We start from the raw sequence: 57,671 nt of genomic DNA on the forward strand, positions 1-57,671 counted from the left end.
TCAAGACTTCAGGAAAACTGGCTGGAAGAATTTAGAAAAGGCTTTGAAGATCCCAATGGTAATGTAGAAGATTTAATCACCGAGCAAAACTATTCAGAGGCTATCGCTGAATACGAACGTTCACAGGTGTTTATCAACAATCCCTGGAAGGCTTATGTAGAAGGCGACAAACAGGCTATTTCTGCATCAGCGAAGAAAGGTGCATGGTTGTTTTATACCGATCAGAAAGACGGCGGTGCTGGTTGTGCATCTTGTCACTCAGGTGATTTCTTTACCGATGAGAAAGCCTATAACACTGCAATACCTCAAATAGGCGTTGGAAAACAGAACGGCAAAACCGGTAATAATGATTACGGATGCAGTTTAATCACAAACAATCCAAAAGATAAATTCCGTTTCCGTACGCCATCACTGCTTAATGTAGAGATGACAGGCCCTTGGGGACACGACGGCGCATATACATCACTGGAAGCTATTACTCGTCACATGCTGTCACCTGTAGAGTCTGCCAAGCGTTATGAGACTAAACAACTTAAGCAGAAATCAATCGATACACGATTTGTGAAAGAAAATACTTTAGAAGCAATAGCAGAAGGCATTGATTTAAAGGCAAAACCAAATCTAGTTGAGGACGACGTTACCCATCTGGTAAGTTTCTTAAAAACTTTGACAGACCCTTGTGTCAAAGATCGTGCCTGCATGTCTAAATGGATACCCGATGTGGGTGATAATGATCCAGACGGACAAATGTTACATGCGATTAATGCGAGAACTGGTAAACCTCTGTAATGGGTGTAATAGCCTAGTCGTTATTGGCTATTGATAAGCCTAAAACACTGCTCTCCAATTTTTTAAAAGTCCCCTTAATGTTACTTATATTTAAATAGCGTTGAGTTCTTCTAAAGACCAACGTGGTTTGGGTTGAATTTCCGCAGGTTCAGTTTGCCCCGCCTGTAAACGTAAAGCGCCAGCGTAAGCAATCATAGCGCCGTTATCAGTACAATATTTCATCGGAGGAAAGAATACATCTGCCGGAAGTTCTTGCAGTTTTTCTCTGAGTCGCTTATTTGCCCCAACACCACCGGCGATAATTAAACGCTTCGCTTCGGCATCTTTTAAAGCACGCTTACATTTTATGAATAAGGTATCGACAACCGCTTCCTGAAAGGCGTGAGAAATATTTGCTTTAACCTGTTCAGTCTTGGTCGATGAATTCCAGGTCGTTAATGCGAATGTTTTCAAGCCACTATAACTAAAATCTAATCCGCCCTGGCGAATCATGGGACGTGGAAAGTCATACGCACCTGGCTCACCTTTTTCTGCTAATGCAGCAAGTACGGGACCACCAGGATAACCTAAACCTAGCATTTTAGCCGTTTTATCGAAGGCTTCGCCCACCGCATCATCCAAAGATTCACCCATTATTCTGTAATCACCGATGGCTTTAACTTCTACCAACATGGTGTGTCCACCTGAGACCAGCAAAGCAACAAAAGGGAAATCTATGGTTTGGTTTTCATCAAGCATCGGTGCCAGTAAATGACCTTCCATGTGATGTACGCCAACCGCTGGAATACCTAGACCCCACGCTAACGAACGCCCTATAGAAGCACCTACCATGAGTGCACCGATTAATCCGGGGCCGCGAGTATATGCAATGCCATCGATATCTTTAAAACTAAGACCGGATTCTTTCAGCGCAGCTTTAATTAAAGGCGTGGTTTTTTGGATATGATCACGTGAAGCAAGCTCAGGCACAACCCCACCGTATTCAGCATGTAAGGCTACCTGTGAATATAACTGATCAGCGATAAGACCTTTATCAGTATCGTAGATTGCGATGCCGGTTTCATCGCATGATGATTCAATGCCTAGAACTTTCATAAATGCGCTTACATATCCTATTGATAATAATCAGGTAAGAAACAAGAAAGCTATTCTACAAGGTAGTCTAGCTTTCAGAAAACATTTTTTGAAATGTAACAAATACCATTAACTCTGATTAGAGCTCGATGTGTTTCCGCTACTTTTCTTTTTGGCTTGTGCGTTTTGACCACCACGTCTACTCGAATTCTTATTACCGCTTTTATTCGCGTTATTACGATTTCTGTAATTGGTTTTCTTATTTGGGCGACCACTACCACCCCCCGGCTTACGGGCAGGTTTTTGCTGGTCGTTCAGTGATGTTACAGGAACATCGTGATCAGGCTCAAAACCATCGATTAACTTACGCTCTAATAAGCGTCCAATTAATTTTTCAATATCTCTAAGTTGTTTGATCTCATCAGCGCTGACTAATGAAACCGCCTGACCTACTTCTCCAGCGCGTCCTGTACGACCAATTCTATGTACATAATCCTCAGGAACATTTGGTAGATCGAAGTTAACAACCTGAGGTAACTGGTTGATATCTATACCTCTGGCAGCGATATCGGTTGCTACCAACACTCGCACATTATTCTTTTTAAATGCGGCTAATGCTTTTGTTCTCGCACCCTGGCTTTTATTACCGTGAATGGCTACTGCAGTAATCTGGTTCTTTTCTAATTGACGAGTAAGTCGATCAGCACCGTGTTTGGTACGTGAAAAAACTAATACCTGTTCCCAATTATTGTCATGTATCAGGTGAGCCAGCAATTCTGACTTCTGCTTTTTATCGACAGGACAAATCCACTGCTTAACCGTATCTGCCGTTGTATTTCTTGGTGTTACTGAAATCTCAACCGGATCATTCACCAATGTCTTTGCCAGTTTGCGAATTTCATTCGAGAACGTGGCTGAAAATAACAAGTTCTGTCTTTGACTAGGCAGATGGTAAATGATTTTACGGATATCGTGGATGAATCCCATATCCAACATGCGGTCGGCTTCATCCAGTACCAAAATTTCTAAATCATCAAACTTCACTGCTTTTTGATGATGTAAATCCAGCAATCTTCCCGGTGTAGCGACCAGAATATCTGTACCGCGTTGAAGACGTTTAATCTGCGGGTTAATTTTCACCCCGCCAAAAACAACCGTAGAGGTCAATTTTAAGTGTTTGCCATAGGCTTCAACACTTTCCTGAATCTGTGCTGCTAACTCACGGGTTGGTGTGATAATTAAGGTTCTAACCTGTTTAGCTTTGGGTGGCTGACCTTTTCTGAGTAATTCTAGTATCGGTAAGGTAAAACCTGCTGTTTTACCAGTACCTGTCTGTGCTGCAGCCATTAGATCTCTGCCTTTTAATACGGCAGGAATTGCTTGTGCTTGAATGGGTGAAGGTTCGGTATAACCTTTTCGTGATAGTGCTTTTAGGATGTCTTCTGACAATCCTAGGTCTTCAAATTTCATGATAATCTCTTTATCTCGTTATTGTGTTCTTTTATTATTTTCAAGGAGAAAGATGATCAAAGAACACTGCACAATAATTGCATTATTGTTAATCGCGGGAGGTTACAGCATAAGCAAGCATAGTGCTATGATAATCAGGTTTTAAGAGCTTGATTGAGCAACTATTATGAAAATATGGGTCGATGCGGACGCTTGTCCAACTCCAATTAAAGAAATCATCTTTCGCTTAGCTGCACGTAAGGAAATTATAACGACCCTGATTGCGAATCACGCGATGCGAATTCCGCCCTCACCCTATATTAAATTTACGCAAGTCGCCTCTGGATTTGATGTTGCTGATAATGAAATCGTAAAGCGCCTGGAACCAGGTGATTTAGTGATTACTCAGGATATTCCGCTAGCAGCTGAAGCTATTGAGAAAGGTGCTGTGGCATTGAATCCGCGTGGCGAGTTATATACCACCGAAAATATAAAACAGCGTTTGAATATGCGTGATTTTATGGAAACCTTACGTTCCAGCGGGATTAATTCGTCTGGCCCGGCACCACTAAACCATAAAGACCGTCAAAACTTTGCAAATAGTCTTGATAGGTTGCTTCATCAAAATTAGTCGCTAATTTATTATCCGTTGTGGTCTTTGCATACTGACGCACAATAGGTTTTGCCGCTACCGTCGCTTTACCCGCAAGGAATATAGAAGGATCAACTTCTGTTTCATTGAGCGCTACTTCAAGATGCAAATGTGGTCCGGTTGAAACCCCTGTACTTCCCACCAGTCCAATCACATCTTCAGGGGTAACCTTCTGGCCCACTTCGACTAAAATTTCTCTTAAATGTGAATAACGGGTGATTACCGTATTCCCATGCTTAATATCGACATTATTACCGTAGCCTGACTTTCTGCCGGCAAAAACTACCGTTCCCTCACCCATTGCCTGAACATTGCTACCCGCTATTGCTGCGATATCAATACCCGAATGCATTCTTATATTGCCGTGTATGGGATGTTTTCTCATACCAAAGCCTGATGATAAAAATCCATCTTTTACCGGAAAGTTACTGATCTTTATTACTTTGGAAGAAAACTGTTTAAGTTTTGCAGTGTCCTTAAGAGTTTTATCCAACGCCTTTTTCACTAGCTTGTTTGATTTTGTTGTTAAAGCAGGCTCAGCAGGCTCTTCATCGTTATTCAAAACAGTAACTGCATTATTTTGATCAAAATCACCGACACTCACTTCAGTGACTATCTTAACCGTATTGGTAGTTTTATTTTCAACGATGGATTGTTGTTTAGCATTAGCCACGGGAACGCTTCTCATTTCTACAGGTACAAACTTGTTAGAATGGATATCGTTGTAGTCTGCCCCATCTACGTCAACCGCGGCAAGCTTAAGTACTGGTTTAATAACCACGGGCTCATTTTGAGCAATGTTCATATTGACCACAAATACAATAGCAATTAAAACGATCAGACTAGCGATTAAAAACATAGAAGGTTTAATAACGCCACTTCTATTGGTGGCATTACAATTGAAAATATCCATACTGATTTCACAGGGGCATAGGGATTTTGAATATTAGCACAGTGGTTTATCTGATTTCAATCACCCATTTGGGTAATTAATAACCAAGCCACCCCCCTACTTATGAGGACTTTTTTGATTCTATATAATCGAAATACGTAATTAAGTCCTAATGTTAAGGCAAGCCGTTATGTTGAGGTAAGCTGTTGTGTTTAGGTAAGTACAACCTTGATTAAACCGATAATTGAAAGACAACATAAAGCAATCAGCACAATACGCTTCAGGGTTCTCTCAGTAAGAATAATGAATAATTTAGAACCGTAGGTTATCCCAATCAGCATTGGCAATATCAAAATAGCGGTGGTGAAGAATATTTCCTGATGCAGCAAGCCATTAAAATAAGCAGATACAAAAAAGGTAGGTTCTACAATAAAGAAGTAAACAACCGCTGTGGCTCGAATGGTTCTGATAGGAAAGTTCGAACTGGTTAGCATTGACGCCAGAAATATCCCACCAATGGCTGCCATTCCATCATAAAAACCGGCAATCAGTCCTGTGGTATTTAATCGTATTTGTGTGACAGGTTTTTTAAAAGTAAATCTCGATAAACTAAAGGCTACGATAAACAATAAATAAACACTGATGAGTATTTGATGATAATCAGGATTTATATTGGCTAACAGTAGTACACCCAGAATATTACCTATCACTGCTGTAATAATCAGAGCTTTTAGTACTTTAAAATCGATATCCACTTTGACATTTTTAAGCATAAACAAAGAGGCAATGATTTCCATAAGGATAACCATCACCACGATATATTTTACTTCCAACCAAAAGCTGGTACTTGCGACCACTAACGCAGAAAAGCCAAAACCAATACAACCACGTACGATTGCGGCCAAAAACACGACACCAGCGAGTAATACTAATTGGCCGTAGCTATCAATGAATAAAAAATCCAGGAAATTCATTAGTGTAGTGTTATTTTCACGGCATTTGGACCTTAAGGGGAGAAAGAGTTCGGCAGAGAAACGGGATTCTGTCTATTTGATGGTCATACTGAAATAGTGCTAATAATGCATCAAATCAGGAACATCAGGTGTGGCATATTGGGGAATCATCCGGGTTTTCGACACTGCTAACAATGGTCTCGACGAATGCATTGAATTCATCCATTGAAATAACCTCCAGCATGCGATTCATGACATCGGGATTAACCTGAGCGACCGTTTGCTTGCCACCCGCTAATTGAATGTAGATACCGGCAGCATTGGTTTCGGTATCAGTGTCTTGCATCGCTTCTTCGAGCAATTTCTGATCCTCTTCGCCTAATACCTCATGGTAATCATCGAGCTCGTCCCATAGATCATCTGCGATATCTTCAGAGGTTTTGATCACGATTGTGTCTAACATCGGGTCAATAAACTCTTCCCACGCCAAAGATTTCTTATCCAAAAAAGCAGTAAACTTTTCCGCGATTTCGCGATTAAAAAACAAATATTCCAACATTTATTTCATCTCTCACAGTATCTTATGATTGATTAATCACGCTGATTAATCGTTTAGCTCACCGCCCGCTACTTTAAGAATAAATTTATCCATCCACTTGGTAGGCAGTATACGTTTTAGCGTTCCCATAATATAGGTTGGCTTAGTAACGTAATAATGCGCTTGTGGATTGTCTTTTTCCAGTGCATGAATCACTTTTTCCAATACAGCCTCGGGAGGAAGCGTAAATGAATCGGTGTTGCCTTCTTTCTCCAGACGTTGAAGTGTTTTGCGATAGCGATCTCGATGCACGCTGGCTTCCATATCTACATTCGCTTTCAGCGCCAACAAAGCATTAGGTCGAAAACGACTTTCGATAGGCCCAGGTTCAATCAATGACACTTTGATATTGGTGTCTGAAAGCTCTAAACGAAGAGTGTCTGCAAACCCTTCAATCGCGTATTTACTGGCGTTGTACGCACCACGAAACGGCAGAGAAACCAAACCAAGTACCGAACTATTAAAAATCACCCGCCCTCGATTATTCTGACGCATCATCACTAATAGACGATTGTTCAGCTCCATCCAGCCAAATACATTAGCGGCGAATTGTTTCTCAATGGTTTCACGCGTCAGGTCTTCAACCGCTCCAGGTTGGCCGTATGCGCCATTATGGAAAACGGCGTAAAGATTGGTTCCGACTAATAGCATCAACTCATTCGCTAAATCCTGAACGCTTTCTGAGTCGGCATAATCAAGCTTCAAACATTTAAACCCTTCGCCGATTAAACGCTTTACATCCTCATCGGTTCTCGCCGTCACATAAACGTTATAATCACGTGCCATCAAACCTTTTGCGACATGATAACCAATACCGCTTGAGCAACCTGTTACTAATACTGTTTCCATAAAAAACCTCTGAGAATACGAGTGTGGTTATATAAATTGCCAGTATCGTAACAAGTAAAAAGTTAAAACACACCCCCCCACTTACAGGCGATTTTTGTTTTATAATCCTCCTATTCAATTAACTGCGACGTAACACATTCATTACAATGAAGATTAAAATATTAACGCTTCCTGGTTATCTGGGATCTGATGTAGGTCATTGGCAATCAATCTGGGAACAGCAGCTAGAAAATATCGAACGTGTTGAACAAGACAATTGGGAATTTCCACAGTTAACTGAATGGCTGGTTACTTTAGATACGCATATTCAGAAAACGGATGAGCCAATAGTGCTAGTCAGTCATAGTCTGGGTTGTTCATTGCTGAATCATTGGGCTTCCACCTTTCAATCTAAAAAGGTTATCGGTGCTTTACTGGTTGCACCTGCGGATATCGAATCCGATCGACATACACCCGATATATTAAGAAATTTTGCCCCCATGCCGAAACAGACGCTACCGTTTCCCAGCATTGTGGTGAGCAGCGATAATGACCCTTATGTATCGATTCAGCGTGCTGAATATTTTGCAGAATGCTGGGGCAGTCGTTTCATCAACTGCGGTTCGCATGGTCATTTAAATGCTGAGTCTGATCTGGGTGATTGGCCGTTTGGACAGGACTTAGTTAAGAACCTAGTTAAGAGCCTAGCCTAAAACTTGGCAGAGGAGTTAAACCATGAATGAAAAAATCAGTATTTAAGGCGTCGTAATAGTATTAAACATTTATTAAGTCACCCCCCTACTTTGGAGCACTTTTTTAGTGTTTTTTTTAGAGCGCTTTTTAAGAGAACTGGTTTAAACAATTTTTAGACCGTTTCCTTTTGCGTTTTTTTCAATAAAGAAAAGGCCTGTTTCATCGTCCCTTCATAATACCAAACCAAAGCGCACATTAAATATAAAGACAGTGACGCCAAAAAATTCACATCTCTCATTAACGCTAATGCTACAGGATCTTTAAAATACCAATAAATAGCGTAACTGCCGTCGATACAGAACCAGACTATAAATAACATTAAAGGTAGTTTTGACCATTGTCTTTCGGTCAAAACATGCAAACTCCATGAAGCAGTTAAATAGCTAAGAGTTGCCATGATAATACTGATAGGAATATCCCAATCAGGTGCTTTGTAATAGAACGAACCGACAATCAACAAAGACAATCCAATAGCGAAAGTAAACAACTTCCACGGTCTTTTATATTCAATGAGTAATGTTTCCGATAACTTTTCTATCAATTTAAAACCTCAATATTGTGTGCAGATATACATTTTGTTTTAGCTTGGGATATCGCCACACCGTTACCAAAAAGTACCCCGAATACGAAACCGTATATCGGGGCAAATGCTTGGGGTTAAGCGTTAAAATATAATTATAATATCGATGTATTACGTTGCAGAGACAGTCGGGTTATCGGTTAATCCATCGATACCTGTTTTATCTACTGGCTTATTAGACGGTTTGCGGGTTGTTATAGCATTGCCATTGTCTGGCTTATCATCCGAACCTGTATCAGTGTCTCTACCGATATTGCTTGTTAATACCATCAGTACTGCGAGAATCACGAGCAATAACACTGTGCCTGCTAACAGCGCGTAGTCCTCGAGTTTGAGTAAGGAATACAACAAGGTGTATAAACCAGCGAGTAACACCGTGATAATGATGCAGCGCTTTATATTCCTTATCGCCGCGTAAGCGTAGAGGCTGATCATGATGATGATAATTCCTGCCGCTGATATATAGGCATTGAAGAAACCTGCATGCTCAGCCATAGAGAGCAAGGTTAAATAGAACATGGATAGAGCAAGACCAATCACCCCGTACTGGACGATATGCAATCGACGACCAATACCCATTTCGAAAATCAGAAAGGTGATATAGGTTAAAGTAAAAAACAGCATGCCGTATTTAATCGCGCGGGTTATTTGAGAATACAGCGATACCGACTCGAATAAATTCACGCCCGCCTTAAATTCATTCACATTAAACTGCTGTTTTTCTAGCGTCCACAATTGTGGGTAGTTACGTGCAAGGTTCGGCACTGACCAGGTAGCTTCGAAGCCATCACTGTCAACCTCGTGTTTATTGGGCAAAACACTTCCCTGAAAGCTTGGGTGTGGCCAATCTGATACGATCTCGACATCAGTGGTTTTACCAAATGGCGTGAAATAGAAACCCTGACTACCATTGATATTCAGATTCAGCTGGAATGGATATTTAAGTGTCGTATCTGCCGCAGATGAGTTAATAGGAGACAAATCAATCGGCGCATGAAAACCACTAGCGATAGTATTGACGACTTTGGTACCGGGTTCAAAGTCGATCGATGTCTCATTATTCCAGTTAAGTCCTGAAACTTTATTAATCGCCTGAGTATCGGATATGCCCAGCGCTAACCATGAACGGTTCCAGTGAATTTTATCGATATGATTGGAAAGGCTATTAATATCTGGTCGTAGAAAATCGCCTGTCACGTTTAAATCAGCGGTATACACCAATGATTCATAAAGGCTGCGTTTACGCGTTTCGCCATTAAGCTTTACGCTGATATTTAAGTCATCTGGCAATACGATTGCTGTGCGCTGTTTATAGATGGTTTTATTGACTTTGCGCTCGTAGCCGTCTTTATCTGTTTTCACTTCTTCGGTTATGAATTTTTCTGTATATGGGATAAACAGTGCTGGTCCTTGCAGGTTTTGTTGTTGCCCCCAGGTACTGGCAATATCATTAAGTACGCCTCGATAGAGGTTACTGCGTTCGCGTACCACATCGCTGACCAGACTCAGCGGTATCATCATAAATCCGATTAAAACTGCGATGAGAATAAAACGAAAAACCAGTGAATCGCTTATAGTTTTGAGATCAGAAACATAACGCTTAACAATATGTTGATCACTATTTGCAGAATCACCTTCAGTTGTTTCTGGCGTTTTAAGAATACCTATTTTCCTTGCCATAAAGATAGCGGCAAATAAAAACAGTGCGATGATTATGACTAAAAAAATGAATCCGATCAGACCAGCGATAATACCCATTGAGACACCTCGTTTAATAATGAATTAACGAGTACATCTTATAAATAAGTTTTGTAGATTCAGTGGGGGTGTAATGGAAAAGCTAAGACTATCTTGTGCAGAAAATGTGGAGACAAGTAAATATTAAGTGTAAAAACTTCGAAAAAATATCAGAAAAGTTTCGGAACAACTGTGCAGTAAAGTGATCATTATTTACTGCACAGTGGCTCTAATAGCGGGATGATTGATCGTTAATTATTGGAAAGTTGACGATCTTTGGTTCTAAATACTAGGGTATTAATATATTAGGACTCTAAATATCTTAGGGCTCTAATTCACAAAAACTCTAATTAGCAATAATAAGTGTTGTTAAGGCTTGCGAATGCTCTGCTGCCTTGCGTCCAAGGTCTGTCAGATAACCACCATCCTTTTGCGTGATTAAACCTTTTTCGTGTAATCTTTCAGCCGCTGCAACAAATTCTGCTCTAGCGTCGTGATGTACTTTAATTCCGTCTTGTTCATTTTTCAGATTAAACTGAGTTAACAAATTCAATTCATCGGTCAATTCTGAGTTAAATGGCATTTTTATTATTTCTCCTATTGTGTGTTTCAGTAACAGTTTGTTTCAGTAACACTGTTTTGTGCGATAACACTGCTTTGTGCGATAACAATGTTGTGCGATAACTGTGTAATGTCTGTAACTTCATCATAACTGTAGATGATTTAAAGACTTTTTGAAATACAAATCGTTTACGAATGATCTGAAATCCAACAGATACACGCAGTTGTTCTCAAATTCAAACTAACAGACCTGTTTAAATAATACAGGTCTGTGTGATGTTTCTAGTTTCTGACTTGCACCCGTTCTAACTGATCGCGCAAACTACTAAAAGCTTAGCAGAAAATTAACAATTAATTATGCAGAAGTGCCAGTAATGATATGAACTCGTTTTCGTAGATACATAAAATACAATAACGGGATAACCACTAACGTCAGTACCGTAGAAACCAGAATACCAGAAATTAACGCCACTGCCAGACCACCAAAAATTGGATCATCAATAATAAAGAAAGCGCCAACCATAGCAGCCGCTGCAGTAAGCATAATCGGCATTGCTCTTACTGCACTGGAATTGATGATAGCTTCATTCAAATCAACACCCGCTCTCAACTGATCGTTAATAAAGTCTACCAGCAAGATCGAGTTCCTGACGATAATACCTGCTAACGCGATCATTCCAATCATAGAAGTTGCGGTAAATTGCTTATCCGCTATCCAGTGGGCAGGCATTACGCCAATAACCGTTAAGGGAATTGGAGACATGATTACCAGAGGAACAACATAAGAACGGAACTGAGCGACGATTAACAAGAAGATCATAATCATGCCAACACCATAAGCGATTCCCATATCACGGAATGTTTCGAACGTGATTTGCCATTCGCCATCCCACTTTAAACTGTAAAAATAAGGATCATCCGGTGGTGAGAAATAATGTTCGTTTATGTTCTTATCGTAAGCTGCCACCGGGGCTTCTTTAACCCCATTAGCAATACTAAACATGCCGTACAATGGACTGTCGGTATGTCCTGTCATATCACCTGTAACGTATACGACTGGAAGCAAGTCTTTGTGATTAATTGAGTGCTCACGTGTTCCCTCTTGCACATGCACCACTTCAGACATAGGTACTAATGCACCCTTAGTGCTTCGAATTTTTAAAGACAGGATTGATTCAATTTTATCTTTATTAGCAACAGGAAATTCAAGACGTATCGGTACCGCATATTTTAGGTTTTTATTATGGATAAATGTCACATCCTCACCACCTAACACAGTACTGATTGACGATGTAATCGCTGCTTGAGATACACCTAAATGCGCTGCTCTTTGACGATCTACTTTTATTACCAGACGTTCCTGATTCGCTTCGACACTGTCATCAATATCAGAAATATCTTTAGTCGATTCGAAGACCTTTCTAACCTTGGACGCTATTTCAATTTGACCTTCGTGATCCAAACCATAAATCTCCGCCACCAATGGTGCTAATACGGGCGGTCCGGGAGGCACTTCAACGACTTTGACATTGGCGTTATATTTTTTGGCGATATCCTGCAATGAAATGCGAACAGCTAAAGCAATTTCATGACTTTGGCGTTTACGTTCATGTTTATCCGTTAAATTGACCTGAATATCACCCAGATTTGATCCTTCACGCAAATAGTATTGACGTACTAAACCATTAAAGTTAATCGGTGCAGCGGTGCCGGTATAAATCTGGTAATCGCTAATTTCTTCAACTTTGTCTAATTCGGTTGATAGCTCATTAAGCACTCTGGAAGTTTGTTCAAGAGTGGTACCTTCTGGCATATCAACCACAATCTGGAATTCAGACTTATTATCAAATGGCAGCATTTTCAGGATGACTTTCTGAAAAGGAAAAGCCAAAGAAAGTGATATGGCTATCAATATTGGAATAAAAACAAACAATAAGGTAAAGCGTTTCCACCCCCCACCTTTGGCGCGTAAAAATGGACTTAAGATAAAGTGAAAGAATTTATGTGATTTTGTTTCACCATCATCTTCTTGATGATGACTGAAGTCGACCTTAGACAGCACCTTATTCGTCATCCATGGCGTAACAATATACGCAACACCCAAAGATAACAGCATACCAATGCTGGCATTAATGGGGATTGGGCTCATATACGGTCCCATCAAACCACTAACAAACGCCATTGGTAATAAAGCGGCAATTACCGCAAAAGTGGCAAGAATCGTTGGCCCCCCTACTTCATCAACCGCTATCGGGATAACATCGACCAGTTTTTTCCCACCCAACACCATGTGACGATGGATATTTTCAACCACCACGATGGCATCATCGACCAGAATACCGATGGAAAATATTAACGCAAATAAGGAAACACGATTAAGCGTAAAGCCCCACGCCCATGACGCAAATAAAGTCAGAGCGAGCGTAATCACAACCGCTGTACCTACAATAAAGGCTTCTCGGTAACCCAAAGCAAGCCAGATTAATGCTGCTACTGCGAGTGTTTCAATGATCAGCTTATTAATTAATTTGTCAGATTTAGCTTTAGCCGTATCACCATAATTACGCGTAACAGTCACATTGACGCCTTCCGGTATAAACGTACCTTTTAATTGTTCGATACGTTTAATGACATTATTCGATACCGAAACAGCATTAATACTCGGTTGCTTTGCAATGGCTATGGTCACAGCTGGTGATTTTATACCTTCCTGCAATCCTTTATGACTTGCGCCTTTGGCTGTTGAGAATGACACATAGGTTTCAGGTGAATCTGCACCGTGTTTAATTGTGGCGACATCTTTTAAGAAGACCGGACTACCGTTAAATACACCGACAACCAGATCACCTATTTCATCATCACTACTTAAGAAAGTACCGGCAACCACCTGAATTTCTGTATTATTATTAACGACAGACACCGCATCTTTAGCCGTATTACTGGCTGCCAATGCATTGCGCAAATCATCTAATGAAATATTAAAACCGGCGATTTTTGCACTGTCTAATAACACATGCACCACGCGTTTAGAGGCGCCTACGGTATAAATGTCTCTAGTTCCCGGAATCCGTTTTAATTCAGCCTCAATCGCATGGGCAACTTGTGATAATTCAAACCCACCTTTATTTTCATCTTCAGTCCAGAGCGTCAGCGACACAATGGGTACGTCATCAATGCCCTTGGGTTTGATTAAAGGTTGTCCCACTCCCAGATTTTGCGGCAACCAATCCTGATTAGAGGCGATTTTATTGTAAAGTCTGACTAATGCATCGGTTCGATCTATACCCACTTTGTACTGAATAGTCAGCATAGACATACCAGGCATCGAGGTAGAATAGATATGTTTTAAACCGGTTATTTCAGAAAGCACCTGCTCTGCGGGTGTACTCACCAAATTCTCGACTTCTTCAGCACTGGCACCCGGGAAGGCAATAAATATATTGGCAAACGTAACATTTATTTGTGGATCTTCTTCACGCGGCGTCACCATTACCGCAAATACACCTAATAACAGGCCAATCAAAGCGATCAGTGGGGTAATTTCGGTCAATAAAAACGTTTTTGCGATTCTTCCCGAAATCCCTAACTTTTGATTTTCGCCGTTTACATCATTTGAAGAATCATTCATCAGATGCTGCCTCATGAAGTTTTTGCTGGTGAGTTTTCAACAAAACAGCGGCATGCACAGGGTCAATTGCAACAATCTCACCAGAATCCAGACCTGCAAGGATGCGTACCTTGCCATCAGGTGTTCGCCTACCTACTCTTACCTGACGTAATGTTGGAATACCTTTTTCATCGACCACATAAACACCAGTCACTTCACTACGATAGGCAACCGAAGACTCTGGAACAACCAGACGTTTCTCACTACCCACATTAAATCCAATTTTTACATAAACGCCTGGGAACAAGCCTTGTGGCGCAGAATCAAGCGACGCACGAACTTTAAACGCATTAGTTGTCTCATCCGCATAAGGGAAAATAGTTAATTTTTTAACGACGATTCCAGTCTTATCATCATCGGTATATACACGTGCAGCTTTGTTTTTTCTCACCGCTAAAATTAATCGTTGTGGCACATGGGTAACAACTCGAATCTCTTGTAATGAAATACCCGTCATTATTGGTGTTCCGGCACTAACAACCTCACCTAATTCCACCAAACGTTCTGTAACGATGCCACTATAAGGAGCGACCACTTCGGTATAACTGAGTTGTTCGCCCGCTTTTGCCAAGCCTGCTTGCGCTGATGCCAGATTAGATCTGGCTGCATTAGTACGGGCTTTTGCTGCGTTCAGATTTGCTTTCGCCGACTCAACTCTTGCCAAAGTCGACTTCATGTTTGCTTCTGCCTGATCATACTGAGATCGGGCAATGATACGTTTTTCGTACAAACCCTTTACCCGATTAAATTCAGCGCGAGCAGCATTATAGTTTGCGGTGGCTTCCCTAATCGCAGCTTCGGCCTGAACAACGGCTGCTGATGCACTGCTAATGGCAGCTTTAGATTCACTGACGGCGGCTTGTGCCTGACGTAATCCTGATTTCTGATTTTCTGATGATATACGCGCAATTAGCGCATCCTTTTCGACAACATCTCCCACATCGTAGGATAATTTACTGATGACGCCTGCCGTTTGCGACGATACCGTACTTTTATTTACCGCCTCGATTTGGCCATCCAGCATTTGGTAATCCACGACGACTTCTTCTACTGCCACAGCGGTATTTAGCGGTGAAATCTCTGCTTTTCCGATTAATGGTAGTGCCAAAACGACGGAAACACCCATCAAAATAAGTTTGTGACGACGACTCATGCTAAAATGCCTATATATAAAAATTATAATTGTGAAGTTTAACAAGCTATATTAGATATGTCTAATATAGAGTTACTAGAAATGAATTTAGTCTTATTAATAGGCACCTCAAAATGATAAAAATAATTAAATTAGCCAGTATCACAACGATTACTTCAGCACTACTAATTCTTTCTGCGAATACACACGCCGAAATTTATAAATGGGTCGATGAAAATGGCGGCGTTCATTACACTGCTCAACCACCAGTTCATAAAACCAAGCGAGTTAAAGCGAAAAATATCGAAGACGAAATCAAAGCAGCCGCAGGTAAATATAGACCACCTGCAGAAACAGCTGCAGCACCCAACAATGATTCAACAGATACACAGAAAACTGAAGTAAATGGTGAAACGCTTGCTGGTCCCGATAAAAAATTAATAAATTATTGTAATAACCAGAAGAAGAACCTTGAACAACTTCGTAAAAACTTTCGTAATGTGTGGATTGATGTAAAAGGTGAGAAAACTAATCTTGATCAGGAACAACGAAAAGAAAAAGTAGCTTACTTGCAACAACGTATTGCAGAAGACTGTAAAGAAGTGAAATAAGTCTAAAAATAAAAGAGTAGATACCAAAGTGATTTAACTAATAGTCACCCCCCTACTTATAGGCCGTTTTTTTTAACCGCTTTATTATAACCATTCACTAAAAAGCCCGTTTTTAAACGGGCTTTTTAGTGGCTGTTAGTTAATGATTACATTAATTGCCGTTACCAGTACCTGTTCCCATCCAGATTATTTCATCTTTGCTATAACCTAAGACTTGGTAATTAGGCACAGCTTTGGTTATGGGTTCAAGAACAGGCATCCATGAACCGCCATTCTTGGTCAGATCTTCAGGTTTCATTTCCAAACCTTCCAGAACAGTTTCAGCAGCTTGATATCCACCAGGAGATTGAGGTGCAAACCAGTTCAAGGTCATACTGGTATCGCTCACCTTCATATAATTTGCATTATTTTCAATATCAACACTGGCGAGACCAGCGACGATATCATCATCCTCCACTGTTAAACCTAACTTCGCAAGCCCATGGATATTGTAAAAGTGCCATCTATACTTAGGGAATTCAAGCAAACCCATTAGCCCCATATCTACCGCCACTTTTTCCGTAACGGGAACAGGATTATTTAGCATGCCATCAGCTGCATGACAGGATTGACAGCCATCACTGCCAAAACCAATTGCTTGCTCTTTAGGTCTTACGCCATGACCCCCCAGAGTTACACCATTTGAAAAGGCAGGATAGTTTTCAACAACAGCAAGGAACGCTGGTACTTGCTCTTCAGGCAAACTTGACGCCTGCATCTGCAAGAACATCTTCATCAAACTGCCGTCTGGTAATTTCATCGTAACCAGATCATCCGCTGATGCAAATGGCGGATACCAATCATAATCAGCTGGCATTCCCATTGCGGCATTCATCCGCTTGAAGCTATTTAAGCCAGCATTGGATGCATCAAATCGACTGAAATTGAAGGGAACATCACTATCAAGTATGCCATCATTATTTTGATCCCACGCAGCAAACTTAGGGTCTGAACTGATCATGTAGTGTTCATAGCCGTAAGTCGCTTTATCGAAGTGAACCATATTCGGGAAGATTTGCATCATCGCCATGGCTTGTCTATTTGGATCTGTGGAGAAGAAGTCGTTAAGCGTTACCTGTCGAACTTCTGTAGGGGTTAAATCCAGCATATCCATTGCGGCAAATGCTTCTGCATTTCCTGGTCCTGTATCGGGCTTATTAGCGTAAAAGCGATACATTGAATATGCATTGTAGTCCGCATCAGCTTCATTTTTTATCATTTCACCTTTGAAGAAACGTGCATCAAACACCATGCCGTTCGCCATCGGTTTAAATGGCGTAATCTTGGCATTCTGGGACCCACGAACCGCTAACGTTTGGGCTAAAAACGAGGTGCCTCCATTGAACCAAACTAACACTGGGGGCGCTTGATAAGCACTAAAATCACCCGCAATATCGTCATGATCACCCGCATTCATGTGGTCTGCTGATATCAATAAAGAATCTTTACCTGCTGGATTACGACCAAATGATAAATGTGAACCCTCGCCATAAACAGAATAAGTAATCCCTCCACTTACCGGAATATGACAGGTTTCGCAGGCCATGGAATCAAGATGTTTGGAGCTATGGATTGATGCTTTCTTACCATTCACAGGTTCTTCTGGTGTTGCTGAATCTACTAAAGACTCGATTCTATGACAGGTTGTACACATGATATTGCTTGGATCATCTGGGTCATTCTCTGTCCCGGGAGGTGGCGCAGGATAGTCTGCTGCAGCAAGGTCGCCCCCCACACTATGTCCGCGAACAAACTTATGTTTTGATACGGTATGGCACACGGTACATTGGTTTTCTGCATCTTCGAAAGGACCGGTTTTAACGGTTGCGTGAACATCGTAACCTTCTTCAAATAAAGTCGCTCTTTTGTATCCAGTGCGCGCATGTTCGTGACAACGTAAACAGGTAGACTGCTTGGTAGCCCCTGCGGATTTTACCGCTGCAACACTTCTATCTTGAGCCACAGTTGGCCAAGGTGTATCGGGATTACCATCGTTATCGGTATCCATCATCAAAGGCATATCGGGAATGGTGTCGCCATCTGTATCGATTTGTAAATCAGGAGAACCGTCCTGATCAAAATCACTATTGTCGTGCGCGGCTTTGGCATAACCGAGTGGTGTCGGTGAAGCGCCATCAGCGGGAGCATGCACACTAACGACCATATTATCGCCTTCAGGAACTGATTTATAAATATCGGCATGACATACCAGACAATCAATACCAGATTCCATAATATCACTAGCCTGCTTTTGCGGCTCGGGCAAACCCATCGCTGTTAACATGCCCTCGAACATACCTTCCATCACAGGTAGATATCGACCTGCATGACATTTGGCACATTCACCTAAATTTTCATTGCTAGTAAAGTTGACTAAACCCGAAGTTCCCGGAAGTCCGCAAGCTCTGTCTAACATGCCATGAGCACCACCACCAGGAAACATAACAGTATCACTGCGCGCGGCTAGTTTGTAATGAACGGTGTCCTTAAAATCTGCAATAGCCTCTGTGTGGCATTGCTGACAGAGTACCTGACTCACATTACGTTTAACCTCAGACTCTGGAATGACGGTGTCATTAACTATGTATTGTTTAAGCTGTGCATCATAGACAAAATCGTGAGCATTTCTAGTAGCCTCGGCAGCATCTTCGTCTTTGCCGCTACTATTACAACCTGCCGTTATCATTATCAGCAAAACCATCGCAATTAAACTGATTCTATTGAAAGGCTTACTAGCATGACTGCTGATCTGATAACTGCTTTTTCTGTTGATACTTCTTCCTAATATTTGCAACATATCTAACACTCCCTGAAAAACGACTAAGCACGTTTAGGCTGAAGATTTAAAACTCGTTTCGCCTTGTGAGTTGGTGATATTTCCTTATGCAAGCAGATTTCGTGTTTTTATTATTGATGCATTACACCACTCGATTAATCTCTAGTAGATAACGGAGTAAAATTATCAACAACGACAATTGTTAATTTTTATAAGAAGAATTGTTAATGAGTGATATTAAAATACACATATCGAACATAGATATTAAAAGAAAGAAAAGAGAGAAAAATATAAGAAACCAATAAATACAGATGAAAATCAGATAAAAAACAACTCAGAAATAAACAATTGTTAATTTCAACAGATAAGCATAAGCATATACTTATTTAATAATATTGGGGACTTTGCAGGCTGTTCTTTGTAAGAACGTAAAGTCAGTTTACATTTATTAAGAAGTATTTTTATCATGAGAACAATAATAATAAGATCACTTTCATTCTTTTATTTGACTGTCTTTCTTTTCGCTTGTGGTGGCTCAAGTAGTTCCAGTGAATCAACTGTAACGACAAATGACAATCAAGATATCATTACTCCCGTTATACCAGCACCCCCCGAAGATACAGATAGCACAACGATTACATCCGTTGCGCAATCAGCACATGATTTTACCTCTGATCATTTCAGCGGTTCGGATAATTGTGCGCAATGCCATGATGGCTTAAGTGATGATACGGGTGAAGATTTATCCATAGTCAATGCCTGGCAAACAACCATGATGGCTAATAGCGCTCGTGATCCGTTCTGGAAAGCAAAAGTTGCCAGCGAAGTGGTACGTAATCCGGAACACGGTAAAACAATCGAGGGTAAATGCGCCCGATGCCACATGCCAATGGCACATGTAGAATCAACTTTTAAAGATGAAACCGTAGACTTGTTTGATAATGGTTTTTTGTCTCCAGATAACCCTCATTTCAATCAAGCTGCTGAAGGCGTCAGTTGTACGGTTTGTCACCAGATAGAAAATACCGCAGGATTTGGTACAGAAGCAGCAACATCAGGTAAGTTTGTGATTGCTGATAATACCGCCGACCCAAAGCTCTATGGACCATTCTCCAATCCAATTCAGGGACCTATGCTCAATAGCACAGGCTATACACCAGTTGAGAGCCAACATATTTCCGACTCTGCACTGTGTGGCAGTTGCCATGATGTTAAAACCCCGATAATTGATACATCCGGAAACCTTACTGCTAATGAGTTTCCAGAACAGATGATTTACAGCGAATGGAAAAATAGCGATTTTGCAAAACCAGGCAGCGAAGAAAGCTGCCAGAGTTGTCACATGCCATTAGCATCTGGCAAAGCAAAAATTGCGAGCAGACCCAGTTTTGTTGAAGCACGAGATCATTTTTCCAAGCATCAGTTTGTTGGTGCTAATACCGTCATGCTAGATATCTTACAGAACAATTCTACGACACTGGGTTTACCAGTGAATGACTTCAGTAATACGATAAATTTAACAAAAGAAATGCTTAGAAGTTCAGCCGACATTGCGATTGAAAATCTACAACAGGAAAACCAGCAATTATCATTTAACGTTCATTTGAAGAATAAAACCGGGCATAAATTCCCCAGTGGATTTCCCTCTCGAAGAGCATGGCTACATATTGAAGTGACTAATACAGACGGTGATCTGGTATTTGAATCTGGCGCAATCAATCACTTAGGACAAATATCTGGTGTAGATTCTGATAATGATAACGACACTACAAATAGCACTAATACAGAATATGAAAAACACCATGATCTGATTACCTCAGCTGATCAAGTTCAAGTCTATGAAAGCATCATGGTTAATACGGACAATTCGGTTAATTACACCTTATTAAATAGCGCAGGCTATATCAAAGATAATCGCTTATTAGCCAAAGGAATGGATAAGAGCCATATTCCGGTAAATATCGGCGCAAAGGGTAATGCAATTTCTGATGACAATTTTGATGCTGCAGAAGATGTCGTTACCTATCAACTGCAAAATATCCCTAATGGATCATACAGCGTGAAAGCCACATTGAATTATCAATCCATTTCCTACCGCTTCGCCACAGACTTATTTAAGGATAAATATGCACATAGCTTAGTTAATGACTTCAAACTTATGTACGATAATGCACGTTTTCGTCATGAAGAAGTGATATCCGTAGAGGCTAATTTATAAAGATTCATCTTGTTTGGGTGGCTAAACGTAGTCTTCGACACTGAATAAAACCATGTATCTTGGTCCTTTATACAAAAGCCACCCCCCTACTTTGAGCCGTTTTTTTATAGGCCAATATCAGATTGTATAGATAGAAACCACGCCATCCTATCGTCGATATCCTTTATTATGAAAATAGTACTTGTGCTCAGTCACGCAAGGACTAAAATTGAGCGCTTTGATAATAACCAAGCTATTTCATGAAAGTATCTCATTTCCCAATTTCCACCCTCCGCGAAACGCCTGCCGATGCAGAAATTAAAAGTCACCAGTTAATGCTAAAAGCCGGCATGATCAAACGTGTCTCATCAGGTCTATATACATGGGCGCCCTTTGGCCTCAAGGTAATGCGTAAAGTAGAAGAAATCGTTCGTGATGAACTCAATAAAGCGGGGTTAGTAGAATTACTCATGCCAACGGTACAACCGGCAGAGCTGTGGCAAGAGTCTGGTCGATGGGAACAATTTGGCCCTGAATTACTGCGCATGAACGACAGAAAAGGTGCTGAGTTCTGTTACGGTCCAACGCATGAAGAAATTATCACTGATTACGCTCGTAAAGAGTTGAAAAGTTATAAAGAACTTCCTGTGACTTATTATCAGATCCAAACAAAATTCCGTGATGAAGTTCGTCCTCGTTTTGGGGTAATGCGTTCACGTGAGTTCATCATGAAAGACGCATACTCATTCCATACCACACAGGAATCTTTGCAAGAAACTTACGATCAAATTCATGCGGCTTATTCGCGTATTTTTGAACGCATGGGATTAACCTTCAGACCTGTTCTTGCAGACTCTGGCGCGATTGGTGGCAGTACTTCACATGAATTCCATGTGTTGGCTGATTCTGGTGAAGATGCGATAGCATTTTCCGATAAAAGTGATTACGCCGCTAATATCGAACTCGCAGTGGCTCTTCCACCTAAAGGCGAGCGCCCTGAGCCGACTGAAGAAATGCAAACGGTTGATACGCCGGATTCTCACACGATTGATGCGGTATCTGCATTCTTAAATAAACCCGCAGAATCTTCCATCAAGACATTAATTGTCGAAGGTGAAGAAGAAGGCGAAGTCGTTGCAATTCTGATGCAAGGCAATGACCAGTTAAACGAATTAAAAGCCGAGAAAATTGATGGCATTGGTTCACCATTAACGCCAGCTACAGAAGAACAACTGCTTCAGGCTGTTGGCTGTAATGCCGGTTCTATTGGCCCTGTTGGTCTGAAGATCAGAATCTTTGCTGATCATGCCGTTAAGAACATGGCCGATTTTGTCTGTGGTGCGAATGTCGATGATAAACATCACATCGGCGTAAACTGGGGACGCGATTTACCAGAGCCCGAGTATGTCGATGTACGTAACGTTGTGGAAGGCGATCCTAGCCCTGACGGAAAAGGCACGCTCAGTATTCTTCGTGGAATAGAAGTCGGACATATCTTCCAGCTAGGCACTAAATACTCAGAAGCGATGAATGCCACAGTATTAGGTGAAAACGGTAAACCAGAAATAATGACCATGGGTTGTTACGGCATCGGTATTACCCGCGTTGTCGCAGCAAGTATCGAACAAAGTCATGATGATAACGGCATTATCTGGCCAGCAGCATTAGCCCCTTTCCAGTTAAGTATTGTGCCTATTAATTACAATAAATCAGAAGACGTAAAAGCAGAAGCTGATGCCTTGTATGAAGAGTTGATTGCAGCCGGTTACGATGTATTACTGGATGATCGTAATATGCGCCCAGGTGCAATGTTCGCTGATCATGAGCTGATTGGTATTCCACATCGCATTGTTATTTCTGATCGTGGTTTGAAAGAAGGACAGGTTGAGTTTAAATCTCGTACAGATGACGACGCAAATGATGTTCAACGTGCTGATATCATGCAATTTGTTGCGGATAAGTTAAAAGCCTAAATACAAGAAAAAAGTGGCTTGTCTTGGCTCACTAAGAGCCAGACAAGTCCATCATAGATTTCGTAAGAAATTGTCGATGTACAATGCTAAATTTGGATGAGTGGCTTTTATAACCACTTAAGTCACCCCCCTACTTTTAGGCCTTTTTTATATAAACAACAATTTCTTTTGTTTGTTTGTTTAATCAAACCTTAGTAGCTAAACGTTTCTCCACAGGCATTCTGACTAACCAGAAAATACTTGCCAATATAACGCCCACAAAAAGTATCCCGCCAATATTGACCGATTCCCAACCAAACTTGTTTTGAAAAATTCCTGCGGATAATGATGCAATAGTTACCATCGAGAACACCATAAAATCATTCAACGCCTGAGACTTTGCCGTTTCTTCTGGCTTGTAAGTTTCAGTTAACAGTGTTGATGCGCCAATAAACAGAAAGTTCCAGCTGATTCCGAGTGCTACCAAAGCTACCCAAAAATGCCACACCGATGTACCTGATAGGTTTATCAATGTGCAAATCAACGCCAATACTGCTCCTGTTACCATGACTTTAATTACTCCCACCTTTTGAATGATTGTTCCGGTGAAGAAAGAAGGGGCAAACATGGCGAGTACATGCCACTGAATCACAAAAGCGGTTTGATCAAATGCATGTTGATGATGATGCATCGCTAAAGGTGTAGCGGTCATCACATACGTCATAACGCCATATCCCAACATACCGCAGATTACTGCAACAATAAACGTCGGCTGCATGGCAATCTGTTTTAATGGCCGCCCAGTATGTTGCAAATCAACGATAGAAGCTGGCGGTAACTTTATGAAAAATAATACAATAAAAATTAAAACATAAAGTACGGTAACGTAAACAAAGCCGCCCACGAAAGGAATGTTATCGACCATTCCTCTACCAAAGTTAGCCAGATTTGGGCCGATAAAAGCAGCTATAACTCCACCTACCATCACATAAGAAATGGCTTTCGCACGATTACTGACTGCGACAACATCTACCGCAGCGAAACGAAAGTAAGTACCGAATCCGTTAAATACTCCGATAGAAAACGAGGCAACAGCGAACAACCAGAAATTAGTGGTAAATACCGCATACACAGCCAAACAACCGCCTGTAATCCCAAACAAACTACCAAACATAAAACCAGCACGTCTTCCCCATTTACCCATCAGTAATGACGCTGGGATACTGGTTAACATCTGTGCCAGAAACTGTAAAGACAATGGCAAGGTAACCAAGATTTTATCATCTGTTAAGGTCAGACTTACCAAGGCAGATGCCGTTATCAATAACGATGAACCACTCATCAATAAGGCCTGACAAATGGCCAGAAAATACACGGAAAATGGCATTTTATCTGTGCTTATTAGTGCGCTCATAGCTAAAGTTTTTTTCAGAAACGAAGTGCCACACCATAGAGGGTATGCGATACTCCGTCCATTCTATTTTTTCGATATAAGGATTTAATTAAATGGCTGATAACCGTCCTGTGCAACGCGCATTATTAAGTGTTTCCGACAAAACTGGTTTGTTAGAATTTGCCAAAAACCTGCATGCTAAAGGCATCGAGCTTCTTTCTACAGGTGGCACCGCAAAACTACTGGCTGATAATAATGTGCCTGTAATTGAGGTTTCAGACTACACAGGTTTTCCTGAAATGATGGACGGCCGTGTTAAAACGCTACACCCAAAAATACACGGCGGCATTCTCGCTCGCAGAGGCACTGACGATGCTGTTATGAAACAGCATGATATTCCGCCTATCGATCTTATTGTGGTTAACCTATACCCGTTTGCAGAAACGATCGCTAAAGAAGGTTGTAGCTTTGAAGATGCGATTGAAAATATCGATATCGGCGGTCCAACAATGGTTCGTGCCAGCGCAAAAAATCATGCGCATGTCACTATCGTAGTGAATCCATCGGATTACGCGACGGTAGAGAAAGAGCTTGAAGAAAATAACGGAAGTATCTCTAAAGACACTCGTTTCAAGCTAGCCACAAAAGCTTTCGAACACACTGCGGGTTATGATGGCATGATCGCAAACTACTTAGGAAAAATCGTTGAGAATGACGAACCTAAAGGCTTCCCTTCGACGTTTAATGCACAATTCAAATTAGCACAAACAACCCGTTACGGTGAAAATTCACACCAGTCTGCTGCTTTCTATGTTGAAGAAAATCAGCAAGAAGCGAATATCGCTACTGCAAAGCAATTACAAGGTAAGGAACTCTCTTACAATAATATTGCAGATACAGACGCGGCATTAGAATGCGTTAAACAATTCGATTCAGAGGCTGCCTGTGTCATCGTCAAACATGCTAACCCGTGTGGCGTTGCTACTGGAGACAATATTCTGGAAGCGTACGAACGTGCATTTAGCACTGATCCAGAATCAGCCTTTGGTGGCATCATCGCGTTCAACAAAGAATTAGATGAAAAAACGGCAAAAGCAATCATCGAAAAACAATTCGTAGAAGTGATTATTGCTCCACACGTATCAGCGGGAGCTAGCGAAGCCGTTAGCAGCAAAGAAAACGTTCGTTTATTGGAATGTGGTGATTTTGCTGAATCCATTGCACGTTTAGATTTTAAACGCGTTAATGGTGGTTTATTGGTTCAAGATGCAGATTTACAACTTTATGAAAAACTAGAAGTGGTTACTAAACGTAGCCCTAGCGATGAAGAAATGCGTGATCTTCTGTTTGCCTGGAAAATAGCGAAGTTTGTTAAATCTAACGCTATTGTTTATGCAAAGAATCAAATGACGATTGGCGTTGGCGCTGGTCAAATGAGTCGCATAAATTCTGCACGTATTGCAGGAATCAAAGCGGAACATGCAGACTTAACAGTAACAGGCTCTGTAATGGCTTCTGATGCCTTCTTCCCTTTCCGTGATGGTATTGATGCCGCTGCAGAAGCAGGTATTGCTGCTGTTATCCAACCCGGTGGATCTATGCGTGATGCAGAAGTGATTGAAGCTGCCGATGAAGCTGGCATGGCAATGGTATTCACTGGAATGCGCCACTTCAGACATTAATAAAACACTGCTCATAAGTGGGGGGGTGTATTTAAGTTTTGATATAACAATTATCGATAACTGATTGAATTAAAACCCTTTCCAAATCATAAAAAAGCAGAGTTAATACTCTGCTTTTTTATGCCTTAAATTAGCTTTTTTGGTTTAGCTTACTTTACATAAGCTAAATTCAGCCAAGTTAATTAGAGACCAACTTATCGGTCTCGTTTATGCGCGGCTTCGATAGCTTCGGCCATTTCTTTCTCGACCTCAGCATCGAATTCACCGATATCTTCTTCGTTGTGAGTGCCCGCCAACGGATCATTATAGACATCAATATCCAGCTTACCCTCACTTTTAGCGACTACGGTTGATACTGTCGCATCACCCGATACATTCACTGCTGTTCTGATCATATCCATCAGACGATCGACACCTAGGACTAAACCGATACCTTCAACAGGTAAGCCCACCTGGGTAAACACCATGGACAACATGATTAAACCAACACCTGGCACACCGGCTGTTCCTATTGAGGCCAGTACCGACATCAAAATAACCGTTAAGTAACCACCTACACCCAGTTCGACATTATAAACATTAGCGATAAACACGGTGGCTACACCCTGCATAATGGCTGTTCCATCCATATTGATGGTTGCACCAAAGGGAACGGTGAAGGAAGCGACAGAATTATTCACACCAAAACGTTCGGTGACCGTTCTCATGGTAACCGGAATCGTCGCGTTAGAACTTGCCGTACTGAAGGCGAATACCTGAACATTTCTGATCTTCTTCAAGAACATCGCGGGACTCAGCCCTGAGAAAACCTTGAGTACTATCATCAGCGTGATAAACAAATGGAACATTAATGCGCCGACCAATACCAGTACATATCCGGCCAATGACGCGAGTAGATCAAGACCTAAGGTAGCGACTGCTTTTGCAATCAACGCGAATACTGCATAAGGAGCGACTGCCATGACGATGTTAACCATCTTCATCATAATTTCATTCGCAATCTCAGCACCTTCTACAAAAGGTTTGGCTTTTCGACCTACCAACAGCATGCTAATACCCAAGAGAATCGAGAAGAAAATCAACGGCAACATATCACCCTGAGCCATTGATTTAACAGGATTTGTTGGGATGATATCGATTAATACCTGCGTCAATGGTGGAGATTCTTTACCCGTAAAAGCCGCGGCTGAATCTACATTCATGCCTTTACCAATACCGAAGCTAACCGCGATGATGATTGCAGTAGCGATCGCGATTGCCGTAGTCATCATATACAGGGCAAATGATTTACCACCGACGCGACCCAGCATTCTGATATCACCGATACCACACACACCACAAATCAGAGAGAAGAATACCAACGGAACAACGAGCATTTTCAAGGCATTAACGAACATCTTGCCTACGACATGAAACAGTCCATTAACGATATAGGTATCGACAAACGAATTTGAAATCAAACCTGTCAGGTTAAGGACTAACCCCACAAGTATCCCCAAAGCCATGCCCAACAGCACTTTGACCGTCAGACTCATTTTTTTCTTTTCACTCATAAAATTATCTCCATGTTATTAATAATTCCAATCATTTAGTCCTGAAACTGTTGAGTTTTATTATGATTATTTCTTTAATTAACTCGCCTAATACTAAAAAAGTGTAGTACAGAATAATTGGAAAGTGATACAAATTGACTGAAATTTGCCTCATTTACACAAGCCAAAAAACATGTATGGCTAAGTGATTAATTTTAAATAAAATATATTTTCATATTTAGATTAAACTTCTGCAACAAACACTCGTATTACTTGAATTTGCTTGTTACTTGCTAGTTTCTTTGTGAGAATGAGACATTCAAAATAATGGAATAGTTTTTATGTTTATGTCGATTGCACTAGCACTTCATGTATTAGCAGTAGTAGTTTGGGTTGGCGGTATGTTTTTTGCACATCAGGCGTTGCGCCCTGCTGCGGTAGACACTTTAGAACCACCGTTACGCTTAACACTCTGGGTTGCTACCTTTAAACGTTTTTTTCCATGGGTCTGGCTTTGTGTGATTGTCATTCTGGTGACAGGGTTATGGATGATGACGCAATTCCCTAAAGCTATTTATATTCACAGCATGATGGGTTTAGGAATAATCATGATGCTACTCTTCATGCATGTATTTTTTGCACCGTATAATAAATTGAAGAAAGCTGTCGCATCTGAAAGCTGGCCAGAAGGCGGAAAAGCTTTAGGTCAAATCAGAATGTTCGTAGGAATTAATACAGTGATAGGCATTGTTACTATTATTGTTGCTACTGCCGGTAGATACTTCATTTAGTAGTTCTATCTAATCTAGATAATAAAAAGAAAGCCTCCTGCTATGGGGGCTTTTTTATGTCTGTTATTTATTAGCTGTTATTTATTAGCTGTTTTTTATTAGCTGTTATTTATTGAGTGATAACTAATTGGAGGTAATTAATCAGTATCAAATAGGATAGAAATAAAATCTAGCCAGTTTTAGAGGCTGGTTAAACCAATATAAAATTAGGTAGGTTGAAACCAAGTGTTTATGAAAATCTAAGACAAATACCGTAGGAGAGTATTGCACCCCCCTACTTTGAGGCCTTTTTTTTAGTTAGCTTTAATTAGCTTTAGCTAACAATGTAAAGCAGTTAAGACGCTTTGGGCTTGTTATCTGATTTGTTAGCCGTTTTATTCGCTGATTGGTTGCCTGATTTATTACGAGGGTTTTTGCCCTTATAACCACCACCATTGCGAGGCTTTCCAGAGTGTTTCTGGCCAGGTTTGTTACCGTTGTTATTCGGTCGCTGTGGCACACGATCACGGGTAATACGCTTACGTGGTTTCAAATCGTCTGCGAGTAACTCTGCAGTTACACTCGCCATCTCTATCGACATACCGATGTATTCTTCAATTTCTGGCAAGTAGAAGGCAGTATCTTCACAAGCAAAACTATGAGCTTCACCCGATGCACCAGCACGAGCGGTACGACCTATACGATGTACATAATCTTCCGCGATTTGAGGTAGATCATAATTGAACACATGCGACACATCATCAATGTGTAATCCACGCGCAGCTACATCCGTAGCTATCAATACCTGATGCTTACCCGCTGCAAATTCTTTTAACAGACTCTGGCGTTTGTTCTGGCGTACATCACCCGAAATAAGCACGGCTTGAATGTCATTGCCGCGCAAGTAGTCATCAATGGTTTCAGCATTACGTTTGGTATTTACAAAAACAATCGCACGCTCTGGTTTCAACTTTTGAATCAAACCAATCAACAGTGGGATTTTTTCATCGTTAGATGGATAGTAAACATACTGCGCAATTTTCTTGGTATTAACTGCTTCGGCTTTGATTTCCAGTTTTTCAGGCTGGTTCATGTGCTCGTAGGACAATTCCATGACACGATGCGATAAGGTGGCAGAAAACATCATGCTGAGTCTTTTGCCTGGATCTGGTAAACGTCTTAATAAAAAGCGAATATCCTGAATAAAACCAAGATCAAGCATGCGGTCGGCTTCATCAAGGACTAAGCCCTGACACTCGTGCAGGCTGAATACTTTTTTCTTCCAGTAATCAATAATTCGACCAGGTGTTCCAATCAGAACATCAACACCTGCTTCTATGGCTTTTTGTTGTTGATCGTAACCGGTTCCACCGTAGGCTAAGGCAATTTTTAATTCGGTATTTTTGCTCAGCTTTTCAGCATCTTTGGCAATCTGAATCGCGAGTTCGCGGGTTGGAGCGAGTATTACAAAGCGCACTTGAGATTGGTTGCGCTTATTCTTATTCGGTTTTGGGTGTTTGATTAAATGTTGAAACGCAGCTAATAAAAACGCCGCTGTCTTGCCGGTTCCTGTTTGTGCCTGACCGGCGATGTCTCTGCCTTCGAGACTGATTGGCAATGTTTTAGCCTGAATGGGTGTACAAAATTCAAAGCCCATTTCAGTGATTGCTGACTTTAACTCTGGCAGTAATGGCAAATCGGCAAATTTGACATCACTTAAATGTGTTTGGTGTAATTCTACTGTTTCTTCTTTTGTCGTATTATTCATTTATTATTTCTATGTTATGAAAGCTCTAATCGACATGATCTGAACTTTCCTTATGCGAGCCATGATAATTGCATAGCTTCCAGCACGGGTTTAGTGTCCGGCATCTTTGTGCGCCAGATTGAAAATGACTCAGCGGCTTGCTCTACTAACATCCCCAGCCCGTTCATTACTTTAGTAGCACCTTGATCTTCGCACCAAAATTCAAATGCAGTTGGTCTACCTCCGTACATCATATCATAACAATGCACGCCTGACGCTAAACAGCTTTCAGGGATCGGTGGCATGATGCCTTGAAGGCTAGCCGCTGTGCCATTGATGATTAAATCGTATTCGCCTTCGATGTCATTAAAGCCGCCACCCGCTAATTCACATACTGGAGAGTTCTGCTGTGCCAGTTCCTGCATATCAGCGACTAATTCTGTGGCGCGTTCCGGGGTGCGATTAGCGATAAATATTTGACTCGGTAATTGCATTAATAACGGTTGCAGAATACCTCTGACTGCACCACCTGCCCCTAGAATTAAAATGCGTTTGCCCTGTATCTGGCTGTGATGATTTTCTACCAGATCACGAACCAAGCCGATTCCATCGGTATTAGTACCGTAAATGCTGCCATCTTCTCTAAATACCAGGGTATTTACTGCTCCCGCTTTTTTGGCATAATCACTTAATTCATCTGCCAATTCCCACGCTTCCTGTTTGAAGGGTACGGTTACATTTAAACCCATACCTCCGCCTTTACGAAAAGCTTCAACCGTTTCTTTGAATTCATCTGTAGGAGATAACAGCGCTTCATACATGATATCTTCGTCCGCTTGTTGCGCGAACATCTGATGAATCTGCGGTGATTTACTGTGGGCGATAGGGTTACCGATAACGGCGTATTTATCCATTTGTGTGAATCCTGTGCGTTTATCTCTTATCCATCAAACATTATTGAGATAATACACCCCACCACTTTCTAAAATAATGCCTATAAGTGGGGGGGTGCCTTTGAATTAAGTGGGTATTTATTTTGGCTTACTGTAACTACAATATGGCGCTATTTAAGCTTTCTTCAACCAGCGGGCAACATCTTTAGCGAAGTAGGTCAAAATTCCATCTGCGCCGGCACGTTTCATTCCAAGTAATGCTTCCATGACTACCGCTTCTTCATCCAGCCAACCATTTATAGTCGCGGCTTTTAACATCGCGTATTCGCCACTGACCTGATACACATACGTCGGTGCTTTGAATTCATCTTTAACACGGCGCACGATATCCAGATAAGGCATGCCTGGCTTTATCATCACCATATCAGCACCTTCCTGTAAGTCTAACGCAACTTCATAGAGCGCTTCATCGCTATTCGCAGGGTCTTGCTGGTAACTGTATTTATTGCCGCTACCGAGATTACCTGATGAACCGACAGCATCTCTGAAAGGCCCATAAAAAGCAGATGCGTATTTGGCGGAATAGGCAAGAATACGAGTATTAATATGACCTGCCGCTTCCAATGCTTCACGTATTGAGCCAATGCGTCCATCCATCATATCTGAGGGAGCCACAACATCAGCACCTGCATCGGCATGGGACACCGCTTGTTTGACTAAGACTTCAACCGTCTCTTCATTCATGATGTAGCCTTCATCATTCATCAAACCGTCCTGACCATGTGATGTAAACGGATCAAGCGCGACATCGGTAATTACACCTAACTCTGGGGCTGCCGCTTTGATGGCGCGAATAGCACGTTGCGCCAATCCATCAGGATTGTATGCTTCTTCCGCTAAATCCGATTTTTTGCTGTCGCCGGCTACAGGGAAAATTGCCATCGCAGGGATGCCTAATTCAGCCACCTGCTTCGCTTCTTCAGCGAGTATATCCAAGGTTATACGATCAACACCTGGCATTGATGCTACAGCTTCTCGAGTGTTTTCACCCTCAATAACAAATATAGGATAAATCAGGTCATCAGTAGTTAGTGTATTTTCGCGCATCAAGCGACGAGAGAAATCATCACGACGCATACGACGCATTCTAGAATGAGGGAATGAACCAGTGGTTATTGGCATAGTAAAATCTTCCAGCTTATTGATTAAATCAATTAGATTTTATTAACTTTTACAGTGTTACAAAGTAAATCATCTAGGCAAAAGTTAATGAATTAAATGAGTAGCAAATTTAGTGAACGGTCTGAGATATTTCGTAGTCCATAAGGTCTTCAGAATCTTCTAATAAATCTTCATCAGTATATTCAGATTCAGAAATATATGAGGCATGGTGCATCATTAATCTCCAACCGTTTTCCTGTTCAACATAGACGTTGGTTGCCAGAACTTCTGAAAACTCGGTTTCTATATCGTCACTATCAGCAAATATTTCAGTGACCAAATGCACGGCAACGCCGTTCGAATTTGTACGATTCATGACTTCTACTTTTATTACAGAACCTGAGATTGCATGTAATATTTGATTCCAGCTTTCAATCACGTCCTCTCTGCCAACTAGAGGTACGGATGATGGGTGAATACAGCTGACATTATCATCGGCTATTAACGCTTCCATCAAATCTTTATCACCCATTTCAAAGGCGGAGTAAAATGCAGCTTCGGCTTCATCAGCCGTGGCAAAATAGTATTCTGAGTTATCTTTTTTCATAGCCGAATGATACATCAAAGTTCCTTAAAGCATAAGGAAACTCTACTGTACCAACGCTAAATTTATGACGAATTTAGCACCCGGGTAATCATCTCCGGCAGTATCTTCATTCTTAATTGTGCCATTCGAGGCTTTCAGAATAGATTCGATAATACCTAAACCCAAACCAGTGCCTCCGGTTTCTCGCTTGGTGGTAAAGAAGGGGGTGAAAATGCGCTTACGGTTAGCCTCTGAGATACCTTTGCCATCATCAATAAATGCGATGGATAGTCGATCTTTTTCTTCAGTGATTTGTATCGCTATTTTACTCGAGCCATGCTGCAAACTATTATCGACCAGATTACTGATCACACTTTGCAGGGCAGATTTGCCGATAGCCACTTGTCTATCCATCTCCATTTTACTGTAGATAAATTCAATTTTTTCATCAGCATAGCGCGATTCAATGGCTTTCATAGATTCCAGCAAGTTGCTCGAGTCCGCACTGCCTTGTAGCGAATCTGCCCTTGCCTGTTCTAACAAACGATTAACCAGACGCTTCAGACGTTCCGTATCATCCTGTAGGTTATTGATAAAACGCTGATGCTGTTCCTTTGGCATGTCATCGCCGTGTTCTTGCAACAACTCCAAAGAACCCTGCATCGACGTGAGCGGTGTTTTGAACTCATGCGACACATGTGAAGCAAATTGCTGAATATATTGCGAACGTTCGTGTAATGTTTGTGACATTTTGGCGAAACTATTCGACAACTTTGAAAGCTCATAGGTACCGGGTTGTTTTAATACTTCAACCGTTTCACTTTCTCCACTGGTTACTTTTTGTGTTTGTTCGATTAATTCTCGAATAGGACGCGATAACCGCGATGAAATAAAGAGAACGATCAAGCCCGTTAAACCGAGCAACACCAAGGACAACAAGATGACTTTTTCTTTAATGCTGTACAAGTGTTTGAGGATATTCTGCGGCGTTCGAGAAAGATAGACCACCCCATACACTTGCCCCTGATCAATAATCGGAAAAGCCGTAAATACGCGAATACCTGTGCCACGACTTAAAGAAGCAATCGACGGTGGTGGCTCATCAGAAATACGCTCACGCAGTACCGCAGCATATTCACCTTTTAATGCTTGTTGGACTTCAGGAATATCCGCCAGCGACATACCTATTTCACTGCGTCCAGCTACCACCAACCCCTGATTATCCAGAATTCGCATTCCAGCCAAAGTGACTTTTTGTGTACTGAGTAGAATATTTTGCATACGCTCACCCGCAATTTGTGCAGGACTAAGATCAGTGTCTTCAAAACTACTTAACACTAATCTGGCTTGAGGACGGCGCGGTAATATTTTTTGTTTAGATAGATCGAGTTGTGGCTCTACAGGTGTGTAGACACCATTGTCCTGAGGATTATTATGCCCAATAAACTCACGATACAGCGAAGAGAAAACAGCAGATTGAGTGATTAATTCTACCTCGGTTTTTTGCACTAATACATTTTCGTAAAACCGAAAGAAGTACAAACTCCCTAATGGCAACAGTAATACCGAGAGCATCACCATCAGCAAGATGGTGCGTAGTCGGAAGAGTTTTCTCACCCGTTGTTTAGCGTCTATTCGCATTAATTGACTATTCTTAGAGCGACTTTATTCACAAGCACTCAAACGATAACCCACACCGTGTTGAGTCTCGATAATTTTATGACAACCCACCTCAGAGAATTTAGAGCGGATATGGCGGATATGACTATCAATCGTGCGATCACTGACAAACACATTGTATTGATACGAACCCTGCATTATGGCATCGCGACTGAAAACGCGTTTTGGCTGTTTTAGCATTTGTGCCAGCATCGCAAATTCTGTTGCGGTCAATGAAACCGCGGTTTTATCCCACCATAGAGCGTGTTGTTCCGTGTCTAATACCAGCTTACCGTGAGTCAGCGTTTTATCATCGGTTTGAACTTGAGGCTGGATAGCCTGCGTTCGTTTAAGTATCACATTAATTCTGGCAACCAATTCACGTGGGCTAAAAGGTTTGGTGACGTAATCATCACCGCCAATTTCCAGACCAAGAATACGATCTATCTCTTCATCCCGTGAGGATAAAAACAAGATAGGGACTTCAGAGGTTTTACGAATCTCCCGGCAACATTCAAGGCCATCCATTTCTGGCATATTGATATCCAGCACGATCAAATCAGCCGGAGAATCGGTATAACTTTGTAGTGCCTGTCTGCCATCGTTTGCCGTAGTCACAAACATTTCAGCCTTTTCCAGCGCAAATGTAATTACTTCGCGAATATGTGGATCATCATCTACAACCAATATTTTTTTCTGAGTCATTGTTTATATATTCAATTAAGTAAAGTTTTTCTGGCTTAAAATTATTGCTTAAAATTCGTATTTAGTATCAGCGCCTACAAACGCAAATATTCATCAGGGTTAACGAAAAACGTGCGCTTCCAGGCTTGCCTCTGTTTTGCATCATACTTCCAGACCTGAGGATACATGCTTTTAATCGAATAGTGTAAATGAGGCGATTTACCGGCAGCATTTCCTGACGTACCCACCGAACCGATTTGCTGACCCGCATCGACAAAACCAAATCGTCTTTTGGAGCTGTCTTTTAAATGTGCGTAATAATGAAAACGCCATTTTGGACCCAGCATAAACACCACATTGCCACCCATGGAAATTTTACCGTTGTATAGGATAAAACCACCTGTAGATGCTTTGACTGGTGTTCCTTCTTTAGCGAAGATATCAATGCCTTTATGTGTTCTGGATTTACCCCATGGGTAATACCAAAAAGATTCGGAATTCCAATCCTTTGGCGACGCATTCTCGACGGGTATCTTGCGTTGCTCTGGCAACACAAAGCCAAAGCTGAATATAACAAGTAGCATGATAAAGATTTTATTGATCAGTGAAAAGTTCATGCTGTTAGTAAAACACCATGAATTGCATATATAGCGAATGAAATGTGCAGATATGGTGCAAATCACAGCTCGATCTATTCACCGCGAAGAGAGCTTAGGATATGATAACCTAAAGATTTACTAAATTTCATCTAGGTTATATAGGCATTATTTAAGCAATTTCAACAACACCAAATTCAGATTTAACATTGCACATCGACAATTCCTTACGGAATTTACGATGGACTTTTCTGGCTCTTGGTGAGCCTAGAAAAGCCACCCCCCTACTTATGAGCACTTTTTTATGAGTACAAATACATCATCAAACACAAATAATCTATCTGATTATAAAATAGGTTTTATCGGTTTAGGTCTTATGGGTAAACCCATGTGTTTAAATCTACAAAAGGCTGGTGCAGAACTTATCGTTCACAATCGAAGCCAGCAAGTGGTTCATGAGCTTAGCCAGCAATCTAACATTACCGCAGCTAAATCTTCTGCTGACGTAGCTTCACAAACTAACATCATCATATTAATGCTTTCAGATACTAATGCTCTTGAGACAGTAATTTTTGGTGACAATGGTTTATTTGATTCTCTGCAAAAAGGTTCTTTAGTCATTGATATGGGCACATCTGCCGTTACTAAAACACGCGCATTTGCAGAAAAACTTAAAACGATTGGCATTGACTACATTGATGCACCCGTATCAGGTGGGGAGCTCGGCGCGATAAACGCCAGCTTAGTCATAATGGCAGGAGGTTCTGATGTATCTATCGAAAAGGCTAAACCGATCTTTGATGTATTAGGTAGTTCACTGGTACACATCGGTGATGTTGGAACAGGTCAGATAACTAAAGCCGCCAATCAGGTTATCGTAGGCTTAAATATAGGCGCTGTTGCAGAAGCGCTAACCTTAGCCAAACAAGCTGGCGCGGATGTAGCAAAAGTACGTGAAGCTTTGATGGGTGGTTTTGCTGCATCACGAGTATTAGAACTACACGGTCAGCGTATGATTGATGAAACATTCAAACCTGGTGGAAAAATCACCACACAGCACAAAGATCTGACACAAGCCTTAGAATTAGCGGCTGAATACGATCAATCATTACCCGCTACAAAATTAAACCGATCGTTGTATCAAAATCTTATTAATGATGGCAAAGGCGAGCTAGATCATAGCGCCTTATTTTTAGCTTACAAACAATCGAGGTTGCTTCAAAATGATGACTAATAAACCGATCGTTCTAGTAACGAGAGAACTCCCAAAAGCTGTTGAAGAGCGTTTAACAAGAGATTTTGATGCTCGTTTAAATGCAGATGATAAAATATATTCAAGTGAGGAACTCATTGAGTTAGCTGCAGGGGTGACAGCAATCATTCCATGCCATACCGAAAAGCTTAGCGCTGAAGTTATCCAGCAACTGCCAGATAGTGTTAAGGCCATCTGTAGCTTTTCTGTCGGTTATGATCATATTGACCTTCAAGCTGCAAAAGCCAGAAATATTATCGTTACAAATACCCCCGATGTATTAAATGATGCAACTGCAGAAATATCAATGTTGCTTTTACTGGGCGCTGCTCGAAGAGCTTATGAAGGCGAAAATCAGATACGTACAGATAGCTGGGCAGACTGGGGAGCTACTTTTCAATTAGGCAAACAGGTTACAGGTAAGAAACTAGGTATTCTAGGTATGGGACGGGTTGGACAAATCATGGCGAGGCGCGCTCGAGGTTTTGACATGGAGATTCATTACTTCAACCGTAAACGTTTAGCACCAGAACTAGAATTAGGCGCAATTTATCATGATAGTGTGGAAGCGCTTCTGCCACATTGTGAATTTTTATCCATCCATTGCCCTGCGACACCCGAAACTCATCATTTGATTAATGCCGAACGCATAGCACTTCTTCCAGATAATTCAGTTGTTATTAATACCGCTCGTGGTGCAGTGGTTGATGATGATGCATTAATATCAGCACTTAGATCAGGAAAATTATTTTCAGCCGGACTGGATGTTTTTAATAACGAACCAAATATTGATCCTCGTTATAAAGAATTGGATAACACTTTCTTATTACCTCACATTGGAAGTGCCACAGAAGAAACCAGAGATCAGATGGGGTTTCGTGCCCTGGATAACCTCGACGCAATAATCGCAGGCGAAGAGCCAAAAGATAGGCTTATATAGCCATTAAAAAATATTCAAGTGTTTATTAATGCTTTGCATTAATAATTCTGATTTTTTAAAAAAACTAAACTATATTCCTTTATGCGCATGTATATATAACAACAATGATAGCGTTTACATTAACTATTTATGTACCAAGGAGATTAGTATGGTTTCGAAAGTTACAAAGACTACAGAAGAAACGACAAATACCCGTCGTAAATTTTTAAAAGGTAGCATAGCCGCTGCAGGAACTGCAGCTGTTGGCTTCCCAATGATATCTAATGCAGCATCTCACTCTAAACCTGTAGTTCTTAAACTACAAGGTGCCTGGGGTGGAGGTATTTTTAAAGAATATGCCGTAGATTACGTACGACGTGTTAATGAAATGTCAGGCGGCTCGCTCAAGATTGATTATCTTGACGTTGGTGCCGTTGTAAAAACGGCCGAAATGCAAACTGCAGTTTCTAAAGGCGTTATTGATGGCGCTCATCTTGTTACTGCGTACTGGTACAGTAAAAATGCAGCTGCATCTTTATTTGGTACTGGCCCATGTTGGGGTTGGACTGCTAACCAGCTTTTAGGCTGGATTGCTTATGGTGGCGGCCAGCAACTGTATGATGAATTAATGAATGATATTCTTCAATTGGATATCGTTGGTTTCTTCTCAGGTCCGATGCCTGCACAACCACTTGGCTGGTTCAAAAAAGAAATTAGCTCAGTTGCTGACATGAAAGGCCTCAAATACCGTACTGTTGGACTTGCTGCAAATGTTATGCAAGAAATGGGTATGTCTGTTGTACAACTTCCCGGTGGTGAAATTCAGCCAGCAATGGAACGCGGATTGATAGATGCTGCTGAATTTAATAACCCGACTTCCGATAAAGATTTTGGTATGCAAGACGTTGCCAAAAACTACTACCTAGCAAGCTTCCATCAATCTCAAGAGTCTTTCGAGATCATCTTTAACAAGAAGAAGTACGAATCTCTTTCTGCAGAACATAAAGCTATTCTCAAGTATGCTGCTGAAGCGGCTTCTGCTGATATGTCCTGGAAAGCACAGGATCGTTATTCAAATGACCTTGTAGCGCTAGAAAAAGAGCATGGTGTAAAAGTTCACCGAACACCAAATGATATCATGCTAGCTCAGCTAGATGCGTGGGATAAGGTTTTACCTAAATTTATGAAAGATCCATATTTTGCAAAAGTCGTAGAGTCTCAAAAAGCATGGATGAAGCGTGTTGGCGCGTTTGAGCTAACTAATGCTCCTGACTACGAAGGCGCTTACAACCACTATTTCAAGTAAGCTTTATTCGGTACATTTTGGGTTTCATCCAATTTGTATATGTAAAATCACAGACGGCACAGTTAGTGCCGTCTGTTTATAACTCCCCTATTGGCTGGTTTATCTAAGCCTCGTCAGGGCAAGTACACATTCAACTTTTATTTGAAGATCACTATGAATTCTATTCTTTTCTTTATTGATAATATAAGTGCATGGTTTGGTAAAATGTTTGGCTGGTGCATTATGGTACTGACTTTTGCCACAGTTTATGAAGTCTTTATGCGCTATGTTTTAAATGCTCCAACCACCTGGGCATTTGATATGAGTGTACAAATGTATGGCGCTCTTTTTATGATGGCAGGTGCCTACACTTTGTCACGTAATGGTCATGTACGTGGCGATGTAATTCATCGATTACTCCCAATAAAAGTACAGGCCGGGATAGATTTATTTCTCTATATCATCTTCCTATTACCCGGCGTGTTCGCACTCATATGGTACGGATGGGACTTCGCTGCCGATTCCTGGCGCTATAAAGAAGTGAGTTGGAGTAGTCCATCGCGCACCCAGATATATTTCTTCAAAACCTTGATTCCAGTTGCTGGATTTCTAGTATTACTCCAGGGAATCGCTGAAATTTTACGCTGTATATCCTGCATACGCACCGGTGAATGGCCACCACGTCTGCATGATGTTGAAGAGACAGAAACAATGCTTGCACATAAAGAAGAGGATTTTTCTGAAATAGAAGATGAAATGAGAAGTGAAATGAATAGTGGAGGTTCAAAATGACTGATCCACAAATTGCAATTTTAATGTTGGTGCTGTTTATCGGCATCGTACTTCTCGGTTTCCCCATTGCATTTACTTTGATAGCCATGGGCCTAGGTTTTGGTTATTACGCGTATGCCAAAGAAGATCAATTGGAACATATATTCCAGAACAATATTTTCGATTTATTTGTATCAAATACCTTCTCGGTCATGTCCAACGAGGTATTAGTCGCCGTCCCCCTCTTCTTATTTATGGGGTACGTTGTTGAACGCGCAAATATTGTAAATCGCCTATTTTTCAGTATTCAGATAGCAACACGCCATGTACCCGGCTCGATGGCGATTGCGGCACTTGCAACCTGCGCCATATTCGCAACAGCAACTGGTATTGTTGGAGCTGTCGTAACGCTAATGGGTTTATTAGCTTTCCCGGCAATGATGAAGGCAGGTTATGATAAAAAACTGGCTTCGGGCGTTATCTGTGCTGGCGGCACATTAGGTATTTTGATTCCTCCCAGCATTATGCTGATTGTTTATGCAGCAATCGCCCAGGTATCACCAGTACGTTTATATGCAGCAGCGCTATTTCCTGGAATCATGCTAGCCAGCATGTATATGATGTACGTTGTTGTTCGAGCAACGATTAACCCAAGTTTAGCGCCTAAACCAAAAGAAGAAGATGTTCCATCGATTGGAATTATTCTGTGGCAATTGCTTACCTCGTTTGTACCCTTATTCGTATTGATTCTGGGTGTATTAGGATCCATTCTGGCGGGTGTAGCAACCCCAGCTGAAGCAGCAGGTGTTGGATCATTAGGTGGTTTGATTCTAGCAGGCTTATATAGGTCATTATCTTGGGAAAGACTCAAGGAAGCAGTCTATCTGACAGCTAGAACGTCAGCAATGGTATGTTGGTTGTTTGTAGGATCATGGACGTTTGCTTCAGTATTTTCGTACCTAGGTGGACATGCCTTGATCGAGCACTGGATTTTGAGTATGGACCTTGGACCGATTCAGTTCTTGATAATTGCTCAGTTAATTATTTTCTTCTTGGGATGGCCACTAGAGTGGAGCGAAATCATTATCATTTTTGTTCCAATTTTTCTGCCATTGTTACAGCATTACAATATAGACCCATTATTTTTTGGAGTGTTGGTGGCACTCAATTTACAAACCTCTTTCCTTACACCGCCCATGGCCATGTCCGCCTATTACTTAAAAGGAGTAGCCGGTAAAACAGTCGAATTGATCGAGATTTTTAAAGGTATCATGCCCTATCTGGTGATCGTGATATTCGCGATGTTCCTGATGTATGTGTTCCCGCAAATTGTATTGTGGTTGCCCAAATACCTGTTTGGTTAGTGAGAATGATTTTGGTAAATAAAATATGAATCTTATTGAAATGAGTGCCACCGCAGCAGCAGCTGCGATTCAACAAGGCCAGGTAACTTCACAAGAATTAGTTCAAGCCTATGTAGACCAGATTAATGCGTATGATGAAGGAATACAGGCATGGGCGCATTTTGATCCTGATTATGCATTATCTCAGGCAAAAGACGCTGACCTTTTAAGAAAGAGTGGACAAACGACAGGACCACTCCACGGCATACCAATAGGAATCAAAGATATTTTTGATACCAAAGATATGCCAACAGAAGATGGAACAGCGATCCATAAAGGCCGTACCCCTGCTTATGACGCTAGTAGTGTTGAGTTCCTTCGGATGTCTGGCGCCATCATTATGGGTAAAACCGTAACAACCGAAATGGCAGTTTATACGGCGGGTAAAACCAAGAACCCGCACGATCCTTATCGAACTCCGGGAGGATCATCAAGCGGCTCTGCTGCTGCTGTCGCTTCCAATATGGTACCTCTTGCAATAGGTACACAAACTAATGGCTCAATAATACGTCCTGCATCCTATTGTGGAGTGGTGGGATATAAACCCAGTCACGGCCTGATTTCACGTTACCGGGTGTTACAGCAATCACTGCGTTTCGACAGTGTGGGTGTATTTGCTCGCGATGTCTCAGATGCAGCTTTGATAGCTCAGCAAATGATGGTGTTCGATAAACAAGACCCCGCGATGAAGGCTAGAATGCCTCCCAAACTTTTAGAAACCATAGAACAAGGACCACTGGTACCACCACGCTTAGTCTTTGTAAAAACACCAGCATGGGAAGAGCACGCTGACAATGACATAAAAGAAGGATTCTCAGAACTTGTCGATGCACTTGGCAATTCGGTTGAAACACTGGATTTAACTGATTTACTAAAAGATGTTGTTGAGTGGCATAGGGTCATTATGGAAACAGATATTGCCAAAAGCTTTCAGCGTGAATACAAGCAAGGCAAAAATGTCATGAGCTCTTCATTGCAGGAAATGATAGAGCGCGGGCAAAAGAATCTTGCGATTGATTACAATGACGCTGTTGATCATATCAAAGCACTTAATACTGCTCTGGATGAAATCATGTCTGAATATGATGCAATACTGACACCTTCAACTACGGGTGAAGCACCATTAGGGCTGGAATCAACAGGAAGCCCAATTTTTTGCACACCTTGGTCTTTTTGTGGAATGCCTTCGATAACTTTGCCATTAATGCAAGGTTCTAACAGCATGCCAATAGGAGTTCAGTTGGTCTCCTCTAAAGGGGATGACGCACGATTATTGAGAACCGCAGACTGGCTCACCAAAACTATTAATAGTTAACTAAAACGAATTAAACGAAGGATATATCAAATGAGTAATTTAATATCGGCGGCGATTTCATTAATAGTTATAACCGCCTTTCTCGGTGGTCTAGCCTACTCGATCTGGGAAAATACCGACGACATCGCATTTCCGGTAATTGTCGCGATCATTCTAGCCATGGTCTACAAAAGTGCTTACGATGAAATTAAATCTGGACCTAATCACGTTTAAGGAAAGTGGTTTAAGTAAGATGGCTTAATAAAAGTCACCCCCCTACTTTAAGACACTTTTTTTTAGCGCACTAGGATACTAATAACTTGATTGATACAAAGAACAATAAAACAGCAAAGATTCGCTTTAACACTAACACCGGAATCTTATGTGCGAGTTTTGCGCCATAAGGAGCTGTTAAGGCACTGGCCACAACAATACTTAAGGCGGCTGACAAATTGATATAACCCAGACTCCATTCTGGCATTGCATCTGAATCCCAACCAGAAATAATAAAGCCTAAGGTTCCTGCTAAAGCGATAGGTAAGCCAATGGCGGCAGATGTCGCAACAGCTTTGCGAACCTCGATATTACACAAGGCCATAAAAGGCACATTTAACGATCCGCCGCCAATACCGAGCAAGGATGAAATCGCGCCAATTGCTGTACTTGCAGATAATAACCCTGCACGTTCGGGTAATTTCCGATGTGGTTTGGGTTGTTTATTAAGTGCCATTTGAATAGCAACAGCCATAAGAAATGGTGAGAAAATCAGTTTTAAGGTATCACTGGGTAAGGCATCGGCAATAGCCGCTCCAATCAGCGCACCCAATAAAATCCCCGGAGTCATTTTCCAGAATATTGGCCAGAGTATTGCACCGTGAGCGTGATGCGCGCGAATTGATGATATCGAAGTAAAAACGATTGTAGCCAGGGAGGTTCCAATCGCCGTATGCATGATGATTGAAGGGTCTACGCCCTGATACTGGAAGATAAATACCAGCACAGGTACGATTACAACGCCGCCGCCAACGCCCAGTAAGCCCGCAAGAATGCCCGCAAAAGCACCCGTAATTAATAATAAAAGGAGATCAGCCATAGCATTCTACATTCTGGACTTTGATAAAAGACCAGAAGTATAGATGATATGTTTTATAAGAAACCAGCCTTATCCAAACTAGTTTTTAGAAATATTCACAATGCTGTACAGCATGCTTTTTGAGGAGGAAGTTGAATAACAAATCGACGATCAAAAATTAACCATTAAAAGACGGTTAAAACTTTTTAATTAAATTCAAAAACTCTTCGCGGGTTTTGGCATTTTCACGGAATGTTCCCAGCATCATGGAAGATATCGTTGATGAACCCTGCTTCTCGACGCCGCGCATCATCATGCAAAAATGCTGTGCTTCTATAACCACACCAACGCTGCTAGAACCTGTCGCATATTTAATCGCTTCTGCAATTTGCTTGGTCATATTCTCTTGAATCTGCAAGCGTCTTGCATACATATCAGTGATGCGTGCAACTTTGGATAAACCGATGACTTTACCCTCTGGCAAATACGCGACGTGTACTTTGCCGACAAATGGCAACAAATGATGTTCGCACAATGAATACATTTCGATATCTTTTACAATCACCATTTGGTCATTATCAGAATCAAAAACAGCACCATTGATCACATCATCCAGATCCTGATCATAACCTTTTGTTAAAAACTCCATTGCCTTTGCTGCACGATCTGGCGTTTTTTGAAGCCCGTCACGATTAACATCTTCGCCCAGATTAGTCAGTAATTCTGAGTAGAGTTTGCTGTTATCCATTTGTTATCCTTCCTTGTATTTTTTATCGTTTTCTTTTGGGTTTAATCTTTATTGCATTTTATAGAATTATTTTACTTATGCTTTCAGTGAGTTGCATAATCACTGATGGCTGGCATAAAAGATAATTCCTGTAGTTTTTAAAAGGCATTTATCGTAAATGGCACCCCCCTACTTTGGAGGACTTTTTTAACGACTTACAATTTACGTTTAATTTACTTTCGTATCGGTGTAATCGTAAAGCGCCAATCCGAACCTATTGATCGTATATCATGAATCGTTAAATCTATTGTATCTTTCATTTTATCCAGCCCGGGAATTGCCAACAACCCACGCGCATCATCACCCATAATTTTAGGCGCCATATAAAGCACGATCTCATCGACATAGCCTTGTTGCAACAATGCACCGCAAAGCGTAGCACCAGCTTCGACATGGATTTCATTGATTTGCTGTTGCGCCAGATCAGTCAGAATAGCGTTCAAATCTAGACCTTGAGATTTCGAATCAGTTTCAACAAAAGCGACTTTTGCACCTGCGGACTCAATCTGTTGAATCTTATCGCTATGCTTTCTCTTCGTATCAGCGCTGCAATAAATCAGTGTATCGCCTTCCAGAGCTAGCATTTTAGCCTCTGAAGATAATGCTAAGTGCGAATCTAATACGACGCGTAAAGGTTGATTTACTGGCCCATTGATCCCTAACTCATCAGCAGTCAATCTCACATTCAACGAAGGATCATCATCAATCGCAGTCCCCGAACCGGTTAAAATAGCATCGGCTTTAGCGCGTAAAAACTGCACATCTTTTCTCGCCTCAGCGCCTGTTATCCATTGGCTTTCACCTGACGCCATCGCTGTTTTACCATCGAGACTCATGGCGAGTTTTACTCTGACCCAGGGCAGCCCAGTTTCCATACGTTTGATAAAACCCGGGTTTAGTGCTCTTGATTGTGCTTCTAAAACACCTACTTCGACGTCGATACCAGCATCTCTTAGCAGCTGGATTCCGAGACCGGCAACTTGAGGGTTAGGGTCTTGCATGGCAATTACCACGCGTGAAAATTTTTCTTTGATAAGCGCTGTCGCACAAGGCGGTGTTTTACCCGTATGCGAACAGGGTTCTAAAGTAACGTATGCTGTAGCGCCAACAAGCGAACTGGTCGCAGCAGCGATTGCATTGACTTCAGCATGCCCTTGACCTGCATACTGGTGATAACCTTCCCCGATTATTTCGCCATCTTTAACGATGACACAACCCACACGTGGATTAGGATGAGTCGTGTATTGACCTTTTTGAGCCAACTGAATAGCACGCGCCATAAAAGCATGATCTTGAGCATTCATTTGAGGTGAGGTTTGCTTACTCATAAAGAAGATAAAAAGAGAAGTGGATTAAGACAGTATAACGATAAATTGAGAGGTCTATCGATTTACGTCCCCGGAAGTTTATTCTGGCGTTTTTTAAGCTCTGGGCTAGGAGAATTCTCAAGCCCTTCAATGGCATCGATAAACTCACCAATATCATTAAAGTCACGATAAACCGAGGCGAAACGAATATACGCAACATCATCCAGCTTGCGTAATTCTTCCATCACGAATTCACCAATCAGATTGGTGGTTAAATCAGATTTGTCGTTTTTATCCGTAGAACCTTCGCGCGCTAGAATGCGCTTCTGAATATCCATCACGGCACGGTCGATGGATTTAGAATCGACAGGACGTTTTTGCGTAGCTCGCATTAGTCCTGCTCTAAGTTTATGCTCGTTAAATGCCTGTTTTTCACCGCCTGACTTGGTCACTTGCGGCATATTAAAAACAGCTATTTCATAGGTACTAAAACGTTCGTTGCAGGAAGTACACTCCCTGCGACGACGCACTTGATCGCCCTCACTGGCAAGACGCGAATCTACTACTCGAGTATCATCTTCTCCACAGAAAGGGCAATGCATAAATAACTACCGACTTATTTGTAAACAGGTAAACGCTGACAGATTTCAGTCACTTTTTCGCGTACTTCTTCGATTATGCTGGTATCGTTTTCATCTTTTGCGATTGATTCCAACACGTCACAAATCCAATGCGCAAGTTGCGAACTGTCTTCTGCGTTAAAACCACGCGTAGTGATTGCAGGAGAACCGATACGTAGACCACTCGTTACGAATGGAGATTGCGGATCGTTAGGCACAGAGTTTTTGTTAACCGTGATGTGAGCGTTACCCAAAGCAGCATCAGCCACTTTACCGGTTAATCCTTTGTCGATGAGATCAAGCAGGAATAAGTGATTTTCAGTACCGCCAGAAACGATATTGAAACCACGCTCGATAAAGGTATTCGCCATTGCCTGTGCGTTAACCACAACCTGCTTTTGGTATTCTGTAAATGCTGGCTCTAATGCTTCTTTAAACGCTACCGCTTTACCAGCGATCGCATGCATTAACGGACCACCCTGAGTACCCGGGAAAACCAAAGAGTTTAATTTCTTTTCAATCTCTGGATTCGCTTTTGCAAGGATGATTCCACCGCGTGGACCACGTAGAGTTTTGTGTGTAGTAGATGTGGTTACATCAGCAATTTGTACTGGAGATGGGTAAATACCTGCAGCAACCAAACCGGCAACGTGAGCCATATCGACAAATAAATAGGCACCCACTTCATCAGCGATATCACGGAATTTCTGCCAATCGACAACTTGTGAATAAGCGGAGAAACCAGCAATAATCATTTTTGGCTTATGTTCACGCGCTAAATTAGCAACTTCTTCGTAATCAATAATGCCTTTATCATCTATGCCGTACTGAACCGCATTGTAAACTTTACCGGAAAAACTGACGTGTGAACCATGTGTAAGATGTCCGCCATCAGATAGAGACATACCAAGAATTGTATCTCCTGGCTCAACAAGCGCCATGTAAACCGCAAGGTTTGCTGATGAACCTGAATGCGGCTGTACATTCGCGTAATCCGCACCAAATAATTCTTTAACACGATCGATTGCTAACTGCTCTGCAACATCAACGTATTCACAACCACCGTAATAACGCTTACCCGGGTAACCTTCTGCATATTTATTAGTAAGCACAGAACCTTGTGCTTCCATCACGCGAGGGCTTGTGTAGTTTTCAGAAGCGATCAACTCAATGTGATCTTCCTGTCGTTGTACTTCAGAGGCTATAGCAGCAGCAAGTTCTGGATCGTAACTTGCGATTGTCATGTCTTTAGAAAACATTGTTGAATGCTCCAGATTATTTCAGAAAAGAGCGACATAATAACGCAAAAATTCTAAATAGATAATGCTATAACGACATCTTTTTGCTCTTCTAAGCTGAAGAATGCAGAGAACACCCACAATTCATTTTAAGACAGCTGATTTATTCTTGAAGCCACCCCCCTACTTATGGGCAGTTTTTATCCTATGAATTTTCAAATAGGTCATGCATGCTCTACAACCTCCCATAACCAACACACTTCAACCAAGTGTTATGTTTGTTAAATATAAGAGTTAACCACCCATGGAAACAGTCTCAATCTTGGTAGATGTGCAAAACGTCTATTACACAACCAGGCAAGCTTACAAACGGAATTTTGATTACAACAAATTTTGGGCGCAAGCGACAAAAAACCGAAAACTTGTAAAAGCGACTGCGTATGCAATTGAAAGTCAGGACGATAAACAAAGGCAGTTTCAAAATATACTCAGAGCCATTGGCTTTGAGGTGAAATTAAAACCCTATATCCAGCGTTCGGATGGTTCCGCAAAAGGAGATTGGGACGTGGGTATCGCCTTAGATGCGATGGAATATGCCGAACAAAGTGATACGGTTATTCTGGTATCCGGTGATGGTGATTTTGATTTACTCGCGAATCGCATGCAAATCAAACATCATGCATCGGTCGTGGTTTATGGCGTAGAACCATTAACAGCAGCGTCTTTAATCAATGCAGCTAGCCAGTTTATCCCTATTGATTCTACTCTATTGTTGTAGCCAGATTAATACCACAATTAAACGAAACTAAATGGCACCCCCCACCTTTGAGGCACTTTTAATGACTCAATTCAGTAGAAAATTAATGACTCGATTAAAGTTCGGTTGCCAATCTACCCATTTATGTCCACCATCGTAGATAAAATACTCGTGCTCTCGTCCATTTTTCTGCAATAGCTCATGAAAGCTTTGATTCGTTCTAATAATATTGGGTTGATCTTTATCTCCCCAGATTAGTTGTAGACGTATTTTTTGCAGCGCTACCATTATTCTTATCTGACCAGACACTTCTAATGCTTTGTGATTCATCACCATTATAAAGTTTGGGGCCGAAGATTCGTTTCAGAGGGAAAAATAGACGGACCAGTAAAGGCACTTTTGCATCCTGCTTATTCTCATTACTCAACACAGGCGTGCTTATTGCACTGAGACTTGAAAAACTGTTTTTATAAATACTGGCCATACGCAAAGCACCAAAGCCACCCATGGATATTCCCATCAGGCTGCAATGTTCGGGACAATCCAGCGTATTATAATCTTTTTGTACTTTAGGCAGAATGTCCTGCATCACCCAGTCGCGATAATTATGTGAGCCATCGTACCAATTTTCCCAGAAGCCCTTACCACCGTTTGGCGTGACCAAAATAAAACGAGGCATTTGACCCGCGTTGATTTGTTGGTCGAAGTAACGATGAGTTTTGTATTGCTCCAGAGTATTATGATCATCTCGAGCACCGTGTAGAAATAGCACCAGCGGCAGTCTTTCTGTCTTGACCCAGTTCGACGGTGTGTAAACGCCATACTCGATGGTTTTATCTAAACTGCTGGTTGGGATTTTTTCATACGCCAACTCTGTTCCTTTAAAACTGGAACAGCCCACTTGAACAACAAATAAGCCAATGAAAGCCGCCTGTTTCATTAATCTTATAAAGTTATGGTAATTAGGCATATTTATTAGGCTAAATGATTAGTCCTTAAAAAACAAATACACCCCCCTACTTTGGGGCAGTTTTTTTAATAAGTTTAAAAGAGATGTTTTTCAAACAGCAAACCCGAGTGATAAACTCCGCGAATGAATAATGAAAAACGCTATGAAATTTTCAGACGCTTTCGAGAAGCTAACCCACACCCAACCACCGAACTGGAATTTGATTCCCCTTTTGAATTATTAGTTGCAGTTACGTTATCTGCGCAGGCAACCGATGTTAGTGTGAATAAAGCAACCGCAAAACTATTTCCAGTGGCGAATACACCCGAAGCCATTTATGCCTTGGGAGAAGATGGCTTGAAGGAATACATCAAAACGATCGGTTTGTATAATAGCAAAGCTAAAAATGTGATTGCGGCTTGCAAAATGCTCATTGATCTTCATCACTCTGAAGTGCCTGACGATCGAGAAGCGTTAGAAGCATTACCCGGTGTTGGTCGAAAAACCGCCAATGTGGTTTTAAATACCGCATTCGGACACCCCACAATGGCCGTCGATACACATATTTTTCGTGTATCCAATCGAACAGGAATCGCAAAAGGCAAAAATGTCGTTGAAGTCGAAAAAAAACTACTACACTTTGTGCCTAAAGAATTTCTAGTCGATGCACACCATTGGTTAATTTTACACGGGCGTTACATTTGTGTTGCGAGGAAACCCAGATGTGGCGCCTGTTTGATTAGTGATTTATGTGATTATAAAGAGAAAAATCTATGACTAACTCCACTTCATCCGACAACGCTCATAATTTTCGTGTCGCCATATTAGATGAAACCACCTTTAATCCGGGAGATCTGGATTTAGAGGCTTTGGTTGAACTGGCTCAAGATTGTCAGCGTTACCCGAACACCAGCGCAGAGCAACGACTCGAACGCCTCGAAGGCATCGATGTTGCAATCGCTAATAAGGTTGTTTTTGATCGCGAATTATTAGCGCAATGCCCACAATTAAAAGCCATTTTATTAACCGCTACCGGCATGGATAATATCGATCTTGAAGCCTGCGAAGAAATGGGAATCGCCACATACAATGTGACCAATTATGGGACTCCCTCTGTTGCCCAACATGTTTTAATGTTAATTCTAGCGTTATCGACCTCATTAAATGATTACCAGACAATGACGCGAAATGGCGGTTGGTCAAAGAGCGAACATTTCAGCAGCCTGCAATTCCCTATTCGTGAATTAGCAGGAAAAACTATTGGTCTCGTTGGTTACGGCACCTTAGCCAAAGGCGTCGAAAGAATTGCCAGAGCATTTGACATGAATGTCCTGATTGCTGCTCGCGCAGGTGCAGACACTGTGCCAGATGGTCGTTTATTACTGGATGATTTATTACCCCTTGTTGATGTGCTGAGTCTGCATTGTCCACTCACAGCTGAGACCCATAAACTGATTAATCGCGAAGCTTTAGAAAAGATGAAATCAGATGCCATTTTAATCAATACCGCCCGCGGTGCTGTGGTTGATAATGAAGAATTAGCGCAAGCACTGAGAGATGGTGTGATAGCTGGCGCAGGTATCGATGTACTAGAACAAGAACCGCCACCAGCAGATCACCCATTATTAGCTGCTGATATACCAAACCTGATTGTGACTCCACATGTTGCCTGGGCTGCCATTGAAGCGAGACAGCGCGTGGTAAATAAGACTACGCAGAATCTTAGAGACTGGCTGTCTAAACAAGAGCAACCAGAAAACGAAACAGTGGAAACGTAGCAGCAGGTAAGTAGTAATAAGCAAACAGCAGGACAGCAGTAACGATAAAATTTATACCTAGTTACATTTCGCTGTACCGATTCAATGCGGTATAGCGAAATGTGACTTTATTCACAGAACTCCGTCTGCATATAAGATATTTTGTCACTATGGCTAAACGTCCGAATATCTGTGATTACCATGATGTCTATGAAGCAGAAGTGACAGACACTTTCTGTGACCCTATTTTTAATAAACGCAACATCATTGCAGAAGGCGACTCCTGGTTCACTATTGGCGGTCAAAGCCTACAATACCCCTGGTTTACCAATATCCTATATACCTTGCGTTTTAGCGAAGAAGTGTTGATTCTGAATCTCGCTGAACCTGGCGACACCATCAAACATATCTCTTCGATGCCACGCGATCAGTCGTTTAAATTCGCCATTGAAGAACATACTACGACCCCATGGGATGCGATAATTTTGAGTGCTGGGGGCAATGACCTCATCGATAAAGCACGCACTTTAATTAAAAATCGCTTAGAACGGCAGGGAGAAACTATCCGTAAACCTGCCGATTATTGTAAACAGGTTGAAGTGAATAACTTTCTGCAAAATATCGAAAACCACTTCCGCCGTTTGGCGGCTATTCGTGGCAATCACGTCATTCCAATCGTCTTACATACCTACGATTACCCAACACCACGCGATGCACCTGCACGCTTCTTTGGCGTAGGTTTGCTTGGTCCCTGGCTTTATCCCTGTATGAAAAATGCCGAGATCCCAAAAACGGACTGGCAAACATTGAGTGATTATTTATTCGATCAACTCTCCGAGCGACTTTTGAGTCTGGAAAATGGTGTAAATCCTATCGCTAATTTTCACGTGGTTGATACGCGCCATCTACTCACGCGAGCTGCACTGGATAGCACAGGTGAAAGTGGCGACTGGATGAATGAGATTCATCCGAATAAAAAAGGCTATAAAAAAATTGCGCATAAAATTGAACAAAAGCTTAAAATGATCAACGCGATTCATTAAATTTTATGGTAATTATGTCTTCTGACAACGCTTCAAATACAACTTCATCCGACCAATACGAACAACAACGCGAACAGCTGCGTCAGTTTTATTGCGATACCTGGGATAAACACCTCAAACAACAACAGACGCTGACCGACCTCGAACAGCAAGTCACCGCGGTCATCAAAGAGCACCCAGAATATCATGGCTTGTTAGAAAACAAAGAAGCCAGTGTTAACGCCGAATATTTGCCGGAGATGGGAGAAAATAATCCTTTTTTACACATGGGCATGCACTTGGGTATTCGAGAGCAAGTAACGACTAACCGCCCTGTTGGCATCGCTGAACTTTATCAACGTTTGGTTGCCTTAAAAGGAGTACACGATACCGAGCATGAAATGATGGAATGTTTATCAGAAGCGATGTGGCAGGCACAGCAGAATAATATCGCGCCTGATGAAAATAGCTATCTGGATTGTCTGGGTAAGATGGAAGAAAAGTTTCGGACGAATAAAGACTAAACTCATTCACCTCCATTGAAAATTGTATTCGTTGTAACCTTAAATCTAACTAAGCGATATGCAAACATGACACACACTAAAACAATCACACGTTGTAGCTTTTATGCACTTTCATTATTGATAATTAGTGCTTGTTCTAGTTCATCCAGTACAACGACTGATTCCGCTAAAAGCAAAGTAGATGACGCTATTCCAGTCAGTGTTGAACAAAAAATCGAGACGGGCATTGTTTTAGCCGTCAGAATTATAGAGGTAGCACCAGAACCGATTCACTCCTACGGTAATGTTGGTGTGAATGTAGATTCAAGTGGAACCTCGGGAATTCAGGGATCTATTGATCTAAAAACCTTAAGCACCCTCTACCGCAACGCGACCAAAGACAAAACCGCGCAAGAATTAATCGTTAAAAAAGATATGGGTGAAACGGTAGCAATTACACAATCAACCAAAGAAATTTTTAAAGTTGGCGATCGAATAAAAGTGCTTAAAAGGGATGGAAAAGCGGTTGTTATTCACTAACTCATTATTTTAGCTATAGACCATAAAACAAAAAGCCACCTCCCCACTTACAGGCACTTTTTAAAAAAACGCCTGTAAGAGGGGAGGTGGCTTAAGACTATTTATCTAATCTAAAGCTTAACTACTGTGTCTCAACTCTAGATAACGCCTGCGTAATAAGGCGATCACGCCAAGTAACAATAAACCTAAGAAGTTCATGCTACCGCCCTTTTTCGTGGTTTCATCATCAGTAGAATCTGATGCATCGCTAGACGATTTCGATGGATCTAAAGGAAACTCATCTTCATCGTCTGAAACACCGTCATTATCGTCATCAGTATCCGCATTGTTACCTACTCCATCACCGTCAGTATCAACCGACTCAGAAGCATCTAAAGCAAACGCATCATCTCTGTCTGGTACATTATCACCATCATCATCAGTGTCGGCATTATTACCTGTTCCATCACCATCGGTATCTATCGACTCAGTCGCATCTAAGGCAAATGCATCATCAACATCCGGGACATTATCGTTATCATCATCGAGGTCAGCATTATTACCCGTGCCATCACCATCGGTATCGACTGATTCATTTTTATCTAATGGAAAAGCATCATCTATATCAGCAACACCGTCATTATCGTCGTCGTCATCAGCCAAATTGCTTATACCATCACCGTCAGTATCTAATGATTCAGTTGGACCAAGTGGGAATGCATCGTTTATATCAAGTACTCCATCACCATCATCATCTGTATCCGCATTATTTCCTGTTCCATCGCCATCAGTATCTACTGATTCATTCTTATCTAATGGGAAAGCATCATTAGCGTCAGGAACATTATCGCCATCATCATCTGCATCGACACCATCATCACACATACCATCATTATCTGTGTCTAGTGGAACTGACGTGTTATCTAAACTATCCGTACCACAGATACCTTCATCAACATCAGAGAAAGTATCGTTATCATCATCAGCGTCGACGCCAGCATCACATAGTTTATCGTTATCAGTATCCGTTGGCGTATCTGAAATATTGAGTGGGTCAGAGCCACACGTAGCTTCATCAAAGTCGGAGAAGCCATCATCATCATCGTCTAAATCAATGATATCTATCTGGGCAGTTAATGTATCTAACTGCGCATTCATCACATCTACTTTTTGCTTTAATAATGCTGCAGCGGCAATTTGATCTTCGACGACAGAATAATCATTAAGTCGTTCGAGGGTTAAAATATCAGTAGCATCTATTGCCCCAGCTACATTAGCAATACGACGTAATAAAGTAGCCTTACCTACCGAAACGGTATTTACCTCAAATTCACTTGAGGAACCAATAGCAATACTGTTACCTAGGTCATTAGCAGGGTTTGCTGTACCAAACATAAGGGCTGACTGAACTTCAAAATCTACATCAGGGTCACATATAAAAGAACAGGTGTAATTGCCTCCTGAGAAAACGCAAGTTGCAGGGTCTTGTACCGGAGTTATAAATGGTTGACCGATTGGAATTGTTCCTGTCACAGGTGGTAGATTATCGGGAGCTGGAGAAAAAATATTTGCAGGAACAGAACAATCATAAGAGGGAACCACACCATCTAGAGCAGTTACTAATCTAGTTTTATCTTTAGTAACTGATTTTACTTGTATATCAAAATAAGACGGCTCTGTATCTCTAGATGAATTTGCTTCAAGATTCCAGCTTTGCCCTAAACCAGCAGCTGCAGCCGTATCTGTCATACGAATGCGTAGATTATTCTCTTTTAGTCTAAGTGTGTCGCCATTGAATACTTCACCATCGGCACAATCAAATCCAATACAGGCTGATGCATCAGGGGTAGAACAACTGTATTCACAAGTAAAAACCCCAGCAACTGTTGTACATGCAATTGGGGTCGCAATTATTAATGGATCACCTACGGGTATTACTGATCCAACTGAACTTGTATCAAAAGAATTTGTTGTAGAATCATAAGGCAGTGTAACCCCTGCGCTACAATCATAAGCTGGGGCAGTGCCATCACTCACATTATTGAGTATTAAATCATCATTAATAACTTGATCGGCTATTGCGCCATAAAAGGGGATAAGTAATAGCAGTAGGCAAATTTTTATTTGTATTACTTTATTGTAAAATAACATCTGTATTCTCCATTCTCTCTTTGAATTTTCTGCTCTTTTTTATACCCTTATCGATATGTTTTTTAATCGATGAGAGAAAAAAGAAACGTTATATAAGCTGTCGTTTATAAATTATCGACGCGCGTAACGAGAGCATTCAAACGAGTTGTGAGAGTCGTTATTTCATCTTGTAACGTAGTGAGTTCAGTATCAAAAGCAGTAATCTGTGCGTTAACTGCTGCAGTAGCTGTTGTTGTAAAAGCATCAAACTGCGCTTTATTAACTGCATCCGTTGGCATTGTGGCTGGTGCGACATGAATAATGCGTCGTTCACTACCCGTTGAACCAACTGAAACAGTATCATCGACCAATTCTGCATCAGCACCCAAGGCAACACCACCATTGCTAGCAGCGCTCAATCTTAAAACTGCTTTGCCGGCATCTACATCAGTAATAGAAAATATACTGATATTATCAGTATCGTTAGAAACTCCCATGAGCCAGTCATTTGTTGGGAATGATGCAGAAGTACTAGTATCCTGAAAACGGATTTGTGGGTTAGTTGCTTTGAGTCTGATGGTGTCAAAATCAAATTCTTCATTTTCGATACATTCAGCGCCTACACAAAGACTACTTTGCACTATTAGGTCATCTGAAATGACTTGATCGGCTTGGATAGGTAACCCAAATGACAATGGAACAAGCACTAGCGTACTTAGAAATTTTGATTTAATTTTCATTATTATCTTCTCTTTATCTCGCAAAAAAATTTATAGTTTGATTCTCTTTCCTTTCACTATAAACAGCTGGCTCATATTGAAATCATCTGTATTTTTATTTTTATTAATAAGTAAGTATGAGCTTTAAATATAGATATAGCACAAAAGCTATATAAAAACTGTTATTTATCTATTGCATGTAAATTAATAAAAATAGAGTAATACTGAATATACAGATAAGAATAATTTAAAAAGAATGACTTAAACTGATAGTTAATAAACTACTTAGAAACGATAGAGAAACAAGCGTAATACTATTTAGATTTAAATTACCCATAAAAAAAGCCACCTCCCCTCTTACAGGCACTTTTTAAAAAGTACCTGTAAGTGGGGAGGTGGCTTAAATTAAGCTGAACTGGTTATTTACTTGATTCGATACTCAGCAGAACGCGCATGAGCCGTTAAGCCTTCGCCATGAGCCAATGTCGAAGCGATCTTACCCAACTCGGATGCACCATCGGCAGAACAACCAATCAGTGAAGAGCGCTTCTGGAAATCATAAACCCCTAACGGTGATGAGAAACGAGCAGTTCTTGATGTTGGCAGTACATGATTCGGACCAGCGCAGTAATCACCTAAGGCTTCAGCCGTGTAACGACCCATAAAGATCGCACCAGCGTGTTTAATGCGCTTAGCCACTTCTTCTGCATTATCGACAGAAAGCTCTAAATGCTCAGGAGCAATATAGTTCGCTATCTCGATTGCATCATCCATATCTTTCGCCTGAATAACCGCACCACGGCCTTGTAATGACGCCTTGATGATATCGGCTCGTGGCATCTCTTCAATCAACTTGTCGATGCTTTGCATAACGCTTTCGATGAAATCCGCATCCGGTGAAACCAGAATAGATTGTGCATCTTCGTCATGTTCCGCTTGCGAGAATAAATCCATCGCAATCCAGTCTGGATCTGTCTTGCCGTCACAAACCACTAAAATCTCAGATGGACCTGCGATCATATCGATACCCACGGTGCCAAATACCATGCGTTTTGCTGTCGCCACATAGATATTACCCGGGCCAACGATTTTATCAACCTGCGGTACAGTTTCGGTACCATACGCCAATGCAGCAACTGCCTGAGCACCACCAATCGAGAATACACGATCGACATTGGATATCGCAGCAGCAGCAAATACTAATTCGTTTACTTCATCATCAGGCGTCGGTACAACCATGATTAACTCAGGTACACCCGCAACCTTTGCAGGTATCGCATTCATCAATACTGATGAAGGATAAGCGGCTTTACCACCGGGTACATAGAGACCCACTTTGTCTAACGCAGTAACTTGCTGACCTAGCACCGTACCATCTTCTTCGGTGTAGCTCCATGAATCCATGGTTTGGTGTTCAGCATAGC

General features: G+C 41.4%; 52 protein-coding genes (2 of these 52 running past the window's edge). 21 read left to right on the top strand and 31 right to left on the bottom strand.

What is annotated here, in order from left to right; genetic code table 11:
• A protein-coding gene (locus EV695_RS07815; protein WP_131905385.1) for a cytochrome-c peroxidase crosses the window boundary here: on the top strand, positions 1–789 show its 3' portion. It extends 678 nt beyond the left edge of the window; 789 of the gene's 1,467 nt are visible here — the last part of the coding sequence; its start codon lies off the left edge, out of view; it ends in the stop codon at positions 787–789.
• A gap of 90 nt (positions 790–879) precedes the next feature.
• Here the strand turns inward: EV695_RS07815 and tsaD are convergent, their stop codons facing one another.
• Together tsaD and EV695_RS07825 are read right to left on the bottom strand one after the other, a co-directional pair.
• Complete coding sequence (gene tsaD, locus EV695_RS07820; RefSeq protein ID WP_131905386.1) at positions 880–1,884, bottom strand: tRNA (adenosine(37)-N6)-threonylcarbamoyltransferase complex transferase subunit TsaD; 1,005 nt, start codon at positions 1,882–1,884, stop codon at positions 880–882.
• Between the two features lie 108 nt (positions 1,885–1,992).
• Complete coding sequence (locus tag EV695_RS07825; protein WP_131905387.1) at positions 1,993–3,333, bottom strand: DEAD/DEAH box helicase; 1,341 nt, start codon at positions 3,331–3,333, stop codon at positions 1,993–1,995.
• A gap of 166 nt (positions 3,334–3,499) precedes the next feature.
• On the opposite strand from EV695_RS07825, the gene EV695_RS07830 reads away from it, so the two are divergent.
• The gene (locus tag EV695_RS07830) at positions 3,500–3,943 is read left to right on the top strand and encodes a YaiI/YqxD family protein (RefSeq protein WP_131905388.1); all 444 of its coding nucleotides are present in this window, start codon (positions 3,500–3,502) and stop codon (positions 3,941–3,943) included.
• Here EV695_RS07830 and EV695_RS07835 read toward each other — a convergent pair.
• From EV695_RS07835 to EV695_RS07850, 4 genes are all read right to left on the bottom strand, one after another.
• Positions 3,858–4,877: a M23 family metallopeptidase gene (locus tag EV695_RS07835; RefSeq protein ID WP_131905389.1), complete on the bottom strand. Its 1,020-nt coding sequence runs from the start codon at positions 4,875–4,877 to the stop codon at positions 3,858–3,860. The genes EV695_RS07830 and EV695_RS07835 overlap by 86 nt on opposite strands.
• A gap of 191 nt (positions 4,878–5,068) precedes the next feature.
• Complete coding sequence (locus EV695_RS07840) at positions 5,069–5,830, bottom strand: sulfite exporter TauE/SafE family protein (protein WP_131905390.1); 762 nt, start codon at positions 5,828–5,830, stop codon at positions 5,069–5,071.
• Between the two features lie 124 nt (positions 5,831–5,954).
• Positions 5,955–6,368, bottom strand: a complete 414-nt coding sequence (locus EV695_RS07845; RefSeq protein ID WP_131905391.1) for a hypothetical protein — start codon at positions 6,366–6,368, stop codon at positions 5,955–5,957.
• A 45-nt stretch (positions 6,369–6,413) separates the two neighbouring features.
• Complete coding sequence (locus tag EV695_RS07850; RefSeq protein WP_131905392.1) at positions 6,414–7,256, bottom strand: SDR family NAD(P)-dependent oxidoreductase; 843 nt, start codon at positions 7,254–7,256, stop codon at positions 6,414–6,416.
• A gap of 146 nt (positions 7,257–7,402) precedes the next feature.
• On the opposite strand from EV695_RS07850, the gene EV695_RS07855 reads away from it, so the two are divergent.
• Complete coding sequence (locus EV695_RS07855; RefSeq protein WP_131905393.1) at positions 7,403–7,948, top strand: RBBP9/YdeN family alpha/beta hydrolase; 546 nt, start codon at positions 7,403–7,405, stop codon at positions 7,946–7,948.
• A gap of 152 nt (positions 7,949–8,100) precedes the next feature.
• On the opposite strand, the gene EV695_RS07860 is transcribed toward EV695_RS07855, so the two are convergent.
• The 5 genes from EV695_RS07860 to EV695_RS07880 all read right to left on the bottom strand — a co-directional run bounded on the left by EV695_RS07860 (position 8,101) and on the right by EV695_RS07880 (position 15,686).
• Positions 8,101–8,529: a hypothetical protein gene (locus EV695_RS07860; RefSeq protein WP_131905394.1), complete on the bottom strand. Its 429-nt coding sequence runs from the start codon at positions 8,527–8,529 to the stop codon at positions 8,101–8,103.
• Between the two features lie 150 nt (positions 8,530–8,679).
• Complete coding sequence (creD, locus tag EV695_RS07865) at positions 8,680–10,326, bottom strand: cell envelope integrity protein CreD (protein ID WP_131905395.1); 1,647 nt, start codon at positions 10,324–10,326, stop codon at positions 8,680–8,682.
• Positions 10,327–10,651: 325 nt separating this feature from the next.
• Positions 10,652–10,888: a TIGR02647 family protein gene (locus EV695_RS07870; RefSeq protein WP_131905396.1), complete on the bottom strand. Its 237-nt coding sequence runs from the start codon at positions 10,886–10,888 to the stop codon at positions 10,652–10,654.
• Between the two features lie 333 nt (positions 10,889–11,221).
• Complete coding sequence (locus tag EV695_RS07875; RefSeq protein ID WP_131905397.1) at positions 11,222–14,494, bottom strand: efflux RND transporter permease subunit; 3,273 nt, start codon at positions 14,492–14,494, stop codon at positions 11,222–11,224.
• A complete protein-coding gene (locus tag EV695_RS07880) occupies positions 14,487–15,686 on the bottom strand; it encodes an efflux RND transporter periplasmic adaptor subunit (RefSeq protein WP_131905398.1) in 1,200 nt (399 codons plus the stop codon). The genes EV695_RS07875 and EV695_RS07880 overlap by 8 nt, the downstream gene beginning before the upstream one ends.
• A gap of 113 nt (positions 15,687–15,799) precedes the next feature.
• On the opposite strand from EV695_RS07880, the gene EV695_RS07885 reads away from it, so the two are divergent.
• Positions 15,800–16,276 (top strand): DUF4124 domain-containing protein, encoded by a 477-nt coding sequence (locus EV695_RS07885; RefSeq protein ID WP_131905399.1) that lies wholly within the window; start codon positions 15,800–15,802, stop codon positions 16,274–16,276.
• Between the two features lie 151 nt (positions 16,277–16,427).
• Here the strand turns inward: EV695_RS07885 and EV695_RS07890 are convergent, their stop codons facing one another.
• Positions 16,428–19,112, bottom strand: a complete 2,685-nt coding sequence (locus EV695_RS07890) for a hypothetical protein (protein ID WP_131905400.1) — start codon at positions 19,110–19,112, stop codon at positions 16,428–16,430.
• Positions 19,113–19,557: 445 nt separating this feature from the next.
• Between EV695_RS07890 and EV695_RS07895 the strand changes: the two genes are divergently transcribed.
• Both EV695_RS07895 and EV695_RS07900 read left to right on the top strand, forming a co-directional pair.
• Positions 19,558–21,309 (top strand): multiheme c-type cytochrome, encoded by a 1,752-nt coding sequence (locus EV695_RS07895; RefSeq protein WP_131905401.1) that lies wholly within the window; start codon positions 19,558–19,560, stop codon positions 21,307–21,309.
• Positions 21,310–21,548: 239 nt separating this feature from the next.
• Positions 21,549–23,261 (top strand): proline--tRNA ligase, encoded by a 1,713-nt coding sequence (locus tag EV695_RS07900; RefSeq protein ID WP_131905402.1) that lies wholly within the window; start codon positions 21,549–21,551, stop codon positions 23,259–23,261.
• Positions 23,262–23,445: 184 nt separating this feature from the next.
• On the opposite strand, the gene EV695_RS07905 is transcribed toward EV695_RS07900, so the two are convergent.
• Positions 23,446–24,654, bottom strand: a complete 1,209-nt coding sequence (locus EV695_RS07905; RefSeq protein WP_131905403.1) for an MFS transporter — start codon at positions 24,652–24,654, stop codon at positions 23,446–23,448.
• A gap of 92 nt (positions 24,655–24,746) precedes the next feature.
• On the opposite strand from EV695_RS07905, the gene purH reads away from it, so the two are divergent.
• Entirely contained in the window at positions 24,747–26,315 is a 1,569-nt protein-coding gene (gene purH / locus EV695_RS07910; RefSeq protein ID WP_131905404.1) for a bifunctional phosphoribosylaminoimidazolecarboxamide formyltransferase/IMP cyclohydrolase, read from the top strand.
• Positions 26,316–26,509: 194 nt separating this feature from the next.
• Here the strand turns inward: purH and EV695_RS07915 are convergent, their stop codons facing one another.
• On the bottom strand, positions 26,510–27,868 hold the full coding sequence (locus EV695_RS07915) for a dicarboxylate/amino acid:cation symporter (RefSeq protein ID WP_165874652.1): 1,359 nt from the start codon (positions 27,866–27,868) through the stop codon (positions 26,510–26,512).
• 326 nt (positions 27,869–28,194) lie between these two features.
• Here EV695_RS07915 and EV695_RS07920 point away from each other — a divergent pair, with 326 nt between their 5' ends.
• Positions 28,195–28,638: a CopD family protein gene (locus EV695_RS07920; protein ID WP_131905405.1), complete on the top strand. Its 444-nt coding sequence runs from the start codon at positions 28,195–28,197 to the stop codon at positions 28,636–28,638.
• Positions 28,639–28,972: 334 nt separating this feature from the next.
• Here the strand turns inward: EV695_RS07920 and EV695_RS07925 are convergent, their stop codons facing one another.
• The 7 genes from EV695_RS07925 to EV695_RS07955 form a co-directional block, all read right to left on the bottom strand.
• On the bottom strand, positions 28,973–30,385 hold the full coding sequence (locus EV695_RS07925) for a DEAD/DEAH box helicase (protein WP_131905406.1): 1,413 nt from the start codon (positions 30,383–30,385) through the stop codon (positions 28,973–28,975).
• A gap of 50 nt (positions 30,386–30,435) precedes the next feature.
• The gene (aroE, locus tag EV695_RS07930; protein WP_131905407.1) at positions 30,436–31,278 is read right to left on the bottom strand and encodes a shikimate dehydrogenase; all 843 of its coding nucleotides are present in this window, start codon (positions 31,276–31,278) and stop codon (positions 30,436–30,438) included.
• A 153-nt stretch (positions 31,279–31,431) separates the two neighbouring features.
• The gene (hemB, locus tag EV695_RS07935) at positions 31,432–32,439 is read right to left on the bottom strand and encodes a porphobilinogen synthase (protein ID WP_131905408.1); all 1,008 of its coding nucleotides are present in this window, start codon (positions 32,437–32,439) and stop codon (positions 31,432–31,434) included.
• A gap of 109 nt (positions 32,440–32,548) precedes the next feature.
• On the bottom strand, positions 32,549–33,040 hold the full coding sequence (locus EV695_RS07940; protein WP_131905409.1) for a nuclear transport factor 2 family protein: 492 nt from the start codon (positions 33,038–33,040) through the stop codon (positions 32,549–32,551).
• 27 nt (positions 33,041–33,067) lie between these two features.
• Positions 33,068–34,645, bottom strand: a complete 1,578-nt coding sequence (locus EV695_RS07945) for a sensor histidine kinase (protein ID WP_131905410.1) — start codon at positions 34,643–34,645, stop codon at positions 33,068–33,070.
• Between the two features lie 24 nt (positions 34,646–34,669).
• The gene (locus EV695_RS07950; RefSeq protein ID WP_131905411.1) at positions 34,670–35,368 is read right to left on the bottom strand and encodes a response regulator transcription factor; all 699 of its coding nucleotides are present in this window, start codon (positions 35,366–35,368) and stop codon (positions 34,670–34,672) included.
• Between the two features lie 74 nt (positions 35,369–35,442).
• The gene (locus EV695_RS07955; protein ID WP_131905412.1) at positions 35,443–35,964 is read right to left on the bottom strand and encodes a M23 family metallopeptidase; all 522 of its coding nucleotides are present in this window, start codon (positions 35,962–35,964) and stop codon (positions 35,443–35,445) included.
• A gap of 283 nt (positions 35,965–36,247) precedes the next feature.
• Between EV695_RS07955 and EV695_RS07960 the strand changes: the two genes are divergently transcribed.
• From EV695_RS07960 to EV695_RS07990, 7 genes are all read left to right on the top strand, one after another.
• Complete coding sequence (locus EV695_RS07960; protein WP_131905413.1) at positions 36,248–37,177, top strand: NAD(P)-dependent oxidoreductase; 930 nt, start codon at positions 36,248–36,250, stop codon at positions 37,175–37,177.
• On the top strand, positions 37,167–38,135 hold the full coding sequence (locus EV695_RS07965) for a 2-hydroxyacid dehydrogenase (RefSeq protein WP_207907008.1): 969 nt from the start codon (positions 37,167–37,169) through the stop codon (positions 38,133–38,135). Before EV695_RS07960 ends, EV695_RS07965 begins: the two co-directional genes overlap by 11 nt.
• A gap of 148 nt (positions 38,136–38,283) precedes the next feature.
• Positions 38,284–39,420: a TRAP transporter substrate-binding protein gene (locus EV695_RS07970; RefSeq protein ID WP_131905414.1), complete on the top strand. Its 1,137-nt coding sequence runs from the start codon at positions 38,284–38,286 to the stop codon at positions 39,418–39,420.
• 204 nt (positions 39,421–39,624) lie between these two features.
• The gene (locus EV695_RS07975; protein WP_207907009.1) at positions 39,625–40,191 is read left to right on the top strand and encodes a TRAP transporter small permease subunit; all 567 of its coding nucleotides are present in this window, start codon (positions 39,625–39,627) and stop codon (positions 40,189–40,191) included.
• A complete protein-coding gene (locus EV695_RS07980; RefSeq protein WP_131905415.1) occupies positions 40,188–41,534 on the top strand; it encodes a TRAP transporter large permease in 1,347 nt (448 codons plus the stop codon). The genes EV695_RS07975 and EV695_RS07980 overlap by 4 nt, the downstream gene beginning before the upstream one ends.
• Positions 41,535–41,559: 25 nt before the next feature.
• The gene (locus EV695_RS07985; protein WP_131905416.1) at positions 41,560–42,888 is read left to right on the top strand and encodes an amidase; all 1,329 of its coding nucleotides are present in this window, start codon (positions 41,560–41,562) and stop codon (positions 42,886–42,888) included.
• A 30-nt stretch (positions 42,889–42,918) separates the two neighbouring features.
• On the top strand, positions 42,919–43,101 hold the full coding sequence (locus tag EV695_RS07990) for a hypothetical protein (protein WP_131905417.1): 183 nt from the start codon (positions 42,919–42,921) through the stop codon (positions 43,099–43,101).
• A 70-nt stretch (positions 43,102–43,171) separates the two neighbouring features.
• On the opposite strand, the gene EV695_RS07995 is transcribed toward EV695_RS07990, so the two are convergent.
• The 5 genes from EV695_RS07995 to glyA all read right to left on the bottom strand — a co-directional run bounded on the left by EV695_RS07995 (position 43,172) and on the right by glyA (position 47,912).
• Positions 43,172–43,960, bottom strand: coding sequence for a sulfite exporter TauE/SafE family protein (locus EV695_RS07995; RefSeq protein WP_131905418.1), 789 nt, complete (start codon positions 43,958–43,960; stop codon positions 43,172–43,174).
• Positions 43,961–44,135: 175 nt separating this feature from the next.
• The gene (gene folE / locus EV695_RS08000; protein WP_131905419.1) at positions 44,136–44,687 is read right to left on the bottom strand and encodes a GTP cyclohydrolase I FolE; all 552 of its coding nucleotides are present in this window, start codon (positions 44,685–44,687) and stop codon (positions 44,136–44,138) included.
• Between the two features lie 212 nt (positions 44,688–44,899).
• Positions 44,900–46,030 carry a bifunctional diaminohydroxyphosphoribosylaminopyrimidine deaminase/5-amino-6-(5-phosphoribosylamino)uracil reductase RibD gene (gene ribD, locus EV695_RS08005; protein WP_207907010.1) on the bottom strand — a complete coding sequence of 377 codons (1,131 nt, stop codon included), beginning with the start codon at positions 46,028–46,030 and terminating at the stop codon, positions 44,900–44,902.
• Positions 46,031–46,116: 86 nt separating this feature from the next.
• The gene (gene nrdR, locus EV695_RS08010) at positions 46,117–46,635 is read right to left on the bottom strand and encodes a transcriptional regulator NrdR (protein ID WP_131905420.1); all 519 of its coding nucleotides are present in this window, start codon (positions 46,633–46,635) and stop codon (positions 46,117–46,119) included.
• A gap of 14 nt (positions 46,636–46,649) precedes the next feature.
• The gene (glyA, locus tag EV695_RS08015; protein ID WP_131905421.1) at positions 46,650–47,912 is read right to left on the bottom strand and encodes a serine hydroxymethyltransferase; all 1,263 of its coding nucleotides are present in this window, start codon (positions 47,910–47,912) and stop codon (positions 46,650–46,652) included.
• Between the two features lie 283 nt (positions 47,913–48,195).
• On the opposite strand from glyA, the gene EV695_RS08020 reads away from it, so the two are divergent.
• Positions 48,196–48,669, top strand: coding sequence for a LabA-like NYN domain-containing protein (locus EV695_RS08020; protein ID WP_131905422.1), 474 nt, complete (start codon positions 48,196–48,198; stop codon positions 48,667–48,669).
• A gap of 66 nt (positions 48,670–48,735) precedes the next feature.
• Here the strand turns inward: EV695_RS08020 and EV695_RS20550 are convergent, their stop codons facing one another.
• Entirely contained in the window at positions 48,736–48,984 is a 249-nt protein-coding gene (locus EV695_RS20550; protein ID WP_131905423.1) for an alpha/beta hydrolase-fold protein, read from the bottom strand.
• Positions 48,890–49,618 (bottom strand): alpha/beta hydrolase, encoded by a 729-nt coding sequence (locus EV695_RS08030; RefSeq protein WP_131905424.1) that lies wholly within the window; start codon positions 49,616–49,618, stop codon positions 48,890–48,892. The genes EV695_RS20550 and EV695_RS08030 overlap by 95 nt, the downstream gene beginning before the upstream one ends.
• A 123-nt stretch (positions 49,619–49,741) precedes the next feature.
• On the opposite strand from EV695_RS08030, the gene nth reads away from it, so the two are divergent.
• From nth to EV695_RS08055, 5 genes are all read left to right on the top strand, one after another.
• Entirely contained in the window at positions 49,742–50,374 is a 633-nt protein-coding gene (nth, locus tag EV695_RS08035; protein WP_131905425.1) for an endonuclease III, read from the top strand.
• On the top strand, positions 50,371–51,375 hold the full coding sequence (locus EV695_RS08040) for a D-2-hydroxyacid dehydrogenase (RefSeq protein WP_131905426.1): 1,005 nt from the start codon (positions 50,371–50,373) through the stop codon (positions 51,373–51,375). The genes nth and EV695_RS08040 overlap by 4 nt, the downstream gene beginning before the upstream one ends.
• Positions 51,376–51,524: 149 nt before the next feature.
• Complete coding sequence (locus EV695_RS08045; RefSeq protein ID WP_131905427.1) at positions 51,525–52,397, top strand: SGNH/GDSL hydrolase family protein; 873 nt, start codon at positions 51,525–51,527, stop codon at positions 52,395–52,397.
• Positions 52,398–52,411: 14 nt separating this feature from the next.
• Positions 52,412–52,900, top strand: a complete 489-nt coding sequence (locus tag EV695_RS08050) for a DUF1841 family protein (RefSeq protein ID WP_131905428.1) — start codon at positions 52,412–52,414, stop codon at positions 52,898–52,900.
• Positions 52,901–52,966: 66 nt separating this feature from the next.
• Positions 52,967–53,419, top strand: a complete 453-nt coding sequence (locus EV695_RS08055; protein ID WP_131905429.1) for a hypothetical protein — start codon at positions 52,967–52,969, stop codon at positions 53,417–53,419.
• A 117-nt stretch (positions 53,420–53,536) separates the two neighbouring features.
• Here the strand turns inward: EV695_RS08055 and EV695_RS08060 are convergent, their stop codons facing one another.
• From EV695_RS08060 to hisD, 3 genes are all read right to left on the bottom strand, one after another.
• On the bottom strand, positions 53,537–55,549 hold the full coding sequence (locus EV695_RS08060; protein WP_131905430.1) for a GlyGly-CTERM sorting domain-containing protein: 2,013 nt from the start codon (positions 55,547–55,549) through the stop codon (positions 53,537–53,539).
• A 104-nt stretch (positions 55,550–55,653) separates the two neighbouring features.
• Positions 55,654–56,268 (bottom strand): hypothetical protein, encoded by a 615-nt coding sequence (locus EV695_RS08065; protein ID WP_131905431.1) that lies wholly within the window; start codon positions 56,266–56,268, stop codon positions 55,654–55,656.
• A 402-nt stretch (positions 56,269–56,670) separates the two neighbouring features.
• Positions 56,671–57,671: the 3' portion of a histidinol dehydrogenase gene (gene hisD, locus EV695_RS08070; protein ID WP_131905432.1), read on the bottom strand. The gene runs 298 nt beyond the window's last position; 1,001 of the gene's 1,299 nt are visible here — the last part of the coding sequence; its start codon lies off the right edge, out of view — the gene reads right to left on this strand; the stop codon is at positions 56,671–56,673.

This window comes from Cocleimonas flava, assembly GCF_004339015.1.
Lineage (GTDB): Bacteria > Pseudomonadota > Gammaproteobacteria > Thiotrichales > Thiotrichaceae > Cocleimonas > Cocleimonas flava.

Bases quoted from the DNA above. Each gene is read 5' to 3' on its own strand.
- tsaD (WP_131905386.1), bottom strand. From the start codon at position 1,884: ATGAAAGTTCTAGGCATTGAATCATCATGCGATGAAACCGGCATCGCA.
- EV695_RS07825 (WP_131905387.1), bottom strand. From the start codon at position 3,333: ATGAAATTTGAAGACCTAGGATTGTCAGAAGACATCCTAAAAGCACTA.
- EV695_RS07830 (WP_131905388.1), top strand. From the start codon at position 3,500: ATGAAAATATGGGTCGATGCGGACGCTTGTCCAACTCCAATTAAAGAA.
- EV695_RS07835 (WP_131905389.1), bottom strand. From the start codon at position 4,877: ATGGATATTTTCAATTGTAATGCCACCAATAGAAGTGGCGTTATTAAA.
- EV695_RS07840 (WP_131905390.1), bottom strand. From the start codon at position 5,830: ATGAATTTCCTGGATTTTTTATTCATTGATAGCTACGGCCAATTAGTA.
- EV695_RS07845 (WP_131905391.1), bottom strand. From the start codon at position 6,368: ATGTTGGAATATTTGTTTTTTAATCGCGAAATCGCGGAAAAGTTTACT.
- EV695_RS07850 (WP_131905392.1), bottom strand. From the start codon at position 7,256: ATGGAAACAGTATTAGTAACAGGTTGCTCAAGCGGTATTGGTTATCAT.
- EV695_RS07855 (WP_131905393.1), top strand. From the start codon at position 7,403: ATGAAGATTAAAATATTAACGCTTCCTGGTTATCTGGGATCTGATGTA.
- creD (WP_131905395.1), bottom strand. From the start codon at position 10,326: ATGGGTATTATCGCTGGTCTGATCGGATTCATTTTTTTAGTCATAATC.
- EV695_RS07870 (WP_131905396.1), bottom strand. From the start codon at position 10,888: ATGCCATTTAACTCAGAATTGACCGATGAATTGAATTTGTTAACTCAG.
- EV695_RS07875 (WP_131905397.1), bottom strand. From the start codon at position 14,494: ATGAATGATTCTTCAAATGATGTAAACGGCGAAAATCAAAAGTTAGGG.
- EV695_RS07880 (WP_131905398.1), bottom strand. From the start codon at position 15,686: ATGAGTCGTCGTCACAAACTTATTTTGATGGGTGTTTCCGTCGTTTTG.
- EV695_RS07885 (WP_131905399.1), top strand. From the start codon at position 15,800: ATGATAAAAATAATTAAATTAGCCAGTATCACAACGATTACTTCAGCA.
- EV695_RS07890 (WP_131905400.1), bottom strand. From the start codon at position 19,112: ATGTTGCAAATATTAGGAAGAAGTATCAACAGAAAAAGCAGTTATCAG.
- EV695_RS07895 (WP_131905401.1), top strand. From the start codon at position 19,558: ATGAGAACAATAATAATAAGATCACTTTCATTCTTTTATTTGACTGTC.
- EV695_RS07900 (WP_131905402.1), top strand. From the start codon at position 21,549: ATGAAAGTATCTCATTTCCCAATTTCCACCCTCCGCGAAACGCCTGCC.
- EV695_RS07905 (WP_131905403.1), bottom strand. From the start codon at position 24,654: ATGAGCGCACTAATAAGCACAGATAAAATGCCATTTTCCGTGTATTTT.
- purH (WP_131905404.1), top strand. From the start codon at position 24,747: ATGGCTGATAACCGTCCTGTGCAACGCGCATTATTAAGTGTTTCCGAC.
- EV695_RS07915 (WP_165874652.1), bottom strand. From the start codon at position 27,868: ATGAGTGAAAAGAAAAAAATGAGTCTGACGGTCAAAGTGCTGTTGGGC.
- EV695_RS07920 (WP_131905405.1), top strand. From the start codon at position 28,195: ATGTCGATTGCACTAGCACTTCATGTATTAGCAGTAGTAGTTTGGGTT.
- EV695_RS07925 (WP_131905406.1), bottom strand. From the start codon at position 30,385: ATGAATAATACGACAAAAGAAGAAACAGTAGAATTACACCAAACACAT.
- aroE (WP_131905407.1), bottom strand. From the start codon at position 31,278: ATGGATAAATACGCCGTTATCGGTAACCCTATCGCCCACAGTAAATCA.
- hemB (WP_131905408.1), bottom strand. From the start codon at position 32,439: ATGCCAATAACCACTGGTTCATTCCCTCATTCTAGAATGCGTCGTATG.
- EV695_RS07940 (WP_131905409.1), bottom strand. From the start codon at position 33,040: ATGTATCATTCGGCTATGAAAAAAGATAACTCAGAATACTATTTTGCC.
- EV695_RS07945 (WP_131905410.1), bottom strand. From the start codon at position 34,645: ATGCGAATAGACGCTAAACAACGGGTGAGAAAACTCTTCCGACTACGC.
- EV695_RS07950 (WP_131905411.1), bottom strand. From the start codon at position 35,368: ATGACTCAGAAAAAAATATTGGTTGTAGATGATGATCCACATATTCGC.
- EV695_RS07955 (WP_131905412.1), bottom strand. From the start codon at position 35,964: ATGAACTTTTCACTGATCAATAAAATCTTTATCATGCTACTTGTTATA.
- EV695_RS07960 (WP_131905413.1), top strand. From the start codon at position 36,248: ATGAGTACAAATACATCATCAAACACAAATAATCTATCTGATTATAAA.
- EV695_RS07965 (WP_207907008.1), top strand. From the start codon at position 37,167: ATGATGACTAATAAACCGATCGTTCTAGTAACGAGAGAACTCCCAAAA.
- EV695_RS07970 (WP_131905414.1), top strand. From the start codon at position 38,284: ATGGTTTCGAAAGTTACAAAGACTACAGAAGAAACGACAAATACCCGT.
- EV695_RS07975 (WP_207907009.1), top strand. From the start codon at position 39,625: ATGTTTGGCTGGTGCATTATGGTACTGACTTTTGCCACAGTTTATGAA.
- EV695_RS07980 (WP_131905415.1), top strand. From the start codon at position 40,188: ATGACTGATCCACAAATTGCAATTTTAATGTTGGTGCTGTTTATCGGC.
- EV695_RS07985 (WP_131905416.1), top strand. From the start codon at position 41,560: ATGAATCTTATTGAAATGAGTGCCACCGCAGCAGCAGCTGCGATTCAA.
- EV695_RS07990 (WP_131905417.1), top strand. From the start codon at position 42,919: ATGAGTAATTTAATATCGGCGGCGATTTCATTAATAGTTATAACCGCC.
- EV695_RS07995 (WP_131905418.1), bottom strand. From the start codon at position 43,960: ATGGCTGATCTCCTTTTATTATTAATTACGGGTGCTTTTGCGGGCATT.
- folE (WP_131905419.1), bottom strand. From the start codon at position 44,687: ATGGATAACAGCAAACTCTACTCAGAATTACTGACTAATCTGGGCGAA.
- ribD (WP_207907010.1), bottom strand. From the start codon at position 46,030: ATGAATGCTCAAGATCATGCTTTTATGGCGCGTGCTATTCAGTTGGCT.
- nrdR (WP_131905420.1), bottom strand. From the start codon at position 46,635: ATGCATTGCCCTTTCTGTGGAGAAGATGATACTCGAGTAGTAGATTCG.
- glyA (WP_131905421.1), bottom strand. From the start codon at position 47,912: ATGTTTTCTAAAGACATGACAATCGCAAGTTACGATCCAGAACTTGCT.
- EV695_RS08020 (WP_131905422.1), top strand. From the start codon at position 48,196: ATGGAAACAGTCTCAATCTTGGTAGATGTGCAAAACGTCTATTACACA.
- EV695_RS20550 (WP_131905423.1), bottom strand. From the start codon at position 48,984: ATGGTGATGAATCACAAAGCATTAGAAGTGTCTGGTCAGATAAGAATA.
- EV695_RS08030 (WP_131905424.1), bottom strand. From the start codon at position 49,618: ATGCCTAATTACCATAACTTTATAAGATTAATGAAACAGGCGGCTTTC.
- nth (WP_131905425.1), top strand. From the start codon at position 49,742: ATGAATAATGAAAAACGCTATGAAATTTTCAGACGCTTTCGAGAAGCT.
- EV695_RS08040 (WP_131905426.1), top strand. From the start codon at position 50,371: ATGACTAACTCCACTTCATCCGACAACGCTCATAATTTTCGTGTCGCC.
- EV695_RS08045 (WP_131905427.1), top strand. From the start codon at position 51,525: ATGGCTAAACGTCCGAATATCTGTGATTACCATGATGTCTATGAAGCA.
- EV695_RS08050 (WP_131905428.1), top strand. From the start codon at position 52,412: ATGTCTTCTGACAACGCTTCAAATACAACTTCATCCGACCAATACGAA.
- EV695_RS08055 (WP_131905429.1), top strand. From the start codon at position 52,967: ATGACACACACTAAAACAATCACACGTTGTAGCTTTTATGCACTTTCA.
- EV695_RS08060 (WP_131905430.1), bottom strand. From the start codon at position 55,549: ATGTTATTTTACAATAAAGTAATACAAATAAAAATTTGCCTACTGCTA.
- EV695_RS08065 (WP_131905431.1), bottom strand. From the start codon at position 56,268: ATGAAAATTAAATCAAAATTTCTAAGTACGCTAGTGCTTGTTCCATTG.